At 46.3% G+C, this 57,671-nt stretch carries 46 protein-coding genes and 8 tRNA genes (2 of these 54 cut by a window edge); 23 read left to right on the top strand and 31 right to left on the bottom strand.

Translation table 11 applies throughout. The features are described from left to right. The 5 genes in view from H9J30_RS05770 to H9J30_RS05750 are tightly spaced (at most 5 nt apart) and all read left to right on the top strand, a layout consistent with a single transcriptional unit that may run on beyond the window. Nucleotides 1–473, top strand: partial view of a chemotaxis protein CheW gene (locus H9J30_RS05770; protein ID WP_240130159.1) — the 3' portion only. 40 nt of this gene lie to the left of the window's left edge; the window shows 473 of its 513 coding nt (coding positions 41–513); the start codon falls outside the window, past its left edge; it ends in the stop codon at nt 471–473. Between the two features lie 5 nt (nt 474–478). Then, nucleotides 479–2,443: a methyl-accepting chemotaxis protein gene (locus H9J30_RS05765; protein ID WP_240130158.1), complete on the top strand. Its 1,965-nt coding sequence runs from the start codon at nt 479–481 to the stop codon at nt 2,441–2,443. Continuing rightward, nucleotides 2,444–3,295 carry a CheR family methyltransferase gene (locus H9J30_RS05760; protein WP_240130157.1) on the top strand — a complete coding sequence of 284 codons (852 nt, stop codon included), beginning with the start codon at nt 2,444–2,446 and terminating at the stop codon, nt 3,293–3,295. Next, nucleotides 3,276–3,896: a chemoreceptor glutamine deamidase CheD gene (cheD, locus tag H9J30_RS05755; protein WP_240130156.1), complete on the top strand. Its 621-nt coding sequence runs from the start codon at nt 3,276–3,278 to the stop codon at nt 3,894–3,896. Before H9J30_RS05760 ends, cheD begins: the two co-directional genes overlap by 20 nt. 3 nt (nt 3,897–3,899) lie before the next feature. Beyond that, nucleotides 3,900–4,955 (top strand): protein-glutamate methylesterase/protein-glutamine glutaminase, encoded by a 1,056-nt coding sequence (locus H9J30_RS05750; RefSeq protein ID WP_240130155.1) that lies wholly within the window; start codon nt 3,900–3,902, stop codon nt 4,953–4,955. A gap of 31 nt (nt 4,956–4,986) precedes the next feature. Here H9J30_RS05750 and H9J30_RS05745 read toward each other — a convergent pair whose 3' ends face one another. After that, nucleotides 4,987–6,621 (bottom strand): diguanylate cyclase, encoded by a 1,635-nt coding sequence (locus H9J30_RS05745; protein ID WP_240130154.1) that lies wholly within the window; start codon nt 6,619–6,621, stop codon nt 4,987–4,989. A gap of 331 nt (nt 6,622–6,952) precedes the next feature. On the opposite strand from H9J30_RS05745, the gene H9J30_RS21685 reads away from it, so the two are divergent. Next, nucleotides 6,953–8,014: a nuclease-related domain-containing protein gene (locus tag H9J30_RS21685; protein WP_240130153.1), complete on the top strand. Its 1,062-nt coding sequence runs from the start codon at nt 6,953–6,955 to the stop codon at nt 8,012–8,014. A gap of 279 nt (nt 8,015–8,293) precedes the next feature. After that, a complete protein-coding gene (locus H9J30_RS05735) occupies nt 8,294–8,560 on the top strand; it encodes an SRPBCC domain-containing protein (protein ID WP_345795817.1) in 267 nt (88 codons plus the stop codon). A 141-nt stretch (nt 8,561–8,701) separates the two neighbouring features. On the opposite strand, the gene H9J30_RS05730 is transcribed toward H9J30_RS05735, so the two are convergent. The 3 genes from H9J30_RS05730 to H9J30_RS05720 form a co-directional block, all read right to left on the bottom strand. Further along, entirely contained in the window at nt 8,702–10,294 is a 1,593-nt protein-coding gene (locus H9J30_RS05730) for an ABC-F family ATPase (protein WP_240130152.1), read from the bottom strand. A 337-nt stretch (nt 10,295–10,631) separates the two neighbouring features. After that, nucleotides 10,632–12,599 (bottom strand): phytase, encoded by a 1,968-nt coding sequence (locus H9J30_RS05725; protein ID WP_240130151.1) that lies wholly within the window; start codon nt 12,597–12,599, stop codon nt 10,632–10,634. A gap of 26 nt (nt 12,600–12,625) precedes the next feature. After that, nucleotides 12,626–15,457: a TonB-dependent receptor gene (locus H9J30_RS05720; protein WP_240130150.1), complete on the bottom strand. Its 2,832-nt coding sequence runs from the start codon at nt 15,455–15,457 to the stop codon at nt 12,626–12,628. Nucleotides 15,458–16,104: 647 nt separating this feature from the next. Between H9J30_RS05720 and H9J30_RS05715 the strand changes: the two genes are divergently transcribed. From H9J30_RS05715 to H9J30_RS05705, 3 genes are all read left to right on the top strand, one after another. Beyond that, on the top strand, nt 16,105–17,070 hold the full coding sequence (locus H9J30_RS05715) for a GGDEF domain-containing protein (protein WP_275679535.1): 966 nt from the start codon (nt 16,105–16,107) through the stop codon (nt 17,068–17,070). After that, on the top strand, nt 17,070–18,221 hold the full coding sequence (locus H9J30_RS05710; protein WP_240130148.1) for an AraC family transcriptional regulator: 1,152 nt from the start codon (nt 17,070–17,072) through the stop codon (nt 18,219–18,221). The genes H9J30_RS05715 and H9J30_RS05710 overlap by 1 nt, the downstream gene beginning before the upstream one ends. A gap of 244 nt (nt 18,222–18,465) precedes the next feature. Then, entirely contained in the window at nt 18,466–19,248 is a 783-nt protein-coding gene (locus H9J30_RS05705; protein ID WP_240130147.1) for a CLCA_X family protein, read from the top strand. A gap of 10 nt (nt 19,249–19,258) precedes the next feature. Here the strand turns inward: H9J30_RS05705 and H9J30_RS05700 are convergent, their stop codons facing one another. Next, nucleotides 19,259–20,185 carry a hypothetical protein gene (locus H9J30_RS05700; RefSeq protein ID WP_240130146.1) on the bottom strand — a complete coding sequence of 309 codons (927 nt, stop codon included), beginning with the start codon at nt 20,183–20,185 and terminating at the stop codon, nt 19,259–19,261. A gap of 317 nt (nt 20,186–20,502) precedes the next feature. On the opposite strand from H9J30_RS05700, the gene H9J30_RS05695 reads away from it, so the two are divergent. Then, nucleotides 20,503–20,793 (top strand): hypothetical protein, encoded by a 291-nt coding sequence (locus H9J30_RS05695; RefSeq protein WP_240130145.1) that lies wholly within the window; start codon nt 20,503–20,505, stop codon nt 20,791–20,793. A 55-nt stretch (nt 20,794–20,848) separates the two neighbouring features. Here the strand turns inward: H9J30_RS05695 and nth are convergent, their stop codons facing one another. From nth to H9J30_RS05630, 13 genes are all read right to left on the bottom strand, one after another. After that, nucleotides 20,849–21,490 (bottom strand): endonuclease III, encoded by a 642-nt coding sequence (gene nth / locus H9J30_RS05690; RefSeq protein ID WP_240130144.1) that lies wholly within the window; start codon nt 21,488–21,490, stop codon nt 20,849–20,851. A gap of 66 nt (nt 21,491–21,556) precedes the next feature. After that, nucleotides 21,557–22,255: an electron transport complex subunit E gene (locus tag H9J30_RS05685; protein ID WP_240130143.1), complete on the bottom strand. Its 699-nt coding sequence runs from the start codon at nt 22,253–22,255 to the stop codon at nt 21,557–21,559. Further along, nucleotides 22,248–22,886, bottom strand: coding sequence for an electron transport complex subunit RsxG (gene rsxG, locus H9J30_RS05680; protein ID WP_240130142.1), 639 nt, complete (start codon nt 22,884–22,886; stop codon nt 22,248–22,250). Before rsxG ends, H9J30_RS05685 begins: the two co-directional genes overlap by 8 nt. Nucleotides 22,887–22,940: 54 nt before the next feature. Beyond that, nucleotides 22,941–23,990 (bottom strand): electron transport complex subunit RsxD, encoded by a 1,050-nt coding sequence (gene rsxD / locus H9J30_RS05675; protein ID WP_240130141.1) that lies wholly within the window; start codon nt 23,988–23,990, stop codon nt 22,941–22,943. Between the two features lie 81 nt (nt 23,991–24,071). Further along, nucleotides 24,072–26,501: an electron transport complex subunit RsxC gene (rsxC, locus tag H9J30_RS05670; protein WP_240130140.1), complete on the bottom strand. Its 2,430-nt coding sequence runs from the start codon at nt 26,499–26,501 to the stop codon at nt 24,072–24,074. 3 nt (nt 26,502–26,504) lie between these two features. Next, on the bottom strand, nt 26,505–27,086 hold the full coding sequence (gene rsxB, locus H9J30_RS05665) for an electron transport complex subunit RsxB (protein WP_240130139.1): 582 nt from the start codon (nt 27,084–27,086) through the stop codon (nt 26,505–26,507). After that, nucleotides 27,087–27,665 (bottom strand): electron transport complex subunit RsxA, encoded by a 579-nt coding sequence (gene rsxA, locus H9J30_RS05660; RefSeq protein ID WP_240130138.1) that lies wholly within the window; start codon nt 27,663–27,665, stop codon nt 27,087–27,089. A 125-nt stretch (nt 27,666–27,790) separates the two neighbouring features. Further along, entirely contained in the window at nt 27,791–29,695 is a 1,905-nt protein-coding gene (locus tag H9J30_RS05655) for an EAL domain-containing protein (RefSeq protein ID WP_240130137.1), read from the bottom strand. Between the two features lie 197 nt (nt 29,696–29,892). After that, nucleotides 29,893–29,968: transfer RNA gene (locus H9J30_RS05650), tRNA-Asn, on the bottom strand. 45 nt (nt 29,969–30,013) lie between these two features. Continuing rightward, a tRNA-Asn gene (locus tag H9J30_RS05645) sits at nt 30,014–30,089 on the bottom strand. Between the two features lie 45 nt (nt 30,090–30,134). Next, nucleotides 30,135–30,210, bottom strand: a tRNA-Asn gene (locus H9J30_RS05640). Between the two features lie 31 nt (nt 30,211–30,241). Continuing rightward, nucleotides 30,242–30,317 (bottom strand) — tRNA-Asn (locus H9J30_RS05635). Between the two features lie 48 nt (nt 30,318–30,365). After that, a tRNA-Asn gene (locus tag H9J30_RS05630) sits at nt 30,366–30,441 on the bottom strand. Between the two features lie 1,101 nt (nt 30,442–31,542). Here H9J30_RS05630 and uvrB point away from each other — a divergent pair. Further along, complete coding sequence (gene uvrB / locus H9J30_RS05625; protein ID WP_240130136.1) at nt 31,543–33,564, top strand: excinuclease ABC subunit UvrB; 2,022 nt, start codon at nt 31,543–31,545, stop codon at nt 33,562–33,564. Nucleotides 33,565–33,705: 141 nt separating this feature from the next. Here the strand turns inward: uvrB and rrtA are convergent, their stop codons facing one another. Together rrtA and queC are read right to left on the bottom strand one after the other, a co-directional pair. Beyond that, nucleotides 33,706–34,323, bottom strand: coding sequence for a rhombosortase (rrtA, locus tag H9J30_RS05620; protein ID WP_240130135.1), 618 nt, complete (start codon nt 34,321–34,323; stop codon nt 33,706–33,708). Further along, nucleotides 34,320–35,036 (bottom strand): 7-cyano-7-deazaguanine synthase QueC, encoded by a 717-nt coding sequence (gene queC / locus H9J30_RS05615; RefSeq protein ID WP_240130134.1) that lies wholly within the window; start codon nt 35,034–35,036, stop codon nt 34,320–34,322. The genes rrtA and queC overlap by 4 nt, the downstream gene beginning before the upstream one ends. Nucleotides 35,037–35,224: 188 nt before the next feature. Here queC and queE point away from each other — a divergent pair, with 188 nt between their 5' ends. After that, nucleotides 35,225–35,893, top strand: a complete 669-nt coding sequence (gene queE / locus H9J30_RS05610) for a 7-carboxy-7-deazaguanine synthase QueE (protein WP_240130133.1) — start codon at nt 35,225–35,227, stop codon at nt 35,891–35,893. A gap of 181 nt (nt 35,894–36,074) precedes the next feature. On the opposite strand, the gene H9J30_RS05605 is transcribed toward queE, so the two are convergent. The 3 genes from H9J30_RS05605 to H9J30_RS05595 all read right to left on the bottom strand — a co-directional run bounded on the left by H9J30_RS05605 (nt 36,075) and on the right by H9J30_RS05595 (nt 36,485). After that, nucleotides 36,075–36,159, bottom strand: a tRNA-Tyr gene (locus tag H9J30_RS05605). Between the two features lie 117 nt (nt 36,160–36,276). Beyond that, nucleotides 36,277–36,361: transfer RNA gene (locus H9J30_RS05600), tRNA-Tyr, on the bottom strand. Nucleotides 36,362–36,400: 39 nt separating this feature from the next. Further along, nucleotides 36,401–36,485 (bottom strand) — tRNA-Tyr (locus tag H9J30_RS05595). A gap of 125 nt (nt 36,486–36,610) precedes the next feature. Between H9J30_RS05595 and H9J30_RS05590 the strand changes: the two genes are divergently transcribed. The 3 genes from H9J30_RS05590 to H9J30_RS05580 all read left to right on the top strand — a co-directional run bounded on the left by H9J30_RS05590 (nt 36,611) and on the right by H9J30_RS05580 (nt 39,916). After that, complete coding sequence (locus H9J30_RS05590; protein ID WP_240130132.1) at nt 36,611–37,099, top strand: VC2046/SO_2500 family protein; 489 nt, start codon at nt 36,611–36,613, stop codon at nt 37,097–37,099. 157 nt (nt 37,100–37,256) lie between these two features. Continuing rightward, nucleotides 37,257–37,544 carry a DUF406 family protein gene (locus H9J30_RS05585; RefSeq protein WP_240130131.1) on the top strand — a complete coding sequence of 96 codons (288 nt, stop codon included), beginning with the start codon at nt 37,257–37,259 and terminating at the stop codon, nt 37,542–37,544. A gap of 188 nt (nt 37,545–37,732) precedes the next feature. After that, a complete protein-coding gene (locus H9J30_RS05580) occupies nt 37,733–39,916 on the top strand; it encodes a putative bifunctional diguanylate cyclase/phosphodiesterase (RefSeq protein WP_240130130.1) in 2,184 nt (727 codons plus the stop codon). An 80-nt stretch (nt 39,917–39,996) separates the two neighbouring features. On the opposite strand, the gene H9J30_RS05575 is transcribed toward H9J30_RS05580, so the two are convergent. Then, a complete protein-coding gene (locus tag H9J30_RS05575) occupies nt 39,997–40,491 on the bottom strand; it encodes a YchJ family protein (protein ID WP_240130129.1) in 495 nt (164 codons plus the stop codon). Nucleotides 40,492–40,521: 30 nt separating this feature from the next. Then, nucleotides 40,522–41,097: a nuclear transport factor 2 family protein gene (locus tag H9J30_RS05570; protein WP_240130128.1), complete on the bottom strand. Its 576-nt coding sequence runs from the start codon at nt 41,095–41,097 to the stop codon at nt 40,522–40,524. A gap of 132 nt (nt 41,098–41,229) precedes the next feature. Here H9J30_RS05570 and smrA point away from each other — a divergent pair, with 132 nt between their 5' ends. Then, nucleotides 41,230–41,820 carry a DNA endonuclease SmrA gene (gene smrA / locus H9J30_RS05565; protein ID WP_240130127.1) on the top strand — a complete coding sequence of 197 codons (591 nt, stop codon included), beginning with the start codon at nt 41,230–41,232 and terminating at the stop codon, nt 41,818–41,820. Nucleotides 41,821–41,980: 160 nt separating this feature from the next. On the opposite strand, the gene H9J30_RS05560 is transcribed toward smrA, so the two are convergent. Continuing rightward, on the bottom strand, nt 41,981–43,840 hold the full coding sequence (locus tag H9J30_RS05560; RefSeq protein ID WP_240130126.1) for a M2 family metallopeptidase: 1,860 nt from the start codon (nt 43,838–43,840) through the stop codon (nt 41,981–41,983). Nucleotides 43,841–44,058: 218 nt separating this feature from the next. Here H9J30_RS05560 and psrA point away from each other — a divergent pair, with 218 nt between their 5' ends. Both psrA and H9J30_RS05550 read left to right on the top strand, forming a co-directional pair. Next, on the top strand, nt 44,059–44,700 hold the full coding sequence (gene psrA / locus H9J30_RS05555; protein WP_240130125.1) for a TetR family transcriptional repressor PsrA: 642 nt from the start codon (nt 44,059–44,061) through the stop codon (nt 44,698–44,700). A 12-nt stretch (nt 44,701–44,712) separates the two neighbouring features. Further along, the gene (locus H9J30_RS05550; protein WP_240130124.1) at nt 44,713–46,992 is read left to right on the top strand and encodes an acyl-CoA dehydrogenase; all 2,280 of its coding nucleotides are present in this window, start codon (nt 44,713–44,715) and stop codon (nt 46,990–46,992) included. 141 nt (nt 46,993–47,133) lie between these two features. Here the strand turns inward: H9J30_RS05550 and pyk are convergent, their stop codons facing one another. Further along, nucleotides 47,134–48,573: a pyruvate kinase gene (gene pyk / locus H9J30_RS05545; protein WP_240130123.1), complete on the bottom strand. Its 1,440-nt coding sequence runs from the start codon at nt 48,571–48,573 to the stop codon at nt 47,134–47,136. 185 nt (nt 48,574–48,758) lie between these two features. After that, nucleotides 48,759–49,613, bottom strand: coding sequence for a MurR/RpiR family transcriptional regulator (locus H9J30_RS05540; protein ID WP_011072455.1), 855 nt, complete (start codon nt 49,611–49,613; stop codon nt 48,759–48,761). Between the two features lie 311 nt (nt 49,614–49,924). On the opposite strand from H9J30_RS05540, the gene zwf reads away from it, so the two are divergent. Genes zwf through H9J30_RS05520 form a run of 4 tightly spaced genes read left to right on the top strand, consistent with a single transcriptional unit; the run spans nt 49,925 to nt 54,606 of the window. Then, nucleotides 49,925–51,397 (top strand): glucose-6-phosphate dehydrogenase, encoded by a 1,473-nt coding sequence (gene zwf, locus H9J30_RS05535; protein ID WP_240130122.1) that lies wholly within the window; start codon nt 49,925–49,927, stop codon nt 51,395–51,397. A gap of 9 nt (nt 51,398–51,406) precedes the next feature. Then, nucleotides 51,407–52,105: a 6-phosphogluconolactonase gene (gene pgl / locus H9J30_RS05530; protein ID WP_240130121.1), complete on the top strand. Its 699-nt coding sequence runs from the start codon at nt 51,407–51,409 to the stop codon at nt 52,103–52,105. A gap of 12 nt (nt 52,106–52,117) precedes the next feature. Then, nucleotides 52,118–53,944, top strand: a complete 1,827-nt coding sequence (gene edd, locus H9J30_RS05525; protein ID WP_240130120.1) for a phosphogluconate dehydratase — start codon at nt 52,118–52,120, stop codon at nt 53,942–53,944. Nucleotides 53,945–53,964: 20 nt separating this feature from the next. Beyond that, entirely contained in the window at nt 53,965–54,606 is a 642-nt protein-coding gene (locus tag H9J30_RS05520; RefSeq protein ID WP_240130119.1) for a bifunctional 4-hydroxy-2-oxoglutarate aldolase/2-dehydro-3-deoxy-phosphogluconate aldolase, read from the top strand. Between the two features lie 65 nt (nt 54,607–54,671). On the opposite strand, the gene H9J30_RS05515 is transcribed toward H9J30_RS05520, so the two are convergent. The 3 genes from H9J30_RS05515 to H9J30_RS05505 form a co-directional block, all read right to left on the bottom strand. After that, entirely contained in the window at nt 54,672–56,012 is a 1,341-nt protein-coding gene (locus tag H9J30_RS05515) for an anti-phage deoxyguanosine triphosphatase (RefSeq protein WP_240130118.1), read from the bottom strand. 25 nt (nt 56,013–56,037) lie between these two features. Beyond that, nucleotides 56,038–56,625: a 5'-deoxynucleotidase gene (yfbR, locus tag H9J30_RS05510; RefSeq protein WP_011072449.1), complete on the bottom strand. Its 588-nt coding sequence runs from the start codon at nt 56,623–56,625 to the stop codon at nt 56,038–56,040. Nucleotides 56,626–56,849: 224 nt separating this feature from the next. Then, a protein-coding gene (locus H9J30_RS05505; protein ID WP_240130117.1) for a pyridoxal phosphate-dependent aminotransferase crosses the window boundary here: on the bottom strand, nt 56,850–57,671 show its 3' portion. It continues 393 nt past the right edge of the window; the window shows 822 of its 1,215 coding nt (coding positions 394–1,215); the start codon falls outside the window, past its right edge; the stop codon is at nt 56,850–56,852.

The following is a 57,671-nucleotide window of genomic DNA, read 5'->3' as shown; positions in this document are numbered from 1 at the left end:
GCGCCCATGATGAAGTCGAGTTTCTAAGTTTTGTGCTGGGTGAAGAACACTACGCATTGGATATTATGTCGGTAAAAGAAATAAGAGGTTACGAGCCTGTCACTAAAATTGCTAATGCCCCCAGTTTTATTAAAGGGGTGCTTAATTTGCGTGGCGACATCGTACCCATTGTCGATTTACGAATGAAATTTAACGTGGGTACCGTCACTTATGATGAGTTCACGATAGTGATCATGCTCAATGTTTGTGACCGCATTGTCGGCATTGTGGTCGATGCCGTTTCCGATGTGATTAAACTGTCGAGTGAGGCCATTTTACCTGCACCGGAATTTGGCGCCGCCTTTGATAGCCGTTACCTCAAAGGGCTCGCAACCGTCGATGAAAAAATGGTTATTTTAGTAAATATTCAAGCTCTTATCAGCAGTGATGACTTGGGGCTAATGGAAACAAACAGTCTTTCTGAGCAGGAGTAAACACTATGGGAATCTTAGATATATTCGGTAATACCGAAGAGCGCCAACAGCAAGATGAAGAGCGTCAACGTTATTTCCAGTTGCTCGATAATAGTCGTAATAATTTTATGATTGCAGATAGCGATCGTAATATCATTTATGCCAATAAGGCCGTACTGAATATGTTGTCAGAGGCTGAGGCCGATATCCGTAAACAGTTACCCCAATTTTCGGTTGCTAGGGTTATTGGCAGTAATATCGATATCTTCCATGTGAATCCTGCCCATCAGCGCAATATGTTAGAAAGATTAACGCAATCGCACACGGCACAAATAAGTATTGGTAAGCGTATTTTTAAATTAATTTTAACGCCGATTATTTCACGTGATAATAAACATTTAGGCACTGGAGTTGAGTGGATTGATCGCACTGAAAGCATTGATGCTGAGCGTGCAACGCAGCGGATATTAGAAGCACTAAACAATACCAGTACTAATGTGATGATTGCTGATGCTAATCGAACCATTATTTATATGAATCGCTCGGTTGAAGCCATGTTACGCCGCTCCGAAAGTGAAATTCGCCAGGTTTTACCCCATTTTTCGGTGGACAAAATCCTCGGCAGTTCTATGGATATTTTCCATCGGAATCCAGCGCATCAAGCCAGCTTGCTTGACAAACTCGATCGCAAATATGAGTCGCAGATCCAAGTGGCCAGTTGTCATTTCCGTTTAACCGCCAGTCCGATTATCTCAACGTCTGGTGAGCGATTAGGCTCGGTTGTTGAATGGCTTGACCGAACTGAAGAAGTCCAAGTTGAGCAAGAGATTTCGCGGATTGTGGCAGCTGCTGCGGGGGGTGATTTCTCCCAACGTGTTGATAGTCATGGTAAACAGGGCTTTTTCTTGATGCTTGCTAATAGCCTTAACTCCTTGATTGAAACCTCAGATCGGGGACTACAGGATGTCGCACGAGTACTAATGGCCATGGCTGAAGGGGATCTGACAACCCGAATCTATAACGAGTATGAAGGTACCTTCAACGATTTGAAAAATTATTCAAATCAAACCGCTGAAAAGCTTTCCTACATGATACGAGATATTCAAAAAGCGGCTGACACCATCAACACCGCATCTTCAGAAATCGCCCAAGGCAATGCTGACTTATCCAGTCGTACTGAGGAGCAAGCATCCAGCCTCGAAGAAACATCCGCAAGCATGGAAGAGTTAACGGGAACGGTGAAATTAAATGCCGATAATGCAAGCCAAGCCAATGCCTTAGCATCGAAAGCGGCGGATGTGGCTGAAGATGGAGGCGAGCTTATCCAACAGGTTGTGCAAACCATGGCGTCTATTAATGAATCGGCACGAAAAATTGCCGATATTATAGGTGTAATTGATGGTATTGCTTTCCAAACCAATATATTAGCGCTTAATGCAGCGGTTGAGGCCGCAAGAGCTGGTGAGCAGGGGCGAGGTTTTGCCGTAGTGGCTTCAGAAGTTCGAAGCTTAGCTCAACGTTCTGCAAATGCTGCGAAAGATATCAAGGCATTGATCTCTGATTCAGTCAGTAAAATTGAGAGTGGTAATAATTTGGTTGGAAAATCCGGCGACACCATGAAGGAAATTGTCATTGCAATCAAGCGAGTAAACGACATTATGGCGGAAATAGCTTCCGCGTCTAATGAGCAAGCGATTGGTATTGATGAGATTGGTAAAGCCGTTGTGCAAATGGATGAAATGACACAACAAAATGCGGCTCTTGTTGAAGAAGCCGCTGCGGCCGCTGAAAGTATGCAATCTCAAGCGCAGCAACTGGCAGATAGTGTGGCAAATTTCAAAGTGGATGAGGAAACGAGAGCCGTTCGACATACCACAGAGCTTAAAAAAATCCCCCCAAAAATACCGACATTAGCTCGGGTAACCACCAAACCTAAAGCGATGACGCCTAGGCTGAATAAAGCAGATCAAGATGAATGGGAAGAATTTTGATTGAGTAAACTTAAATCGATGGAACGCGAATTTAATTATACTCCAGCACATTTTAATCATGCACGAACGACCCTTTATCGTTTAGCGGGGATAAAGTTAGCCGACAGCAAGGATGCTTTGGTTTACAGCCGATTAGTTCGGCGGATCCGTCAGTTAAAATTAGCTGGCTTTAGCGAATACTTTACCTATTTGGCAGAGTGCGAAAGCGAGCATCAGGAGTTTATTAATGCGCTGACGACAAATCAAACGGCGTTTTTTCGGGAACATCATCATTTCGATATTCTCAAACAATATTTGCAGACACACCCTCAAACACGACGTATTTGGTGTGCGGCAAGTAGTACCGGTGAAGAACCCTATTCGATTGCAATGTCAGTTGCTGAACACTTTGGTACGTTTCAAACCCCAATAGAAATTATTGCCTCTGATATTGACTCAGTTGTTCTGAGTAAGGCTGAAAAGGGAATTTATCCAATAGATAGACTCAGTGCCGTCAGTGATATACGTAAAAAACACTTTTTCCATAGAGGGATTGGTGCTCAGCAAGGTAATGTGCGTGTCATACCTGAGTTGAGGCAAATGTTGCAATTTACACGGATAAATTTGCTTGATCAGTCTTGGCCTATTTCAACACCGGTTGATGTGATTTTCTGCCGTAACGTCATGATTTATTTTGATAGAGTGACACAGGAAGTCATCCTCAAACATATGATGTCGACCTTGACGTCCACCGGACTTTATATCGCAGGTCATTCTGAAAACTTTGCTATGTTCCCCGACATAGTGACACCGTGCGGACGAACGACCTATAAGCCAACAAAAAGGAACGCTAGTGGCAAAACCAAGTCTTGAGTTTGCGCTTAATGAGCCAAATCGGTATTACGATCGTCACTTTGAGCGCTCCGCGGTCAAAATTTTACCAGGCGAGTATTTTGCTACCCGCGAAAATACTATGATAGTCACAGTACTAGGTTCTTGTGTGGCGGTATGCCTCTATGATCCCGTCTTGAAAATTGGTGGAATGAATCATTTTTTATTGCCTAGTGATAATGTTACTGCACCCAACATGATGACCGAGTCAGCGCGTTATGGGGTGTTTGCAATGGAATTACTGATTAACCATGTTCTCAAATTAGGGGCGCGTAGAAATGCTTTGGAGGCAAAAGTATTCGGTGGCGGAAATGTATTAAGGGGGTTAACTGTTCAGAATGTTGGAGAACGTAATGCTGAGTTTGTGCTGGATTATTTAAAGATGGAGCAAATACCGGTGATCGCTGCGGATTTACTCGATATATATCCGCGAAAAGTATATTTTTTCCCTGAAACGGGATTAGTGAAAGTTAGGAAAATCAAAGCAATACATAATAGCACCATCATGGACAGGGAAAGTGAGTACCGCTTACGGATCAAAAATCTCCCAAGTGGTGGAGATGTAGAACTTTTTGGTGAATAGCAGATGGCAATAAAGGTCTTAGTGGTAGACGATTCCACATTAATCCGCAGTTTATTGGGTAAGATGATCGAATCCGATCCTGAGTTATCTCTTGTTGGGATGGCGGCAGATGCTTATATGGCCAAGGATATGGTTAATCAATTTCGCCCCGATGTCATCACCTTGGATATTGAAATGCCAAAGGTCGATGGACTTACTTTTTTAGATCGGTTAATGAAAGCAAGGCCGACGGCAGTGGTGATGATTTCGGCCTTAACGGAAGAGGGCGCGGACGCGACGTTCAACGCGTTAGCGTTAGGTGCCGTGGATTTTATTCCCAAGCCTAAGCTAGACTCGCCACAGGGATTTAATGAATATCAGGATTTAATCCTTGAAAAAATTAAATCTGCGGCAAATGCAAAACTGCTTAAAGCACAGCCATCCACTTCTACACCCGTTAACTCAAGTATCAAGCCTGCATTAAGTCAGCGAACTGTAAATACCCAGCTAGTGGCTATTGGGGCTTCTACTGGTGGCACGGAGGCGATTTTATCTCTTTTAAAACAGTTCCCTGCAGTCATGCCGCCCATTGTGATCACCCAACATATGCCCGCTGGGTTTACCCGCACGTTTGCGGATCGGCTAAACAAACTCACTCGCTTTAATGTAAAACAAGCGGAAGACGGAGAGCGTTTATTACCTTGTCATGCCTACGTCGCGCCAGGAGATCAACACCTTGAAATCATCAAAGTCGGGGGAAGTTTCAAAGTAAAGCTTAGCCAAGGTGATAAAGTCAGTGGGCACAGGCCATCTGTGGATGTGTTATTTCATTCAGTGGCTCAATATGCTGGTGAAAATGCGACGGCAGTGATCTTAACTGGCATGGGTAAAGATGGTGCCGATGGTATAAAAGCGATTGACATGCAAGGCGGAAAAACCTTTGCCCAGGGTGAACAGAGTTGTGTGGTATTTGGCATGCCCAAGGAGGCAATCAAACGTGGTGCTATTCACCATGTGGTAGAACTCCCCCAATTAGGGGATAAACTGCTCCAATATTTGGCATCCGTAAACCGCGATTAACGAAAAAAGTGTATTTGGATATATGGTTGTGCTATTTGACTAAGGTATTGATTATGCGGTTTCGTCCAGTTCGTTTGGCTTCATACAGATTTTTATCTGCCAATAATAAACACTCTTGGAATTCATGACATTCGGTTGAAAATGCCAAACCGCCACTCAATGTGACTTTAAATTCAGCACCTTCTTCAACAAACACAATATTACTAAAACTCTCGCGAATCGCATTCACTTTGGCAATGGCCAGTGGTGGTGGCATATCTGGTATCACCAGCATAAATTCTTCTCCACCATAACGTCCCATAAAATCGGCAGCGCGTAGGGACTGTTGTAACAGGTGCGCAAAGGCTAATAGGACTTTGTCACCTCCAGAATGTCCATAAGTATCATTCACTTGTTTAAAGTGATCTAAGTCAAGCATTGCAATGCACACACTAGAATTTGCTCGCTTAGCTAAATTAATACAATGGCGAGCAGCAACAAGAATTTGGGTGTGATTTAGCAAGCCCGTTAAACTGTCTCGGCTGGCTGAACTGCGAATATCATGGCCACGTTGCGCACGGGAAATAACTTGGGTGACAAATAAATTGGGTGCTGTTTGTTTCGAAATAAGATCATCAGAACCTGCCTGAATAATGCTGACTTTATTCTGCATGGTGTCATCGGAGCTCAACACCAAAATAGGACTTGAAGTATATTTATCCAGCTGACGGATCATTCTTGCCAGTTCTAACCCATTCACCTCCGGCATATAGAGATCAAAGATAAATAAATCCGGTTCAAATTGCTCGAGGGTGGGTATGACTTTCTCGGGTTTAGTCATACCTTTGACCATTAAGCCATGGCTACGTAACAAGCTCGAAAAATAGTCCACCATAGATTGCTGATCATCGACTAATAGTACTTTAAGGGGAGGCTTATCGGACATTTTAAGCCATTGATGAATTTTACGGACCAATAGGGTCGTTTCTGCAGGTTTGACAAAATATTCACTGACATTGGCGCGAATGGCCAGTAAACGCATATCAAAATCGCTACGGGAAGACAGCACAAATACTCGAGTATTGTTTTTTTCAAATTCGCAGGCCGCTTCAAATAACGCATCTTCCGTATAATCTGGCAAGATAAGATCTAATAAAATTAAGTCAAATGGGCTGGTATATTGCACCTTGGTAAAATCGGTAAAATTTAAAAAATGTTGCACATTAAAGCCAAACTCGTGTAGCTGCTTAGTGATCATAGCCCCGACATTGTTGTCATCTTCGATGATGGCAATACTGTATTCGTGACGAGCCTTTGAGGGCTTGTAAGGACTTTGTTGCATTTGCGCTTCAACCACAGGGGCCGCTGGCAAATAGTGTTGATTATTTTGGAGTAACTGATGGAAAAGCGTATCTAAGCTCTTGATTAGGTTTAGAGTTGGTGTGGGAGCATCGAGTAGTTTTTTTAGCTGCAACTCCAATTTATCGACGATATCTTTAGTCTCTGTCAAGCCAAAGGTTTCACTGGAACCTTTTAAATTGTGTATCTCCCGATAGACAGCCGACAGCATATAGCCTTGCCAGTTTTTCCGCAGAGAGATCCACAACGTAATGATTTGTTTCTTTTTATCTGGCAAGGCATGTAAGTACTGACGTTTTAATTGTTCTAATGATTCTTCAAGACTCATAGGCAAGCACCATCGTCATTGCTTATTGGTTAAGTTGAGGCTTCATTTTGCGAAATGCCCTATCCAATAGCCTAATTTAATTAAGTGAGAGTTTATTTCATTCATTTAGAGTGTAAGCCAAGCTTGAAAAAATGCGGCGCAGAAACAGTGATTTCAATAGATTTTTATCTTGAGAGGTTCATGCGTATGATAAGTCTCAGGCTGAACTTAACTGCTTAGAGAATTTGGTTATATCAAGTACTATTTTGATGATTTATATTCAATTGCTTATAAGCAGTTGTTAGAGATGATTACACCATGGAGTCGTATAAGCATGAATGGATGCATAAAGGTGAGAAAGCTTTCCCCGCTATTTTTTAAGCGTTGGGTTTTTGGGCTAAACGTTATTTTGCTCTGCTTATATTCCTCCTCGCTTTGGGCTTTGGAGAAACAAGACTTTGAAGCGATTTGTATCCTCATCCAAAGTGAGATGCAGGATTGGCATCCAACCACGCCGCGTTATCAGGAGCTCAAAGCAAGATTCGATGAGCGTTGTCAGCAACCCGTAGCCAATGGCATAAAATCCCTCACTCACCATCCTAAAACGCAATTCACTGCTCGTCTTAATACGCCGGAGCAGAAACCCAATCTGATCCCTACCGAGATAACACCTAAACATACGCCCACTCCAAGCGCGATTTCCCCTATTTCTTCAATACTAGAGGCGCTATCTATTCTTCTGAGTATTCCTGTTTTTATGATTGTGTTGATGGTAGCCATATGGCTATTTCGGCCAACGCTAAGACGATACCGAGCCGAAAGGTTAGGCCAACAGGGGGAAAAGCGGGTCGCCAACTTGCTCAAGCAAGGACTAAAAGGTGAAGACTATCGACTTTATCGCAATTTAATTTTACCTATGGATGAGATGAGTGAAGGCACACCCTCTTTGACAGAGGTTGATTTAGTCTTATTGACTCATTTTGGCGTTTTTGTTCTTGAAGTTAAAAATTACTCCGGCTGGATATTTGGGGGAGAGAAGCAAGCTCTTTGGACGCAGAAAATTTTTACTAAACAAACCCGCTTTAAAAATCCGCTACATCAAAACTATAAACATTGTTTAGCGGTTGCCCACTGCTTAGGGTTCGTCGAGGGACTCCATTCAGTTGTCGTTTTTAGTGATGAGGTAAGCTTTAAAACCCCATTGCCTAAAAATGTGGTGAATGAGTCGGGACTTTTGAGTTTTATCGCTCAGTATAAAGTACAAACGAGTGAAACTTCTCAAAACACAAATCTAGAATTTTATCGCGCGGCAGAACGGCTCGATATTGCCCAACAGCAATCGAACTCTGATGCTAAGTCATTGCACTTAATGCAATTTAAGCATCGCCGCGTCGAACCAACCATCTCAAGCTGATATTACAGTTAATATTCTTGCTAAGGTGATAACGAATGGATTATTGCGCTATCTTTAAGAACACCATTAACCCATAAGCAATTGGAAGGATAAGCATATGTCGGATAACACAGGTACAGTGAGGTTACATCGGGTGCTGCGTGCGCCAGCGGCGTTAGTCTATAAGGCCTTTACCGATAAAGCTGCGTTAGCGCGCTGATTACCGCCTTACGGCTTTGTTGGGACAATTCATGAGTTTGAGTTGGCTGTCGGTGCAGGGTATTCCATGAGCTTTACCCAATTTGCGACTGGGTCAGTCATTCTTTTAAGGTAACTTATACCGAGCTAATCCCTAATAAACTTATCCGCCATACCGGCCAATTTGATGATGCTAATCTACCTGGGGTGATGCAGGTGACTATTGAACTTGCTGAGGTAGCCTGTGGTACCAGCTTGCAGATAGTGCAGGAGGGCATTCCTGCGATTATTCCTGAGGAGATGTGTTACCTTGGTTGGCAGGAATCATTACAACAATTAGCGGCTTTGGTTGAAGCGAAAACGGAATGAGGTCGTCAGTCACTGGGTGATATAAAAGGGTGATATAAAAAGACGCTTATCTCGAGTAGAGTGAAGCGTCTTTTTTATTGGGCAATTTTATTGGCAAAGGATAAAGCCTTTAAAAAGGCTTATCACCTAGTACCCGCAGGGCTACGCACTGGCAAGGTTTGCCAGATACTCATCAAATGTTCCTTGGAAATTCACCAGTTTTCTATCACGAATATCAATAATGCGAGTCGCTAACGAAGAAACAAACTCACGGTCATGGCTGACAAAAATCAACGTGCCTTCAAAATCTTTGAGGGCATTATTGAGCGCTTCAATTGCTTCCATATCCATATGGTTAGTTGGTTCGTCCATAATGATGACGTTGATGTCTTGCATCATTAACTTGCCGAAAATTAACCGGTTTTTCTCTCCGCCGGAGCAGTTTTTAGCCTTTTTATTAGCATCATCTTCTGTAAACAGCAAACGACCTAACATGGCGCGTACCATCAAATCGTTATGTTTGGGTTGGCGCCATTGATCCATCCATTCAATAATACTCAAGTCATTATCGAAATCGCTGGTGCTGTCCTGTGGGCAATAGCCGATAGAGGCATTTTCGGACCACTTAATCGTGCCTTCATTATGGATTAATTCATTGACTAAACAGCGTAATAGGGTGGTTTTACCCACACCGTTCTCGCCAATAATTGCCAGTTTTGCGCCAGCTTCGAGAATTAAATCACCACCTTCGAATAAGTTTTCGCCATCAAAGCCATGGCCAAGATTTTCCAGCACTAAGGCTTGGCGATGCATTTTTTTGCCAGCAGCGAAACGAATCGATGGGGTAATTCGGCTGGAGGATTTCACTTCATCTAGTTTAATTTTGTCCATGCGTTTAGCGCGCGAGCTGGCTTGTTTCGCTTTAGAAGCGTTGGCACCAAAGCGGTTAACGAAGTCCTGTAATTCTTCAATCTCGGCGCTCTTTTTGGCATTGCCGGCTAAGAGTTGTTCACGCAATAACGCTGATTGCGCTAAAAAGTAGTCGTAGTTGCCGGGATAAATACGCAGTTCGCCGTAATCGATATCCGCCATATGGGTACACACTGCATTCAGGAAATGCCTATCGTGGGAGATGATGATCATGGTGCACTTGCGTTTATTCAGCTCAGTTTCAAGCCAACTAATGGTATGAATATCCAAGTTGTTGGTGGGTTCGTCGAGCAGCAAGATATCAGGGTTAGCAAACAGTGCTTGGGCTAATAACACCCGCAGTTTCCAGCCGGGCGCGACCTGAGACATCGGACCGTAGTGGAAAGACTCTTCGATACCCGCTTCGATGAGGATTTCGCCAGCGCGGCTCTCGGCGCTGTAACCATCCATTTCGGCAAATTCACTCTCCAAGTCGCCTACGCGCATACCATCTTCTTCGCTCATATCTGGCTTGGCGTAAATGGCGTCACGCTCTTGCTTGATTTTCCACAGCTGGGTATCACCCATGATCACCGCATCGATAACCGTGTATTGCTCAAAGGCGAATTGATCTTGGCTTAGGGTGCCGACCTTTAATCCCGGCGTGATGGACACATTGCCCGATGTTGGGGCGAGGGCACCACTTAAGATTTTCATAAAGGTGGATTTGCCGCAGCCGTTAGCGCCAATCAAACCATAACGGTTGCCGTTGCCAAATTTTGCCGAGATATTTTCAAATAATGGCTCGGGGCCGAATTGCATGGTGATATTTGCGGTAGAGATCAAGGGTATGTCCTAGGGGTAACGTCTTAATAAAAGGCTTAAACCGGCTGTGTTGCTACAAATGCCGTGCAACAATGATGCTGATATCAGCAAAGTCTTGGCCAAGATAATTTGGCCGCGCAGTATAGCGATTTCAGGCAAAAGATGCGAGTCACAAACAACAGTCTAAAGAATATACCCAAGCTACCTGAAGATACGAGTTTCAGATTGCCTAGGGTGTTTCAATGCAAAGCGCATCAATTAATGTTGGCCACCTGTTGAAATGTGATAACCCTAAACCGAGTCCAAAGGACTCGGTTTAGTGGCTCCATGGTGAGTTACAGCAGAGCAAGTATCATCGCTATTTCAGCGAGATTTTTTCAACAATGCTACTCCAAGGTAACCATTTAAAGGATTGGTTATTATCGGGTAAATGGTTGTGTCCATCCTGTACCACCAGCATTCCCTGCTGCCAAGCACCTTTGCCAACGCTTAAGTGGGTCACGGCAAGGCCATCGGTCTCGCTGCTGGCGTCGATACTGGTTTCGCGGCCATTTTCAACACCGTTAAAATTCATCCCGATCCTAAAACGGCCTACTTGGGCATAGGGCGGTTGGGCCTGATACAAGATATAACTATTATTGCCTTGGCTTGAGACCACCAGCAGATCCTGTTTTTTACCTTGGATTTGAGCGCCTAAGTAGAGTGCTATACCTTCAACATCGGCCACTAAATCCCCTTCAGCTTTGATGATTAGCTCGCCTTGAGTACCGCCATTCGCCTTGGCATTAAAGCGCCAAATGCCTTGGTCCTCTTCACCGATAAACAGAGCATGTTGCGTTTCATCGGCAACACAACCTTCGACTTGGCTGGGGGTATGGATATTACGCACTAACTTGATACTTGGAGCGCTATTCTGCCAATCGACGCGGTATTGGGCGATGCGGCCGGACTTTTCATTGGCAAACACATAGAGATTGTCGGCATCCTGATACAAACACATGCCATAAATATCGACTAGGTCTGTGGCTTGGTTAGGATACTCGCTGATCTTGCCATGAGCGTCGATTTCATAGAAGGCGAGGCTGTCGTTATCCCTTAGGGTGGCAACGGCGATATCGCGCTTTTTACCGCCTAATGGCACTTGCTGGCGTAGATCAACGTTATTTATGCGCCCCGATGGCAGGGCTTGCACTTGCTCGCCGCGCATATTGAAGCTCAAGAGTCCCCAGCGTTTGTTGGTGCCAAGCACTAGGCTTTTTTCCGGTTGAGTTGGATGCACCCAAATTGCGGGGTCATCCATGGTATCGCCGGGTCTGTCCGAGGATGCGCTTTCAACCCAAGCAGAGATTTCGATGATATTATCGCTGGGCTTGCTACTTGCTTTACTCAGAGCCGGAGGCAACGCTGCTTGGGTAAATAAATACTGGTCGGTTTTATCATCATAGAGGGCAAGTTGAATTGCCCTGTAGGTGTCAGTTCCGCTTAGATAACCACTTAACCCTTGTACCTTCCCTAAGTCGTAGTTTGCAATCGCTTGTTTATCTAACGTTATTTGACCTTTTTTATTGCTTAACAGTAACTTGCCATTAATTACCTGCATGCCCGCGATATCATTATCAGGCGAGGCTAACATCAACTTGGCACTGTTGTCGGCAAAGGGGCTGGCATCGAATTGCCAAACACCGGCTTCGCCTTCGCTGACGAATAAGGTATCGCCATCAATAGCGCAGCTAGTGCTGTTGACGGGAATCGCTTGGCGGCGCATTTTTTTAGGGACAAAGTGACCCGCATCGCCTAATAACCACTGCTCGCTATAGCCATCTTCACTACCAAACCAGGCGTAAATATTGCCATCCTGCGGCCTTGGCTGAATACAGATCCAATTGATTTCAAACGAAGCCATTGGTAGCAGTGGCAACACATTGGTCGCGACCTTACCTTCTATTTGTTTGATCATGATAGGCCGAATGCGATCGGCGCGGCGATCGAGTGTTAAGGCGTAAGGATCGCTAAAGGCTAACAGCTCAAACTCGCCTTTGACTAAGGTTGTGGCCGCAGGCATTGGCGTATTGTCGGCTGTTGGCAGGGTTTGCAACATCAGTCCTTGTTTTTCACTGACCCAGAGCCAAGCTGGGGCTTCGGGTGTCGAATTCCTATTGGCGCCAAAGACTAAGGGCTGGGCTTGACTGCCCTTATTGGCGGCGGTCAAGTAGGGCGTCTGCGCTAAGCTGCTAGCGTGAATGCCCATCACACCGAATAGTGTTAAGGTGATTTTTCGAATAATCGATCCGTAATGTTCACGGAAATAAATTAAAGGTTTCGTCATTGTTTTCTTCTTTTATCAATAGAGTATTAGTAGTTGGTATACTGCAGGCCTAATTGGAAGGTGCGGCCATAGGCTTCGTATTGGGCGTTATAGGCGCTGTTACCCGTGTAGCTATAGTAGGGCTCATCCGTTAGGTTTACCCCTTTGAAATATAAGGTTAAACTGCTGGTCAAATGGGCTTTTGCGACAAAATCCCATTGCAGATGATTGTCTTCATAGAGATCAAAGCGTTCATCGCTTAGCTCAGTGACTTCCTGTAAATATTCAGATTTATAGGCCGCCGATAACCAGACACTGGCGTAGCTATTTTCGTATCCCAGTGACAGGTTGGCGGTCAGATCCGATTGACTTGGCATCGGGATATCGCGGCTCAGTAATTGGCCATCCTCAATCCAACTGATGTTGGCACTGGAATCCGTGTAGGTAAGGTTAGAGTTGAGCACCAAGGCATTAAATGGCTCGGGTAAAAAGTGAAACTCCTGCACATAACTGAGCTCCAGTCCGTAGATGTCGGCGCTGTCACCATTCACAAAAGTCACGGCGCTGTGGGCATCCGCATAGTCACCGAGGCCGGCTAAATCGGCTTGATAAATAAAGTTCTCGATATCTTTATAGAAAAGCCCCGCCGAAATTAATCCTATATTGCCGAAATAGTGTTCGAGGCTTAAGTCAACATTCATTGATTCAAGTGACTTAAGTTTTGGATTACCAAAGGTTAAATCAATATCGCCATCATCTTCTTCGAGCAAATACCCCGGCGCTAATTGGCCGAACGTCGGGCGCACTAAGGTGTTGGTCCACGCGGCACGCAGCACGGTATTGTCGGTATAACGATAGGTTAGGTGCAGCGCGGGCAGCCAATGATCTTCATCGCTAGAATGATTGATATCGATAAATTCGTCTTTGGCGCCATCATAGCCAGAGCCGCTAGAGTCCCATTGATTTTGCTCGAAACGCAGTCCTGTGAGTATCCGCAGCTTACCAATATCCATATGCCCCATCAGGTAGGCGGCATTAATATCTTCAGTAATATCAAAATCGTTAATGGTGGACTCAACGTCATCGAGATTATTCTCCGCATCGAGGCTATTGACGAGCTCCCACACTGGGGTTGAATTAATACCAGTACCGAAGCGGCCTAAGCTATAGTCGAGTTCATTGCCCGCATATTGGCTCAGCAGCAGGGCATCATCACTCACACCTTGATCGCCTAAGTCACTGTATATCCAAATATCTTCCCGATTAGTTTTATCGCGTCGGCTCACTTTTACCCCAGTTTTCACTTCGGCGCTGTAGTCGCCTAGGGTGAGTTGACGGGTAAGATCGACATTCACCGCGTTGATGGTGTCTTCGGCCTTGGAAGCGGCGATTTCAATTTCATCCAGTTCAAAATTTGCGTTTTGGTAATAGTCTTCAGGGGCGATAATCTGTGGCTTCTGTGTATTACTAAAGCCGGTGTTATCAATCTTGGCGACAAAATCGGCGCCCGCAATATCCCGCGGTTTTTCGGCGCTGGCGGTGCTGTGACTCGCTTGATAGTCAAAGGTCCAGCGGTCAAAGCGGGTTTGGCCGCCGAGCACAAAGGAGGTGATATTTTGATTCTCAGTACGCGACTTGAGCGAGCGGGTGGTTTTACCTTGGCTTAATGCATCTGCCTGCTGCGCTGACTTCCACTTGGTTTTAGCGCTGTTGCGGGTTTCAGTGTCATCAAACTCGCTATACAGGGTGCGTAGATACAAGTCGGTATCATCGCTTGGACGATAATCGAAGTTCACGCCGATACCTAAACGCTCACGATTGATTTCATAATCACGGGTATCAATAGATGTCAGTGCTGCGTCATCAAAGCCAGAATCCTCTGCAAACGTCCAATCGCCACCGGTTTCGACGTTATCAGAGCCAAAGTCGCGGTTATACCAACTGGTCGCGATAGCAATACCCAGATTTTCAGCAATGATATCGCTGTAGCTGGCCGCTAATTTGGGGTTGGTATTGTCGGTTAAGGTATCTTGGCTCGCCTCAGCGTTGAGGTTGAGGTATGTATCATCGCGGTCGAAGGCCGACAGGCTTTTTACCTCAATGGCGCCGCCTAGGGCATCAGCATCCATATCTGGAGTTAAGGTTTTACTCACTTCTACCGATTGCAGGAGATCCGATGGCACCACATCGAGGGCGACCGCGCGTCTATCACTTTCGGGGGAGGGTAAGCGTGTACCGTTCATCGATACCGAGTTATAGTCTGGCGCCATACCGCGCACACGCACAAAGCGGCCTTCGCCCTGGTCCCGTTCAATTGATAAGCCTGGCACCCGCTGCAGCGACTCACTGATATTACTGTCGGGGAAATTCCCCAACACATCGGCGCTTACCACACTGAGCACATTATCTGCGCCGCGTTGGCGGTTCATCGATTTACTGAGCGCGCCCTGTTGCCCCACTACGCGGATATGCTCCACATCATCTTGGCTGCTTAAACTGATATCTTGCAGTGTGGTTTGTTTGTCACGAATGCTGATCTTATGTTCACTCGTCATTGCGCCGAGGTAATTGACAACTAAGGTGTAATCGCCATCTTGCACGCCTACAAAAAAGAAGCGGCCATCGCGGCCAGCCTGTTGACTCAAGTTCAGTTCTTTTAAGGTCACAGTCGCGCCTGCAAGGGGTTGTTGGCTGTTGTTATCGCGAATTTGTCCTTCAAGTTTGCCCACGGCGAGGGCGTTGGCACTAAAGCCTGCAATCATCATTGCTAAGCTTAGCGCCGAAAGGCGTGCCGAAATGGATTTGGACGCTTTTGGGATTAAGCGTTCTTTATGTGGTGCAGACGTTGCTGCTTTTAAGGAGGATGTCGCAGATTGCATGTTTTTGTTCCTGTAGTGTTAAGACTGAGTCTTGAGCGATGTTCGGGCAAGCATGGTTGCCATCCGTTAATGGCCGCCAAGTTAGGGGAGCTTAATGTCAGATTTGTGACGAGATTGTTGAGCGCTTGCTTTTAGGTTGCTTTAAGCGGCGAAAATGGCATTTTTTGCGTTAGGATGAGCCAAAATGACTTAAGCAATATTGTGCTAATAAGCGACGATTGACGGGGCTGAGCATCAAACGCTTTGAGTATGGTTTAGGCATGTCATGTGGTTAAAAAGTCATTTTTTATAATGGGTTATGCGCATCTTTGTATACAAATCCTCTGGTCAAGGATTGCGGCATTACATCCCAAATAATCGCGTTAAGTTAAGATGAATTCCGTGGGTGTTATGCTGTTAATTAGCGTGTTCATTCTGATTAAAAAAAATGTTTGAGCTAATTTGACGCCCCAGGATGGAGCTGTGTATTGGAATTAGTCCTATTACTATTTTAAATTCAATTGATTAGTTAATTTCTATGTGTTTAGCACTGTTGCTAATCGGTAAGTCACGTCACAGATTTGTCATCAAAGCTCGCTAACTTGCAACCCCATAGCATTTTTACTGAATTTGCCCTTTTGGGGTTTTACACAAACAAGGTGAGTATTTTGGATACACCTGCAAAATCATTACGTTTAGCCTGTGTCTATGGCTTAAGTCTGGTTATTCTTTTTATCGTGCCGCTGTTTTTGTGGCAGAGCACTACGGCCAAAACCATCGCTGAAGTCGATTGGCTCGATGTCGCCACCGAAGGTGCGTTATTTGCGCTTGGAATGTGCTGGCTAATGGTGATTGTGTCGGTTCGTCCCTCTGGTCGCGTGACCAATCTGTTAATCGCGGGTCTCTCAAGCTATTGTTTAGGTTGTTATTTAGATTTACTGGATGAGATATTTATTGTCAAAACCCTACCTGTGTACAACGGGTTTGAAAAAATGCCTACACCCGTCGGGCTGTTGCTACTGACCTGTGGTTTATGGTTATGGCGCGATGAGCAAACTGTGGTAAATCGCCAGCTACAAACGCGAGAGCAATTTCACCGTGAGCATCAATTAACCGATAGTCTGACCTTACTCAATGATGCCAAGGCTTTTGAACATCACTTAGTTAAGCAATTATCACAAAATCAAGCGTTTGGATTAATCATGCTTGATGTCGATTATTTTCATCAATATAACAAAATTCAAGGCGTAGAAGAGGGCGATAGGCTCTTGTCACAGTTGGCATTGTGGTTAAGTTCAGCCTTGAGAAACCAAGATTTAGTCTGCCGTTATGCTGGAGACCGCTTTGTTATCCTGCTGCGCGGTGCGATACCGCCTTTAGTCAGTGTGATGGCAGAACAATTACAGCAAGGGGTTAAGGATTTTGGTTGTCATGCCTCAGTGGTGTGGACGTTGCCTTCGCCTAAAGTATTGGATAGACAGGCTAACAAGTTCAGTGCTAAGAACGAGGCCGCGGCATTGCTGCAATTGTTGAATCAAAAAATGTCACAGCAAAAAGAAAATCGTCGCTCGGCTGCGACTGTGCCTACAACATTTAATGGGCTAAATCAGTCAACCTTAAGCGAGCTTAACTAATGCGCGCGCTGGCCACCTGGCAGGATAAATGTATCGATAGTCAATTGCTGGTGGCAAGCCTTGTGGGGCTCTTTAAACAGCGAGAGCTTGATGGTGATAAGTTACTCCGGGGGACAGGGATTTTTGCGGCAGATATTCGCAAACCCGATCATCTTATTAGTCCAAAACAGCTCGCACGTCTGTTAGATAATGCATTAGCACAGTGGCCAAGTGGCGATTTGAGTTTTTTACTCGGTCAACTTTGGTTACCGTCCCAAAGCGGCGCACTTACGGCGGGGTTGTTTTGCGCGCGGGATCTTAAGGAGTTGACTCACTTCTGGCATAAGTATCATTGGCTCACCCAGCCTTGGCTACAAACTTGGCGTTGGCAGGGGGAGCAGGAATGGCACTTTCTACTCAGCCTCGACCTAGGTATGCAGCGGCACAAACAGTTTTTCATCGAATTAAGCCTGTCGTCCCTCACTGCGTGCTGTAAGCAATTGCTCGGACAAGCGTGGCGCGGCAGTATTTGTTTTCCGTACTCTGCACCGGATAATTTGGCCCATTACTATAAATATTTCGGCATGGATTTACGGTTTGATGCGCCGCTGTGCAGGATATCCATGGCCAAAACCTTGTTACGCCAGCCTTCGCTCTTTGCCAGCCAAAGTCTAGTTTATTCCCAATCCGACAATGTCGATACTCACTGTGCTGGGGATGCTCGGTTGCCTTCTCCATCTCAAACTTTTACTCATTTGGAAGCAACCTCTTTTGATCAGGATATTCAACACCCGCGTTCGCCATTAAGGCCACAACTCAATATGGCAAAGGGGGCTCGCCAAGCGTTATTAGCGCAGGAGTTTCGCCTAGGATTAGCGGCGGGCATTCGCCTAAAATTGATGCGTAGAACACTGTCATTGCCCGAAATGGCGCAATTGTTAGAGATGAGTCCTGCCACGTTAAAACGGCGTCTTGGGGAGATGGGGCTGACTTACGGACAATTAGTTGATGAGTCCCGTTTAATCAGGGCGCTGTATTATTTGGCTGAACCTGAGCAAGATGCCCAGAGTATTGCTACCTCGTTATCCTTTAGTGATGCCAGTAATTTTAGGCGTTCATTTAAGCGATGGACGGGCCAATTACCTGGTTATTTTCGCTATTGGCTAGCCTAGTTGCCCTCTAAAGTGAAGATTCACCTATTTACTGAACAAACTCACTGAATTTATTTGATTTTTGAATTGCCATTCATCATTTTGCATAAGTGTTAGCAAATTATCCGAGGTTATAGTTTTATTTATGCAAAATTTAGAATAAATATTCAAAAAGAACCTTAAGGGTTTGGAGTAGGCTATAAATGCATTCCGCTTTCACTTAAAATGCCTTTATGTATTACTTAACCTACGATTTTAACGGATAGTGTTAACCCATCAGCAGTATCACCGCCATGGCCCCGATTATCGCTTTGGGGAGCAAATGACCTTTCTGGATGTCAAGCAAACCTTTGGTTTTAGCCATGTGCGCGTAGGGCGCTGGGTCTCGCGGGAAGAATCCTTAATCGCCGCGAATTTAGTGTTTGATTCATTGGCAGATCTTGCCTTTATCCTCAATTTACCGCCATTGACCTTAGGATTGAGGCAAACCTTGAGCCTTGCTTTTGGTCATGGCGGACAAAAGGGCGTGCAGGCCCATTATGCGCCTGCAGCAAGAGAGCTCGCATTGGCAAAAAATGCTGGCGCTGGCGCCTTGGCCCATGAGTTTTGGCATGCGTTTGATCATTATATTGCGCCGAAGGCGTTTCAACGGGGAACGGGACGGTTTACGTGCGCCAGCGATCTTTGGCTTGCCGATCTGCCGCTCATTGATCATCCGCTAAATCAGCGTTTAGCCGAAATTTTTCGAGTGACATTACTCTCTGAGGACAATTTAGCGCCGAGTGATTATGTCTGCCGTGCAATAGCATTAGATAAACGTTATGGCGCGCAGTATTTTGCTAAACCCACCGAAATGATGGCTCGGGCCTTTGAGGCGTGTATCGAATCCTATCAAGGGATCCAAAATCCCTATCTGGTGTCTGGCACGCGCTATTCATCCTTAGCTAAGGAAGGCGCGTATCCCGACGAACCGCATAGGCAACGCATTTTCAAGGCATTGATTGCCTATTTTGAGCCGCTAGGCACCGCGTTAGGGAAAGCAGGATAAGCGTTTAGTGCTAATCCGCGAGTTGTTGCTGGCAATAGGCGAGCTGGTGGCGAATGGCATCGAGCCATTGTGAGGCGTGGTAATCCATTAAATACCAAGGGCTGAGCTGTGTTTCGGGCTGATGATTAAAAAACAGCGACTCGCATGCGATGAGCTTGGCTTTATCTGCACACTGCAACCAAATAGCACTGGGAATGCAGGCTAACTCGGCTAAATGTTGCCGTATTCCTTGCTTGGTATCCTCATTCACATCCTCAACGAGGCGATATTGTCTCAATAAATCCAGTTTACGAAAGGGATCATCATTTTCACTGATGAAATTTACTTGGTGTGTTGCCCCAGTTGTTTGCTCCCAAGGGATAAGCGTAAATTCAGCCCAGTCTAAGCGCTCACAGAGCAGGGCTTTAGCGATTCTTCTTTCCCCCAACCAGTTATGCACCATGCAGGGGAGATGGACTGTCTCAGGCAGTTCAGCACTGCGTCGTAAACTGGGTAGTAGCGACATTCGTTGAACTTGCAGTTGTTTTGCCAATGTCTTCATGAGTACGATTGCTGTTAAGCCCGATGATGGCCAGCAACCTAGGGCTGCAGTAAGTTCGGTGGCGACTTGGGTTAATGCCTTAGCAAGTTGTACTCCTTGGGTATGACCTTGAACTTCAAAGGCATATTGCGATTCGGCAAAGCCGCCATTGGCAATATTGACCACTTGACCTTGGGGAGCCAAATGCTGCGGACATTGCGTACCATTAAAAATAAAAGTGAGACCTTTCGTGGCGGGCTGCCACTCGCCTGAGGCATTGCCAATAATGGTCACTTGCTGAAGCTTAAGTTGTTCGGCGAGTATACTGAGGGAAATCCTAGGTTGCGGCTCAGCCAATTGACGGTGCATATGCGTATGTGGCTGAGGCACATCGGCTAAGGGCTGTGAATAGGACATACTCGCAAAGACTCTCTAAAGCAAAGAGGGTTAGTGTACTGGATCTTCTGTTTTGACTAAAGAATTATTGTCTGTAAGCTATCGACTTCATAATGAATAAATTTTCATAATAACAGTATGTTAGACTGTTTTAGGTTCAGCTGGTTTTTCTTTGAATTGGTTTGTTAAGCATATCGATGGCCGGTTTTATGGCGTGGGAGTACGCCATGTCCGCCTCTTTATCGAGGCTCACAGTACAGATTTTGCTGCAGAGTTGTTTTTCACTGATAGAGTTGGCATCCTCAATATTTTGGTTAGAAGTATAAAAAGGAATAGGCATGGAATTTTTTGACGCGGAGCTGGCGTTAATTACTGCAGCAAAACATAAGGTGAAGTGGGCGCAGCGAGTGCGGATTGGCGTGATTATTTTGCTTCTCTTAGGCACGCTGACGTTGCTTGCTGATCTTTGCAGCCATCCGTATGCCATATATATCGCTTTCGCGCTGGTGGTGTTTGCGGTGGCTTTGCCGCAGTTTGGCCAAGGGCCTAAATATGAGGAATTGCTTGCGCTATTACTGGATAAATCAAGTAGTCCAAAAACACAAAGTGTGAAAAGCAAAGGACTTTAAGCTTAAGAGTGCCTAGCCTATAAGCCCTTGAGCTTTTAACATCTTATCCGTGAATTTATTCTTCGGGGTAAACCTTCTCTTTAAATTCACACAAATCTTCAATAATGCAGCTGCCGCAGCGGGGTTTGCGTGCAAGGCAGGTGTAGCGGCCATGCAGAATAAACCAGTGGTGCACATCGACTTTAAACTCGGCGGGAACGACTTTTAGCATACGTTCCTCCACTTCGACCACATTTTTACCTGGGGCAAATTTAGTGCGGTTTGCCATGCGAAAGATATGGGTATCGACAGCGATAGTTGGCCAACCAAAGGCTGTGTTTAACACTACATTGGCCGTTTTACGGCCAACACCAGGAAGGGACTCGAGGGCTTCTCTGTCTTCTGGCACTTCACCATTGTATTTTTCAATTAGGATCTCGCAGGCCTTAATCACATTTACGGCCTTGTTGTTATACAGGCCAATCGTCTTGATATATTCCTTTAATCCTTCGACACCTAAGGCATAAATACTGTGGGCGGTATTGGCCACCGGAAACAGTTTATCGGTCGCCTTATTCACACTCACATCGGTTGCCTGTGCCGATAAGGTCACTGCCACCAGTAATTCAAAAGGGGTGGAGAAATTCAGCTCAGTCTGTGGTTTAGGATTATTTTCACGTAGGCGGGTGAGGATTTGGATGCGTTTTTGTTGATTCATAGTGATCCTTGTAAGAAGTGGGTTTAACACTAAACCCACTACTTAAGCTGTTATCTCAATAAAGGCTTAACTCACTTTGGTGATCCGCGCCCGCGTCACACTAGGCTGCGCTGCCACTTGTGGTTGGCGCTCTTTAAGCTTTTTATCGATAACGTTTTTAAGGGCGATAAGTAAACCCATGACGATAAAGGCGCCGGGTGGCAACATGGCCAGCAGGAAGGGGGTATCGACTTGCCATACTTGAATCGTTAAGGCTTTTGCCCAAGGACCAAGTAATTGATCTGCGCCATCAAACAGAGTGCCTTGACCAAGAATTTCTCGCGTGGCGCCAAGTAAGGCCAATACCAAAGTAAACCCTAATCCCATCATCAAACCATCGAAGGCCGAGCTTAAGGCATTATTACGGGAAGCAAATGCTTCGGCGCGGCCAATGATAATACAGTTGGTCACAATCAGCGGTAGGAAGATCCCCAACGACATATAAAGCCCATAGGCATAAGCATTCACCAGCAGTTGCACTGCTGTCACCAGCGCCGCAATGATCATCACAAACACGGGGATGCGAATTTCCTTGGGCACATAGTCGCGCACTAACGATATCAAGACGTTAGAACCCATCAGTACCAGCATAGTGGCGATACCAAGGCCAAGGGCGTTGGTGAGGGTCGCTGTTACGGCTAATAATGGACAAAGCCCGAGGAGCTGTACTAGGCCAGGGTTATTTTTCCACAGTCCTTGCCAGGCAATTTCGCGATAATTAGTCATGTTTGGCCTCACAATTCAGTGGTTGGCTGAAAATTTCTGCTTGATGCTGAGTAAAGTACCATACTGCGCGTTTTACGGCTTTCACATAGGCGCGTGGGGTGATAGTCGCACCGGTAAATTGATCGAAATCGCCGCCGTCTTTTTGCACCAGCCATTGCTTATCATCTTCGGATTTAAGCACTTTCCCTACAAACTTGGTGACCCAATCGGATTTACGTAATTCGATTTTATCCCCAAGCCCGGGCGTTTCTTGGTGGGCAAGCGTGCGCACGCCTAACACTTCGCCTTGGGTATTGATGCCCACAATCAGTTTGATATTACCGTTGTAACCATCGGGGGCAATGGCCTCCATGGCGATTGCAACGGGTTTACCAGCCGCGGTGGCGATATAGGCCGGCATGGCATCTTCTGTGCCTAGCGCCTCTTTATTTTGCAGCAATGTACATTGCGCGGTCAGCTCATTGTCATGGATTTCATCGGGGATCAGTTGATGTAAGATGCCCATCAATTCTTTCTGCTGTTGCAGCTTTATTTCATCAAAGGTCTGTTGATTGACCACTGCGACTAAGCCTGTGCAGAGCAGGGCAAATAGGGCGAGTAACAGACCATTTTTAATCATTGGGTTATTCAATTTATTTCCTCAAGAGTCTTTGTTCAAGCTCGCTTGATTCGCTATTTCACAGGCCTAGCCCGCTGAGTGGCCATAGGTGCGCGGACGCACATAATAGTCAATAAATGGTGCACACAGGTTGGCGAGTAGCACCGCAAAGGCAAACGCATCGGGGTAGCCACCTTGGGTACGAATGATATATACCAAGACACCAATTAACGCACCGAAAATGATACGGCCACGTGGACTGGTGGCGGCCGTGACAGGATCGGTCGCTATAAAGAAGGCGGCAAGCATGGTGGCACCCGAGAATAAATGGAACAGCGGGCTGGCATGGGTATCGGGCGATAATAAAAAGCCGACGTTAGATGCCACAAATAATCCCGCTAATACCCCCGTGCTAATATGCCAACGAATGGCTTTTAACTTCAGTAGCACTAAACCACCGGCTAAATAGGCTAAATTGACCCAAAACCAACCCACGCCAGTGCTGCCATCAAAGATGGTTTTAGTCATAATCTCGGTCGTTGTCAGCCCTAAAGAAAGGTCGGTCTTTAAGGTATCCAGCGGTGTCGCCATGCTGATGCCATCAATGCCTAAGCGAAATTGCTCCATGCCCGCATGGGCACCAACGTTGAAGATAAGTTGTAGGCTATCGATAATACTCGGGGTATTGAGTGCGACGGTACTTGGCGCAATCCAAGTTGTCATCTGCAGCGGAAACGACACCAGTAATAACACATAGGCGGCCATGGCCGGGTTAAACAGGTTATGGCCTAAACCGCCATAGAGATGCTTGACGATAACAATCGCAAAGGCGGTGCCCATGACGATCATCCACCAAGGCGCGAGCGGCGGAATGGCAACCCCAATCAAGATGGCCGTGAGCATGGCGCTGTTATCACTTAGGCTTGCCTTAATGCTGCGTTTACGCAGTTTCATCACCGCCGCCTCACAGCTTAGGGCCACGATAATTGCCAGTAACACTTGAATAAGCGTGCCCCAGCCGAAAAAGGCGCATTGCACCACAAGGCCGGGTAACAAGCATAAAATGACCCTTTGCATAACCGTTGAAGTCTGCAAATTGCGGGTGACATGGGGTGATGAGGCTATTTTAAACGCCATTGTGATCCCTTTTTATCTAATCTTGAGTCACTGATTTTTAAACTAATAATTTTTAAAGCACTGAGGCTAAAACCTGCAGTGCTATTCATTTGCGTCACTGCTCGCACCCGCTTCCCTTGCCAGCTTTTTGGCTTTCGCGCGAGCAACGGCGGCAGCAACTTTGGCCTTTTTCTCATCTTCTGGACTGAGTGGTGCGTTTGGTTCAGCATCTAAGCTTGATTGATTGCCTGCTCTATCGTCTGACTCATTGGTCGATTCTGGCTTAGCGTCTGCTTCGAGCTTGGGCTGAACTTCGGCAACGTCAGTCGATTCAGCCTGCTGCGCGGCGGCTTTTTTGGCTTTCGCGCGAGCAACGGCAGTAGCAATTTTGGCTTTCTTCTCATCTTCAGGACTGAGTGGCGCGCTTGGTTCAGCATCTGAGCTTGATTGATTGCCTGCTCCATCGTCCGACTCATTGGTCGATTCTGGCTTAGCGTCTGCTTCGTGCTTGGGCTGAACTTCGGCAACGTCAGTCGATTCAGCTTGCTGCGCGGCGGCTTTTTTGGCTTTTGCACGGGCAACGGCGGCTGCGACTTTGGCTTTTTTGTCATCCGTATCAGTGCTAATCGCCGATTCGGTTACTGGCTGATTGGCACTGACAGTCGCTTCAGTATCGCCATTGGCATCCGAGTCGGCTTTTAATGCTGCTTTTTTCGCTTTGGCGCGAGCGATGGCTGCGGCGACTTTATCTTTTTGTGATAAAGATTCGGCGTGCTCAGTTGGCTCACTTTGGTCAGAAGAAGCTGTTTGTAAAGAAGAGACTACTTGTTGAGACGATTCTGCGTCATCGGCCCCTTGAGCCGCAGCGGCGGCTTTCTTGGCTTTAGCACGAGCAATCGCCGCGGCAACGGCTGCCTTACCCTTAGGCGCTTCTGTGTTGTTGCTCGCATCAGCATCAACGACCTCGACCGTAGCCTTATCTGCTGTGGTTTCTGCCGCAGCCGCCTTTTTGGCTGCAATCCGCGCCATGGCCTGTGCAACGGCATCCTTATCCGTTGCGGTCATGGTCGCTTGGCGACGCGTAGCGGCTTCTTTAGCCTTGGCTTCACGGGCGAGCTTTTCTTCTTCGAGGCGTTGAATACGCGCCTCGAAGCGCAGTTTGGCCCGCTCGGCTTGATGCTTTTCATCAGCGGCTTGTTTTAGCGCCGATTTAGCGATGCGGTAGTATTCCACGAGGGGAATATCACTCGGACATACATAGCTACAGCAACCGCATTCGATACAGTCTTTAAGGTTGTAGCTGGCTGCTTTGTCATATTCTTCGGCTTTTGCATGCCAAAACAGTTGTTGTGGTAGCAAGAGTGCAGGGCAGGCATTGGCACATTCGCCGCAGCGAATACAGGCTTTTTCCTCTGGTGTTGTCCCAATCTCTTGACTACTGGGCACCAAAATACAGTTTGTGCCCTTTAAAATCGGCACTTGTATGGTTGGCAGCGCATGGCCCATCATCGGGCCGCCAATAATCACTTTTTGATCGGCTTCTGCATGAAATTCTGTGTGCTTGAGCACATGCTCAACGGGCGTGCCTATGGGTAACCAATAGTTGCCAGGTTTACCGACATTTTGCCCCGTCACGGTCACCACTCGTTCAATCAGCGGTTTACCTTGGGTGACAGCTTGGTGAATTGCAAAGGCGGTCCCCACGTTATGCACCACAATTCCAAGCTTGGCGGGGATGGCGCCCGAGGGCACTTCACGACCGGTGATGATTTGAATAAGCTGTTTTTCACCGCCAGAAGGATACTTGGTGGGGATCACTGTGACCCGAACACTACCCGTAGGGAGAACCGATTGGCTCACTGCCTGTTGCATCGCTTTGATGGCTTCGGGCTTGTTGTCTTCAATGGCAATCACGATGCGCTTGGGGGCTAAGAGGCGATGGATAATGCTAATGCCCGCCAATATCTCTTGGCTGTATTCACGCATGAGTCGATCGTCGGCACTGATATAAGGCTCGCATTCAACGCCGTTGATAATCACTAATTCGATTTCACTAACGGGATTAAGCTTGATATGGCTTGGAAAGGCTGCGCCGCCCATGCCGGCTATCCCTGCGCGATGGATTTTGGCAATCATCTCCTGATTGCTGAGCTCCAGTGAACCTGGCGTTAACTTGCACCAGCGGTCTTCATCATCGGCGGCAATCACACAGGTATTCACCGGCAGCGCGGAGGCGTGGTTACTGGCTCTTGGCTCAATGGCCACCACTGTGCCCGAGGTTGGCGCATGCACGGGCAAATGCCAAATTGAGGTGCCTTGAGTTAATGGCGTACCTTTTAATACTTTGTCACCCACTTTGACTGTAAGGGTACAGTTTTCACCCACCTGTGGCACAGGCACGAGGTATTCTCGTGCTAATGGCAGTTGGCTAATCGGTGTAGTATTGGAGAGGAATTTGACTTCGGGCGGATGAATGCCACCGGGTGAGCGCCAAAGGGTTCCTTTATCTAATTGATCTAATAAAGTTAGCACCGCTTATCCTCTCTTCTCTTCGTGCGGGATCTCTTGGATAAGAGTCACGGGAATCGCATTTAAACGCCAATTCCAGTTTTTCAGATTTGGGGTCACTGGCACCATATCGATACAGTCGACGGGGCAGGGCTCAACACACAGATCGCAACCTGTGCAATCGGCAGTGAGCACGGTATGCATTAATTTACCCGCGCCAATAATGGCATCGACTGGGCAGGCCTGAATACATTTGGTGCAGCCAATACACTCATCTTCACGGATATAAGCGACTTTTTTAACCTGAGACTGCGCCTCAGCATTGAGAGGCTCAGGCTCTACGCCCATTAAACTGGCGAGTTTTTCCATTGTGGCAGTGCCGCCGGGAGGGCACTTATTGACTTTGTCGCCATTGGCAATGGCTTCGGCGTAGGGACGACAGCCGGGATAACCACATTGACCACATTGAGTTTGCGGCAAAATCGCTTCAAGCTCATCAACGATAGGGTTGCCTTCAACTTTGAATTTTAAGGCGGCAAATCCGAGTAATACCCCAAAGAATAATGCCAATAGGGTTAATAAGATAACGGCAATTAACATGGTGGACATTTATTTAACCAATCCTGTGAATCCCATAAAGGCCAATGACATTAGGCCCGCGGTGATCATGGCGATGGCACCGCCTTTAAAAGGCACTGGTACATCGGCAGCCGCTAAACGTTCACGCATCGCAGAAAACAGAATTAACACTAAGGAAAACCCTACTGCAGCACCAAATCCATAGATAGCGGATTGAATAAAATCGTGTTTTTCATTCACGTTTAATAGCGCTACTCCTAATACAGCGCAGTTAGTGGTGATCAGCGGCAGATAAATCCCCAACGCGCGGTGGAGGGCTGCACTGGTTTTTTGCACAACCATCTCGGTAAATTGCACTACCACTGCAATCACTAAGATAAAGCTCATGGTGCGCAGATAACCGAGGTCAAATGGTAATAGCAGATATTGATTCACGAGGTAACTGAGAATGGATGCCAAAGTCAACACGAAGGTGGTGGCCATAGACATACCAATAGCGGACTCCAATTTGCTGGAGACCCCCATAAATGGACATAAACCTAAGAATTTAACTAAAACGAAATTGTTGACCAGTACGGTGCTGATCAACAACAGGAGATATTCACTCATCTCAATACTTGTCTAAACGGAACTTGGCCGTATTATCGACTTTTCCGTTTGCATAAACAACATATAGAATGCAGGGTTAACTATCTTTACTGTAAATTTGCGTGCTAGGTAAATACTGTTTTGACTTAAATTTGATCAGTTAAGGTAATGCCCTGTGGCTGCGAAATATAATAGCCTTGTAGACCATCGACGAGGAGTTTTTCGAGGGTCAATTTTTCTTCTTGGCGTTCAACACTGGTGGCAATCACGCGGATGCCGATGCGTCTAGCAACGTCCACCATCATACGCACAAAGAATTTGTTATTGCTGTCTTCATCGATCGCCGAAGTGTAGCTACCATCAAGCTTAATGTAGTCTGGGCGGACTTCGCTGAAGAATTTGAACGAGGTAAAACTCATACCAAAACGCTCAATTGATACCCTCGAACCTACGCTATGAACTTCACGGACAAACTTATAACTCGCCCCTAAATTGGCTTGCATACCGGATTCGTTGATCTCAAACACTAAGCGAGAGGCAATATATCGATGCTTACCGAGAATATCCTTTAACCAGCCAACAAACAGTTCCTGATGGGCAGAAAATGCACTGATATTGATGCCAAAATTTCCGCTAATGGTGGGATTTTCCTTAAGCATTTTTAATGTACTGATCACCACAAGTTTATCCAATTCGGTGCTCATACCATGACGTTCAGCCATGGCGATGACTGTGGTAGTAGGCAAAAACTTTCCTTCACTGTTGTAGAAGCGAGCGAGTAGTTCGCGATATACCTCAACATCATTGCGGCAGGGTTGAATGGGTTGTTGGAAAAACTTCAGCGCTTGGCGAGTGATTAAGTCATTTATCGCTAATTTCCAACGATCATCACCAAATTGCTCATCACCATTAAGTTTTTCTTGGATATGATAGCTGTTGGGACCGAGGGTTTGCGCGATACTGACTGCCGTATCAGCAAGTGAGAGCAAATTGACTGGTTCTGCGCCCTGTTGGTAAGGAACAAGTCCAACATGGGCAGCGGATTCAGTTTTAATCATCTGTTGATATTCATCGAGTAAAATCTTCAGTTGGTCTAAAAACTTAGGTCCATCCTTTAGCACTAAATCAGGTAGAAAAATCGCAAAATCGGCACTGGATACGCGGTAGCACTCCGCATCAGGATATTTTGAGCTGGCCTTGCGAATGCAAGTGGCTAAATTCGATAAATAATCATCCCCTGCAGAGCGGCCTTGGAGTTGGTTGATATGGGCCAATTCCGTAGCTTTGACCATGGCCATTAACCCTAGTTGGGGAACGGAGTGATTGCTAATGCTTTCCAATTTAGCCGTAAAACGAGGACGGCTACCAAACCCTGTAATAGGATCTTGATAGGCTACTTTATGCAGTTTTTGGTTTTCATTTGTGAGGCTATCCATTTGCGATTTTAACTGTGCGCGGCATTCCTCAAGCGCTAATCTGACAGGGGTCATTTCACCATTAAGTTTGGAAGACTCTATGGCTGAAAAGTTCATCTCTGGAATGTGGGTAATATAATCGGCAGCATAACGGATAGCTGCTCTTACTTTGTTGATAAGCAATATAAAAACAACCACCAACATAATATAGGTTACCAGCAGTACGAGTCCTAACTGCTGGGTATTGGCAATAGCATTTTCAATGGCTTGGTCGGCAGCTAATTTGACTTGTAAGCGACCCGCTGCCAGTTTTTGGGTATGGGATAAATCTAAGGCAAATAATCCTGCGAGTGGATGGGGCATTTGGGCGTTGAGTTCGCCATGTGTGTAATTAAGTTGACCATCGGTATCGTCGATATACTGGAAAAATTGCAATGGGTAGTGTGTTGAGATGCTTTGGTAAAGATCGCTACCATTGCCTTGCCATTGGGAAAAATTACCCATGTATTGTTTGAAATTATTGAGTTCTTGCTGTTGTTCTGCCTGTAACTGGTTATTCTCGTTTTGATAAATCCAACCAAATAAGCCTAAAAAAACTAGCAACAAGAAAATGGGATATGATTTAGACATCGCCATAAAAATCCGCTCTCAATATATCAGAGTACATGCAATAAGATAGTGCATGATATTTCAAGCAATACCGCTATCTGCGTGATGATACTCGGAATTTTGGTTAACAAATTGCTCACAGTGTAACCGTATTTACCGCAAAACAGCAATGAAAAGCGAGATGACTAAATTTGAAGGGTAGTTTAAGCAGATAAAATAGATATTGGCTCCCCTGACTGGACTTGAACCAGTGACATACGGATTAACAGTCCGCCGTTCTACCGACTGAACTACAGGGGAGTAGAGGGTGCGATATTGCTATCGACTTTAGCGATTACATTAAATTGGCTCCCCTGACTGGACTTGAACCAGTGACATACGGATTAACAGTCCGCCGTTCTACCGACTGAACTACAGGGGAGTAGAGGGTGCGATATTGCTATCGACTTCAGCTATTACGTTAAATTGGCTCCCCTGACTGGACTTGAACCAGTGACATACGGATTAACAGTCCGCCGTTCTACCGACTGAACTACAGGGGAATCATTTTAATGCATCAGTGTGTTAACTAAGTGGCTCCCCTGACTGGACTTGAACCAGTGACATACGGATTAACAGTCCGCCGTTCTACCGACTGAACTACAGGGGAATTGTTAGCTACCTAACTGTATTCTCATTGTTTACCGATACTTAGATTTGGCTCCCCTGACTGGACTTGAACCAGTGACATACGGATTAACAGTCCGCCGTTCTACCGACTGAACTACAGGGGAATCGTTTATCTTTTCTCGATGACTCGTTGAGAACGGAGCGCATAGTAAAACGCTCTGTGGGAGGAGTCAACTCGAGTTACTAAAAAAAGTGTAATTATGCTGTTAAGTGCTTATCTAATGTGCATTCTGGTGTAGAAATCAGCATTTTGATGAAGAAATAACTTAACTTTTCGCAAGATAGCGATGTTCAGCATCGTTTGAATTGGTTGATTATTGGGGGGGGAATGGCCGTTAATGCCTTCAGTATGCTTCGAGACTGTTTCGTCTATTAAAAGGAAGCACTTATAACAGCTTTGTCCTGAATGACTACCCGGCACAAAACATGAGCCAGTGCAGAAGCATACATTCTTTTTTGGGTGTCGAGGCTCTTTAGCAGATAAAAGAACATCCTTTGCGGCAGTGTCCCTCGTTTCGTGAGCACCAGCCTAGAGTGCACGATGTTGTATTTCTCTGGCGTGGGTGGTTAAGTCAATTTGAGTGAGAGGCGGTGAAATGAGGTCGTCAATTTTTGAGATAGCTTCAGCATTAGCACAGCGGAGTCTTTACTGCTTGGCTTAGCACTCCTTTGATTTACCATGGGAGTGCGATTGATGGCTGGAAAATGAAACTTTTTGACTAAGGTGTTTTAGTGCTCAAACTGGCGATAAAACGCCCTAGAATTCAGGAGAAATGCCAAATTAATACACAAGAGGGGACTTTCATCAGCTTACAAAATTGCAACTCCAATCTATGCCAAAAAAGATATGGCTTGCATTTATTAACCATTTGAAAATTAAAAACTAAATTTTTAATCGCCAAAATAGTGCAATTTAAGTCCATCGCCCGTGGCGCAAGGCTTTGCTGCTTGTTTTAAGCCGCAACTCACAGGGTTATCCACAGAATTTGTTGATAAGTCGAAATAAGCGAGAAACCATGCGGGATTCAGGACTTTTCTCGTCTGTGACATACGATAGGAACTGTTTGTAATTTAATTACATTTGATAAATGTTACTACTTGTTACGTAGCGTTTATGTCAGCAATGCTTTGATTGAGAGATAACTGCTGGAGCTTAATGGGCGTCTTGATTAGAATGGGGTGACTAACCACAAGGATATGTAAGCGTGTCAGAATCTGTTTTTCAGCTTGAATCCCAATTTGCTCCCGCAGGTGATCAGCCCACAGCCATCGCTAAATTGGTTGATGGCCTCGAATCAGGCCTTGCTTGTCAAACCTTATTAGGGGTGACGGGCTCTGGTAAGACGTTCACCATCGCCAATGTGATAGCCAAGCTTGGGCGACCGACTATTATTATGGCGCCAAATAAAACACTCGCTGCACAGTTATATGGCGAGATGAAAGAGTTTTTCCCCAATAATGCGGTGGAATATTTTGTCTCCTATTACGATTACTATCAACCTGAGGCGTATGTCCCCGCATCCAATACCTTTATAGAAAAAGATGCCTCGGTAAACGCCCATATTGAACAAATGCGGCTCTCGGCCACCAAAGCGCTGCTGGAGCGCAAGGATGTGGTGCTGATTGCCTCTGTATCGGCAATTTACGGTCTTGGCGATCCTGACTCTTACCTAAAGATGTTATTGCACCTGCGCCAGGGCGATACCATGGGACAGCGGGACATTCTTAAGCGTTTGAGTGAATTACAATACACCCGCAATGATATCGAGTTGCAGCGCGGTACCTTTCGCGTTCGCGGTGAAGTGATTGATATATTCCCTGCCGATTCAGATCGCTACGCGATTCGGGTGGAATTATTTGACGATGAGATTGAGCGCTTAAGCGAGTTTGATCCGTTAACCGGGCAGATTGTAAAACGTATCGCCCGCACCACAGTGTACCCTAAGACCCACTATGTGACGCCGCGGGAAAAGATCCTTGAAGCCACTGAGCTGATTAAACAAGAGCTGCGTGAGCGCAAGCAATATCTGCTCGACAATAATAAATTGATTGAGGCGCAGCGGATCCACGAGCGGGTGCAATACGATATCGAGATGATGGTGGAGTTAGGCTATTGCTCCGGTATTGAAAACTACTCCCGCTATTTATCAGGACGAGCCCCCGGTGAGGGGCCGCCAACGCTGCTCGATTACTTACCCGCTGATGGTTTATTGGTGATCGACGAATCCCATGTCACTGTGCCACAAATTGGCGCCATGTATAAGGGCGACCGTTCCCGTAAAACCACCTTGGTGGAATATGGCTTTCGTTTGCCCTCGGCGCTGGATAACCGGCCGCTGAAGTTTGAAGAGTTTGAGCAGTTAATGCCGCAGACGATTTATGTGTCGGCAACGCCAAATCCCTATGAATTGGATAAGAGTGGCGGCGAGATTGTTGAACAAGTTGTGCGGCCCACAGGATTGCTCGACCCTGAGCTTGAGGTGCGCCCCGTTGGCATTCAAGTGGACGATTTGCTCTCGGAAGTCGCTAAACGGGTTGCGGTAAACGAGCGGGTGTTAGTCACCACGTTAACTAAACGTATGTCGGAGGATTTAACTGAATACCTCGACGAACATGGTGTCAAAGTCCGCTACTTACACTCTGATATCGATACCGTGGAGCGGGTGGAGATCATTCGCGATTTGCGCCTCGGTAAGTTTGATGTGCTGGTCGGGATTAACTTGTTACGCGAAGGCTTAGATATGCCCGAAGTCTCACTCGTCTGTATTTTGGATGCAGATAAAGAAGGCTTTTTACGTTCGGAGCGCTCGCTTATTCAAACCATTGGTCGTGCGGCGCGCAATGTGAATGGCAAGGTGATTCTCTATGCCGATCGCATCACCAATTCGATGGTCAAGGCGATGGGGGAAACCGAGCGCCGCCGCGAGAAACAGCGCGCCTATAACCTTGAGCATGGCATTGTGCCAAAGGGCGTGGTCAAGCGTATTACCGACGTGATGGATGTGGACGATGGTAGAGACACTGAAAAGGGGTATAGCCAATCGTCACTGGGTAAAGTGGCTGAACCTAAAGCGAAACGCTACCATGCTGATGCCGCGCAGCTGAGCCATGATATCGACAAGCTTGAGAAGCAAATGCATGAGCATGCGCGTAACTTGGAATTTGAACAGGCGGCAGCCTTGCGCGATGAGGTAAAACGTTTACGGGAGCTGCTGATAACGGCTTAACCCAATCTGTGTCTTAGCTGAGTTAGACGCAGGACAGCGATGCAAATCAAGCATATACCAAGGTTCTCTACCTAATAAAAAGCCGCCTACACAATAATGTGGGGCGGCTTTTATTTTGTTGATTCGCCAAAGTTGAAGATATTAGTGCTGCGTTTCATTGGCGGTTCTTGTTTGTTGTAACACAAACACCATAAGCGCACAGACTATGCCGCAGATCAGGCCGACTAAATGCGCCTCGGTGGCGACCCGTGCACCGATCATTGCGGTTACATCGTCACTGGCACCATAAAATTGTTCATGGCCAACTTTGACGATTACCCCGAGCAGTAGCAGATAACCCGAGCGCATTTTGCGGCGAATATCCTGTACTGCCCCATAGGCAAATAGGCCATGTAACATGCCGCTCAGCCCCACATAGCCTAATAACTGCGGATAACCCTGATACAGACCAATGCCTTCAAATAGACAAAGCAGGATAAACAGCGCGGTTAATTCCTTGAGCTGATAGTGAAAGTGGTGCAAAAATAGCACTACCCATAATCCCGCAAGGTTCATCAGCAGGTGCCAATGATTGGTATGCAGCAGATTACCTGTGACGAGACGCCACCACTGGCCGTCACCGATAGCGCTGCGACGATAAGCGAGCAGATTATCTATGCTCGGGGTAACAAGTCCCGCAACATACAAGAGCGCGCAGAGCACACTAACGATAAGCGCCAGCCAATAGGGGCCGAGCTTTTTTAACGTCAACAGTTTCACGCCTGTGGCTTACCTGTTTCAATTGCCTGTGTGAGCGAGGCCATCACCTCTGCTTTATTTTTCAGGTAATCCTCTAAGCCGCGTTTACGAAGATGGCAGGCAGGACAGTCACCGCAACCATCACCGACAATGCCGTTATAACAGGTCAGGGTATGATGGCGAACTAAATCCAGTTGCTGATATTTATCTGCTAGCGCCCAGGTTTGGGCTTTGTTGAGCCACATTAATGGCGTGATGATCTCAAGCTTTTTATCCATGCCTTGCACCAGTGCCGATTCCATCGCGCGAATAAAGTCGTGGCGACAGTCGGGATAACCGGAAAAATCGGTTTCACACACGCCGGTGATAATCGCCTCAGCCCCTAACTGATAGGCGTAGATCCCCGCTAGGGTTAAAAACAGAATATTACGCCCAGGCACAAAGGTATTGGGCAGGCCGTTTTCCATCAACTCGTGGGAAACGGGGATCGCATCGCGGGTGAGGGCAGAAATGGCTAACTCGTTGAGTAAACTCACATCCATCACTTTATGGCTGGTGATGTTTAAGCGTTGGGCGAGGGATTTCGCCACGTCAATTTCTTCACGGTGGCGCTGTCCATAATCGAAGGTGATCCCATGGACTTCATCATACTGTGTTAAGGCTTGAATAAGACAAGTTGTTGAGTCTTGTCCACCACTGAATACGACCACGACCTTTGAAACTGATGCTGACATAAGATCCACTTTAGAGTGACACAAAAATAGGGCGTAAGTGTAACTCAGGTGTTAGGGCTTGAAAACTCTTTGCTGGCGCGGCTATGCAGGCATTTATCTGTGTGGCTGCTTAAATGCAAGGCGGTAAAAACTTGCAGCTACCGCTAAAATCCTCTATAACTGCCGCCCCAGAAAAATGGAACGTTAGCATGAATTACCCAGTCAACGAAGTCTTTGAAACCATTCAAGGTGAAGGTGTCTTTACCGGAGTGCCCGCCATTTTTGTGCGTTTACAGGGCTGTCCTGTAGGTTGTGCTTGGTGTGATACCAAACAGACTTGGGACTTGCTTGAGACGAATAAAGTCTCACCAGAGCAAGTGATCACCGTTGACGGCACGGTGGGGCGCTGGGCAAATCACACCGCGCAGAGTCTTATCGAGGCGTTCAACGCGAAGGAATACACTGCGCGCCATGTGGTGATCACCGGTGGTGAGCCTTGTATGTATGATCTGAATGAATTAACCCACACGCTCCATCGCGCCGGCTTTGCCACTCAAATTGAAACTAGCGGGACCTTTGAGGTGAAATGCGATAAAGATACTTGGGTCACTGTTTCACCCAAGGTGAATATGAAAGGCGGTTATCCGGTGTTAGCGCAGGCCTTGAACCGTGCCAATGAAATTAAGCATCCGATTGCGACCGAAAATCATATCGATGAACTTGATGAATTACTTAGCGATATTGATGTATCAGCCAAAACCATCTGTTTACAGCCTATTAGCCAAAAACCAAGGGCGACGGAATTAGCGATGAAGGTGTGTATTGCCCGTAACTGGCGTTTATCGATTCAGACCCATAAGTATCTGAATATCGATTAATGTGTACTTAACTCAACGCAGAAATACTTCTTAGCGCTCCAAATGGGGCGTTTTTTATCAGCCAAATATTTGGATTAAAGGCAATAGGTTTAAGAGATAAAGCAATAGGTCTGAACAAGCTGGTGTGCTAAAAAGAAAACTTGGGGAATAACGCGAGATAAAGTGTGATATGAGAAAGAAGTGGTGGAGGGAGAAGGATTCGAACCTTCGAAGGCGGAGCCGTCAGATTTACAGTCTGATCCCTTTGGCCACTCGGGAACCCCTCCACATATTTTCTTTTGACGGTTAAGTGGTACCTAATCGTCATCTTAAATCTTGGCCGGATTTAAGGGTAAAGCAAGTTTACAGCAGACCAACCATTTACGAACCATACAAGATAAAAGTGGTGGAGGGAGAAGGATTCGAACCTTCGAAGGCGGAGCCGTCAGATTTACAGTCTGATCCCTTTGGCCACTCGGGAACCCCTCCACGAGTATTTTTTATAGCATCGCTAATTGTTAGTGCAAATGGTGGAGGGAGAAGGATTCGAACCTTCGAAGGCGGAGCCGTCAGATTTACAGTCTGATCCCTTTGGCCACTCGGGAACCCCTCCTCAATTGCGGCCGCCATAGTAGTCAGAAACCTTAGGCATGTAAAGTCTAAATATGAAAATTTTCCTAAAGTTCTTGTTCAACTGGTCGATTAACTAACAACGAGTTGTTTTAGCGATGTTTTTTTATGCAAATCGATGTTCCTTTAATCAATGAAGCCCAAATTGGCACCCGCTTAAATGCGGCAATCGAACACAACAGGCGAGGTGAGTTTGCCCTGTTGCTGTCGCTATTGTCTGCAGATGCGAGGGACATGGCGCAGTTTCAATGGCAAAAAGAACTCGATGTGGCCGAAAAATTACAACGTCAGTTTGAATTACCACCAAAACAAACGTTAGTGGCGGATTTGTCCTCCAACCATCACATTACCGATAATAGCGCTGTGTTTATGCAGCAAGGGGCGAGAGCGTTTCAATTACAACAAGCATTACGACCGGAAGCGTTAGTGATCCGAGGTGGTGAGCCTATCGCCATGGCCGAAGCTTTAAGTAACTGTGAGTTAACGACTCGCTTGCGGCAGCGAGGACAATTGCCGTCCCCTCAAGTTGAAATCATGCACTTTGCCGATCAACTGGCTATCCAGCGTAATTTAATACCTCGCTTAGCCAGTGCTTAATGCTACTGAGGCTATGTCTTATCAAGGCTGGGGTAATAAGCGTGAGCAATACCAGAGTCTCTTTCATCATAATTCCCTATAATTAGCCGTTAGTGATATTAATATCGAGTCGCTTATGTTGAGTTTTTAACATGAGTTCATTAAAGAGGATAACCCTATGAAAGGTATCATTGCAGGACAAACCCCCACAGTAAATGACACTTGTACCGATTGCGGCAGCTTTGTGGATATAGGCGCTGTGATAGATGAACAAGATACTGTGCTTGAAATGCAGTTTAGTGGGGCCGAAGCAGAAAATGAGGCCGCAAAGATGGTTGAGCGTGCTCAAGCTCGTTTTAGCCACACGCAAGCAAGTGTGTCTCACCATGAAACTGGCGTGACGATCAAATTGGTTTTTGATGTCAGTGTCGAAAAAATGATTTTCCAGTTAGAGAATGGTCTATAGCAAAAAAACTGTGATACAAGTCGAGGTTAATTTGTAATAAAGTGTGGCCGATGTTGCTGTTTTAAATGTAGATAGTGTAATCTGCGTCAACAAAAACAATGATAAATCGGCTTCATTAACATACCTATCTTTGTGTGTTAGTTGCAGCAGTATCGTTTTACCCAACACGAAGTTTTGTAGGGATCAGAGTGAAGCGACGTCAGCATCAGCACTTATTAGAGTCTTTAGTCCATTCTACGGCAAAGCAGCAGGGTGATTTCACTAAGACGGCAGAGTTAGCGACAGAGCTACTCTGTCAGAATTTAGCGGTTTCGCTGGTGTCTGTATGGATTTTTTCTGCCGACCAATTGAGCCAATCCCTCGTCGCTCAATTTGGCGCCATGGCGCTGCAAGATGTTCATCGCCCACATCTATTACAGCAGGTCCCACGCTATTTAACCGAACTCAAAAATCATCGCCATATTGATGCGGGCAATACCTTAGTTGATCCAAGATTGACTGAGTTAGTCGATAGCTACTTTATCCCTAGGCAAATTTTATCTAGCCTCGATGTGGGTATTCGTATTAATGGTCATCTCGAGGGCGTGCTCTGCATTGAACGCGCGCAAGTTACTCACCACTGGCATGACAGCGAAATTTATCTTGCCTGCCAAATGGCCGATCAATTGGCCCTGACTCTGGCGACCAAACACACCTATGACAAAGAAGAGCGCCTAAGCCTATTTCGCTGTGCAACCGAGCAGTCGCGCCAGATGAGTATGCTCATCAATCTACATACTGAAAAAGTAGAGTATGTAAACCAAGCCCATGAGAATATTACTGGGATTGCGCGGGATAAGAGTATAGGGACCAATTTACGCGATTTAACTTTTTTCAAACAGCACAATACGTTAGCTGAGCAGACCTTAGCAAAAATTTTCAGAGGTGATCAAGCAAAGGGTGAAGTGCAATTTAGTCGTGCAGATGGTAGCCGATACTGGCTTAAGTATGTGGTCAGCCAATTTATTACCGACCGCGGCAATCATTACGCCTTAGTATCATGTGAAGAAAGCACCGATGAACACAACTATAAAGCGGAGCTTGAGCGTTTAGCTTGGCGTTGCAGTCTGACAGGGCTGAATAATCGTAGTCACTTTAATCGAGTTTTAGAGAAAACCACCAAAGGATTGTTGCTACTTGTCGATTTAGTGGCTTTTAAGCGTTTTAACGATACCTATGGCCACGAAAATGGCGATAGCCTGCTGATTGAAATTGGTCGTCGCTTAAAGCATTTTTCAGAAATCAATAAAGCGACCGAAATTGCCCGCGTCGGTAGCGATGAGTTCGCAGTGTTACTTACTGATGATAATGCGGTTTACGATCTCGATTATTTTAGTACGCGGTTATATCAGCATTTAGCCATGCCGATTTTAATCGGCCGAGAGCAAATCGAGCCTAAACCAGCACTGGCAGTCGTCGATATTGCCTCTGTGGCGAATCTGTTCGCGCCGCTAACCTGTGCCGATATTGCGCTGCAATATGCGAAGAAGAAAAAGGGCAATGCAATTCAAGTATTTAACAGCACCTTGCTCAGAGCTTTTAAGGAAGATGCGCAAATCGAGCGTGATTTGCATAGTGCGATTCGTGGCCGTCAATTCGAACTATATTATCAGCCCTTACGGGATCTGGAGCTGCGGACTTATATCGGTGCTGAAGCTTTGATCCGCTGGCATCATCCCAAGAAAGGCGTGCTTTATCCCGGCGCTTTTATCGATATTGCCGAGCAGTCGGGCATGATTAACGCGATAGGCAGTTGGGTACTGGAGGCCGCTTGCCGACAATTAAATATCTGGCAGCACCATAATGCCGATTTAAGCATGCATGTTAACGTGTCGGCACGGCAGTTTTTTAGCGGGAACTTGTATGAACAAGTGTGGCAACTGTTGACGCGTTATCGTTTAAAGCCAAAAACCCTGATCCTTGAGATCACTGAGACGGAATTAATGGGGGATATTCGTCATGCCACGCTGTTGTGTCAAGAATTGGCGGAGCTGGGTGTGGGGCTGGCCATTGATGATTTTGGTACGGGCTATAGCTCGATGCGCTATCTTAAACAGTTCCCGATCAGTAAGTTAAAAATCGACCGCTCGTTTATCTCTGATTTGACCATTAGCCGCGAAAGTCAGGAAATTGTTTCAGCCATTATTGCGATGGCCAATGCGCTTAATATTTCCTTGACGGCTGAAGGGGTCGAAACCGCTGAACAGGAGGCATTTTTAGCCAAGAGTTTGTGCCATCAAGCGCAGGGGTTTTTATACAGCCCAGCCCTGCGAGAACCCGAGTTTGCACAGTTTTTACTGACGGCTAAACAACCTAATCTTATCGCACACTAAATCTGATGTTGGCATTCGGTGTAATGATAAAACAAAAGGCAATCAATTGATTGCCTTTTGTTTTATCTGTTGGTACTTGGTTAATCCTTCATGCAGCACTGCTTAAACTTCTTACCGCTGCGGCAGACGCAGGGATCATTACGCCCTGGACGTTTGGCATGCATTTGTTGCCCTTGAGTGTAATACCAACGCCCCTGTTGAAATACAAACTCAGATCGTTCATAGATAGCATCAATCTCTCCGGCAAGTTTATACCAAGCCTTGAAGGTGACAGTGCCGCGCAAAGTGCCATCGGGATGCGCTTCTTCATTTGCCGCTAATACCTCAAGCGCTAACCAATTTGGATTAGGGCCTTGTTTAAGTTGCTCAAGAGTTAAGCTACCCAGAAAGTCCACATGGTGAGTTTTAATAATGTAATCAAATTTTTTCAATACAAATGCACAGTAGCGAGAACGCATTAACTGCTCGGGACTGGTGGCAACTTGTGCCCCTGAATCAACATTAAGGTGCAATGCTTCACAACAGTTTTGGTAAGATTTTTGGCTGCCACAGGGACAGTGATTTTCTATGCTCATATATTTAAGCTATTCAAAGATAAGGAATGACTATTTGGACTTTTTACTGTCAGGCAAGGGGGGAAACTGGCGGCCATAATGAAGATTTGGTACAGGCTTGGCATTCAAATAAAAACTTGGCTCAGCTCGATTGTTCATATCAAGAGTGACATTCCAGCGATGCTGAGTATCTTTTTGCGTTCCTATCACAAATTTGCCTGCAAATTCACTCACAGGTTCGCCGGTTTCTTCTGCGGGATAAAACCGCACTAAATAATAACCGGTATCAAACGCACTATCGCCTGATAATTTGCGGTTAAGTACCCGAAAGTCGATGTCGATTCGGGCCTTTTTAGCGCGAATTTTATCGAAAAAGCGTTGGTAAATGGCAACGATATTGTCGCGGCCATAGTAGATTTCTTTACTTTGACTTTCAGAGAGATAACTTGCGTCTTCAGCATAAATGTTGGTAGTAATATCGTGATTTAGTTCATTAAACGCCTGAGTTAACAAAGGATAATTAGCATTAATCAGCTGATCCGTTGTTGTGGTGGTTTGGGCTTTTGTAGGCGTAGCAACACTTGGAAGCGATAATAGGCACATCAGGGCTAGCAGCAAAAATCTCATTACATTATTCTAATCAAGCATTCATGGCGCCACTATAATGGAGGTGCCCGCTGAACTAAAGAGTTGAATGTTTACAAAGTGTGTTTCTGTTATAAAAGTGCACACTGAGCGTGAAGAGTGGAGGAGCTTGCCATGCTGGATAATGAATCGGCACTGTTTTTTGAAGAAATGGCGGGAGTTGTGCCACTAAAAGGCGATATTAAAGCGGTGAATTTACAACCCAAGGCTCTAACGGTTGAACAAATACAACGTCGTGATGCGCTGCAACGGGAGGCTTATTTAGCCTGTATGCCCTTGGAGTTAAGTTTGATCCCCATCATAGCCCCAGATGATATTGTCAGTTTTAAGCGAGAAGGGGTTCAAGGGGGCGTTTTTAAACGCTTAAGACTAGGGCAATACAGCATTAAGATGGAATTAGATGTGCACGCCTATCGTTTAAGTCAGGCGCGTGAGGCGCTACTTAACTACCTATTAGCGGCGCAGGCCCATGGTGAGCGCTGTGTGATGCTCATCCACGGCAAAGGTCATAATAGTAAACCTCTGGCGGGGCTCCTTAAATCTGCTGTATGTCATTGGTTATCTCAGCTTGAAATGGTACTTGCCTATCATTCGGCGAAAACCGAGCAGGGCGGCACTGGCGCTTTGTATGTGATGCTGACCAAATCTGAACAGCTCAAGATTGAAAATAAAGAAGCCAATCGTAAGGGAATGGGCTGGCGCTAAGGATTTGCTCGACGGATTGACTTTACTGATTTCGTTTAACAGAGTGTCGCTAGTTTTTGTTTTCACAAATGAAGTAAAAAATGCCCAACTTAGTTGGGCATTTTTGTGGGGTCTGTTTTTTAATGTAATGGTTCCAAAGGCCAGCGACACTAGAAACTGATTACCAGCCGCATTGACGATTCGCAGCCTTGTTCTGCTCATCAAGCCAGATTTTGAGCGGCGCAAAATAATCGAGTACAGCGTTCGCGTCCATGGTTTCAGTGCCTGTTACTTCCTTTAAAGCCACAGGCCATGGCTGGCTCGAGCCCAACTCTAACATTCTATTAAGTTTTTCTCCTGCAGCTTGATTGCCGTAAATACTGCATCTATGCACTGGTCCTTTATCTCCAGCAGTTTCACACAGCGCCCTGTGGAACTGGAATTGCAAAATATGGGCGAGGAAATACCGGGTGTAAGGCACATTGCCAGGTACATGGTATTTTGCACCTGGATCAAAATCGTTCTCACTTCGCGGTGTCGGTGCTTTAACACCTTGATATTTTTCCCTCAGCTCCCACCACGCTTGGTTATATTGGGCAGGGGTGATTTCACCGCTAAATACCTTCCAACGCCATTGGTCGATCATTAGACCAAAAGGCAGAAAAGCGATTTTGTCTAAGGCTTGCTTAAGCAATAAACCAATATCCTTTGAAGCGTCGGGTACCTCTTCGAGTAAGCCTATCTGCTTGAGATAACTTGGGGTGATTGAAAGCGCTATAGTGTCGCCAATGGCTTCATGGAACCCATCATTGGCGCTGTTTTTAAATAGGAAAGGCTGTTGCTTGTAGGCGCGTTGGTAGAAGTTATGCCCTAGCTCGTGGTGAATGACGGTGAAATCTTCAGCGGTTTTTTGGATACACATTTTGATGCGGATATCATCGAGGTTATCCAGATCCCATGCCGAAGCGTGACACACAACGTCACGATCTTTGGGTTGTAAGAAGAGTGAGCGACTCCAAAAACTTTCAGGCAGCGGTGCAAAGCCTAATGAAGTGAAAAAGCTTTCGGCCTGTTTCACCATTCTGTGCTCGTCATAGCCTTTCTGGGCGAGTAGCTTGGTCACATCATAACCAGGGTCTGCATTCTCGGGCGCCACTAGGTCATACACATTACCCCATTGCTGAGCCCACATATTACCCAATAAGTGGGCAGGAATAGGGCCAGTAGACGGGGCAATGGCATCACCATATTCTTTGTTCAGCTCACCACGCACATAACAATGCAAGGATTCGTAAAGTGGTTTAACTTGGCCCCATAAACGGTCTAATTCCTGAGAGAATTCATCAGGTTTCATATCATATTGGCTGCGCCATAACTCGGAGAGATTCGCGTAGCCTAAGTCTTTTGCGCCTTCATTCGCGAGTTCGACTTCACGTTGAAATAGGGGGCGCATGGGTTTGGCTATTTCACGCCAGCCTTTCCAAGCTTCAAGTAATTTGGCGGGATCCCGTGATTCCGCCATGAGGCTGGACAACTCTGGTTGTGTCATACATTTGCCATCGGCAAAACAGTATTTGCCTTTACCGTAGAGCCCATTTAGCTCGGAACTGATCTGTGCCAGCTCAGCATTTTTGGCAGGATCAAGTGGCGCTGGTAACACTAATGCGCTACGTAGAATATTCAGTTTGCGTGCATTGGCGGGATCAAGTTCAACATTGGCATACTTTGCGGCTTCAGTGGCAAACTTGACGGAAGCTGCACTGACTTTTTCACCCACTGCGGCCGATAATGCGGCGGTATCTTCGGTAATAAAGTTGCTGTAAATCCATTCCGCACGGTTAGCCTCGATGGATAACTGCGCCATTTGTGCTTCAGCATCTTGAATAAAGGCAATGGCTTGAGCTTTATCAGGTGCACTTGTACTAGCAGGTATAGAAGTCTTTGTTTCTAGATTGTTTTGTTTTTCATTACAGCCACTTAGGTGTAATGTTAACGCTATGGTGAGTGCTAAAGTTGTGGGACGATTCAATCGAATAGCCATGTATCGCAGTCCTTTGTTGTTTTTGTGTTGCGCATTCTACCTAAGCACATCGTTTTTTGCACAAAACTTGATGGGTTTTCATGATTAATTGCAACGGCTGTGAGTGAACTGTTAAGCCTCGTTATTGTGACGCAGCTTATTTGGCCATTTTTCGTTTGACAACTCCCATACCAATGTTTAATTTAAACGAGTGTTTTAAATTAATTCAAGGTCACGGAATGGCAAGTCGATCTGATACAAAAACGAGAATACTTGATGCTGCGGAGAAACTCTTTGCCGAAAGAGGTTTTTCTGAGACGTCATTACGACTTATTACCAGCAAGGCAGAGGTCAATTTAGCATCGGTAAATTATCACTTTGGCTCTAAAAAAGAGTTGATCCGTGCAGTGTTAGCCCGCTATTTAGATGTATTTATGCCCGCTGCATCAACGGCGATAAAGCGTCTACATACAGCGCCATCTCAGGCTTCGTTAGAGGAAATTTTCTCAGCGTTAGTCGATCCGTTATTGGATTTAAATGACCTGCGGACTGAAGGGACCACGATTTTCCTGCAGCTACTTGGACGAGGCTATATCGAAAGCCAAGGGCATCTGCGCTGGTTTATCACCACCCACTATGGACAACATCTAGATACCTTTGTGAAGTCGGTGTCGGCAAGTGCTCCCCATATACCTCAGGCAGAAATGTTTTGGCGCTTACACTTCACCCTCGGCACAATCGTTTTCACTATGGCATCCGCTGATGCGTTAAACGATATTGCTGCGGCCGAATTTGGTGAGCACAACGATATTGAAGCCGTGATCCGCAAAGTGATCCCCTACATGGCTGCGGGCGTATCTGTTCCCGTGGCTTCTAAATAAAAGGTCTTGATTATGTTGACGATTATAATTATTGCCCTGATTGCGATTATTGCGCTATTTGCAGTAAAAAGCCTCAGAATGCAATTTATTACCCAACCTGTTTTCCAGTTTTTCAAAAAAGTATTACCGCCATTGTCCGATACCGAGCGCGAAGCGATGGAAGCGGGCGATGTATGGTGGGAAGGGGAGTTATTCCGCGGTAATCCGAATTGGAATACGTTGCACAGCTACGGCAAGCCAACGCTGACGGCAGAAGAGAAGGACTTTATTGATAATCAGGTCATGACAGCCCTGACAATGATCGACGATTTTGACATTGTCCATAATCGTAAAGATTTGCCGCCAGAGCTCTGGGATTACTTCAAGAAAGAAGGCTTTTTTGCGCTGATCATTCCGAAAAAATTTGGTGGTAAAGCGTTCTCGGCTTATGCCAACTCGACGATTGTGAGCAAGTTAGCCAGTCGCAGCGTGAGTGCGGCGGTAACTGTGATGGTGCCTAACTCATTAGGTCCAGGTGAGCTATTGACTCACTATGGTACTGAAGAGCAAAAAGAACGTTGGCTACCCGCATTAGCTAAGGGCGATGAGATCCCTTGCTTTGCGTTAACGGGCCCAGAAGCGGGTAGTGACGCAGGCGCAATCCCTGATGTGGGCATTGTGTGCCGTGGTGAGTTTAACGGCGAAGAAGTTTTAGGCCTTAAATTAACCTGGAATAAGCGTTATATCACCTTAGCTCCCGTGGCAACGGTATTGGGTTTAGCGTTCCAGATGCGCGATCCTGACGGTTTATTAGGTGAGAAAAAGAATCTCGGTATTACCTGCGCGTTGATCCCAACGGATCATCCTGGCGTGGTGATTGGTCGCCGTCATAATCCACTTAACATGGCCTTTATGAACGGTACGACTCAGGGTGATGAAGTCTTTATTCCGCTCGATTGGATCATTGGCGGTCCAGAGTTTGCGGGCAGAGGCTGGCGCATGCTGGTTGAATGTTTATCAGCGGGTCGTGGTATTTCTCTGCCGGCGCTGGCAACCGCTTCTGGCCATATGGCAACTAAAACCACCACTGCATACAGTTATGTACGCCATCAATTTGGCATGGCAATTGGTCAATTTGAAGGGGTGCAAGAAGCTCTTGCTCGCATTATTGCCAATACTTACCAGTTAGAAGCTGCACGTCGTTTAACCACAACGGGCATTGATCTAAAAGTCAAACCCTCAGTGGTGACGGCTATCGCGAAGTTCCATATGACCGAACTTGGTCGCGCTGTGATGAACGACGCCATGGATATTCAATCGGGTAAGGGGATCCAATTAGGACCTAAAAACTACCTCGGCCATCCTTATATGTCGAATCCAATTTCGATCACCGTAGAAGGCGCGAATATTCTTACCCGCTCGTTGATGATCTTTGGTCAAGGTGCTACCCGTTGCCATCCTTATGTACTGGCCGAAATGGAAGCGGCAGCAATGGAAAACCAGCACGAGGCGCTCACGCGTTTTGACTCGCTGTTGATGGGCCATATGGGTTATGCAACGCGTAACGCGTTTAGTGCGTTATTTAATGCCCTAACTGCGAGCCGTTTTGGTAGCGCACCCGTAAGTGGCGAAACCAAACAGTACTACAAAGATATGTCGCGTTTGTCTTCGGCGCTGGCCTTTATGACGGACATTTCAATGTTGATTATGGGCGGCGATTTAAAACGTAAGGAAATGTTGTCAGCACGGATGGGCGATGTATTGAGTCAACTGTATTTAGGCTCAGCAACCTTAAAACTGTTCGAAGACAATGGTCGCCAACAGGATGATTTACCTGTGGTACGTTATGTAATGGCTAATCGCTTACATTTAGCGGCGAAAGCACTAGAGGATGTGATCCGTAACTTCCCGAACCGGCCCGTTGCTTGGTTATTGCGTGCACTCATTTTCCCCATCGGTAATCATTTTACTGCGCCGAGCGATAAAATGGCGACTGAGCTTGTCTCTGGCATGTTAAAACCCAGTACTGCCCGCGAGCGTATTACCTTCCTTTGTCCTGAGTTTGAAGGCGATGTGGGTGGTATTGCTGAAGTGGAACAGGCGTTTGTGGCACAGTATGCCTGTAAAGATATTTACAAAAAGCTTAAAAAAGCACAGCGTAGCGGTGAATTACCTTCAAAAGTACCAAACTTGGTACTATTTGCTAAAGCGCTAGAGCAGGGCACAATTAGTAACGATGAACATCAAACACTATTGCATGCAGATAAGTTACGTTTAGCCGCCATCAATGTGAATGATTTCGAAGCTTTATAATCGTATAGGTTGAAATGAGTTAACTCAGTTTCTAGCAATGATAAGCCATAAAAAAACCACCTCAATTGAGGTGGTTTTTGTTTTTAAGCTTAATGACTTTTAGCCTAACTTTTTCGTCTAGCGAAAGCCCATCAAGGACTATTAAGCGACAATCAGCACTTTACAAGTGTTCGTGCCACCGATGGTTTCCATTGCATCACCTTTGGTCATTAACACTAAGTCACCGCTGTGCAAGTAACCCGCTTTGGTTAATGATTCCAATGCTTTTTGCGCAAGCTCATCGGCTGGATAGATCGTTGAGTCGAAGTAAATCGGTAGTACACCACGGTACAGAGCCATCTTCGCCAGTGTTGTGTCATGGCGAGATAAGCCAAGGATTGGTAAAGATGAACTGATACGCGACATCAGTTTAGGTGTCGCCCCTGACTCTGTTAAAGCGATAATCGCTTTAACACCTTCTAGGTGGTTTGCCGCATACATAGTCGATAGCGCGATGGTTTCTTCAACCGATGTGAAACGGGCATCTAATCTGTGCTTAGAAACTTTCACACTTGGGTGAGATTCTGCACCAACACACACATTGGCCATCGCTTTAACGGTTTCTTCAGGGAAGTCACCCGCTGCGGTTTCGGCTGATAACATCACAGCATCTGTACCATCAAGCACGGCGTTTGCCACGTCCATGACTTCTGCACGGGTTGGCATGGGGCTCGAAATCATCGATTCCATCATTTGGGTCGCGGTGATGACGATTTTATTGAGCTGACGTGAACGGGCGATGAGTTTCTTTTGTACTGCCACAAGTGCAGCATCACCAATCTCAACCCCTAAATCTCCACGGGCAACCATCACAACGTCAGAGGCTAAAATCACATCATCCATTGCTTCATCACTGGCAACCGCTTCTGCACGTTCAACTTTCGCGACGATCAGCGCGTTACTGCCAGCCTGTTGTGCTAAAGCACGCGCATAATCTAGGTCTGCACCACTGCGTGGGAAAGACACGGCCAAGTAATCCACTTGGATCATGGCTGCGGTGAGAATGTCTGCCTTGTCTTTTTCAGTTAGTGCCGCAGCCGATAGACCACCACCTTGCTTGTTAATCCCTTTATTGTTTGATAAAGGGCCTGCAACCGTCACTGTGGTGTGGACCTTACGACCTTCAACGCGCTCAACACGCAGCTGGACACGGCCGTCATCGAGCATCAGGATGTTGCCAACATTCACATCATCAGGTAATTGCTTATAGTCGATACCGACTTGATTCTCATCGCCTTCACCTTTAGCAAGTTCAGCGTCAAGAATATAGGCTTGGCCTAATTTCAGTTGAACTTTCTTGTTGTCTTTAAAGGTCGACACACGGATTTTAGGGCCTTGTAGGTCACCTAAAATAGCCACATGTACACCTAATTCTTTTGCGATTTCGCGAGCTTGAGTAGCGCGTTTGAGATGATCTTCGGGGGAGCCGTGGGAGAAGTTAAGACGAACAACGTTTGCACCTGCCGCAATAATACGGCGTAAGTTATCGTCACGGTCAGTGGCGGGACCCAGTGTGGTGACGATTTTGGTTCTGCGGAACATAAGATACTCCGTTAAAGTTAAAAAAATCTTGTGACTATATTAGCATGCAATTCCAAATTATGTAGTAAAGTTACAATCAAATTGATCTAAAGTTATGTTTCAAAATTGTGAGGTATCGCTGAAATTTGCTTTAAAAAAGGCTAGACGGTCGATTTGCACTAGCCTTTTTAAAGATAGGAAGTGAATTACAGTATCGGATCTTTATTGATACGAGACTCTTTCAACACTTCTTTTACACGTTTTAAATTGTCACGGAAACGCGGGCCGCGGCGTAGCGTAAAACCAGTCGCCAATACATCTATAGTCACCAATTGCGCTAAACGCGAGGCCATGGGTAAATACATATCGGTATCTTCAGGCACTTCCATCGTCACGGGCAGTGTACATTCCATCGATAACGGTGAGTTACGGGCCGTAATACCAATCACCGCCGCGCCGTTCTCTCTCGCTAAACGTGCTATTTCAATCAAAGACTTAGTGCGGCCAGTGTGGGAAATTAATACCACAACATCGCCTTCATTGCTGTTGATACAGCTCATGCGCTGCATCAGAACATCGTCAAAACAGATGACAGGCACATTAAAACGGAAAAATTTATTCTGCGCGTCATGGGCTACAGAGGCAGATGCGCCTAAGCCAAAAAAGGAAATTGTCTTGGCTTGAGTCAGAATATCCACGGCTTTATTGATGGCGGCAACATCTAAACTTTGACGCGCTGTATCTAAGGAAGCCATTGAGGATTCGAAAATTTTTGTGGTATATGACTCTGGTGAATCATCTTCTTCGACGTGGCGGCTCACATAAGGTGTGCCGTTTGCGAGACTTTGTGCTAGATGTAACTTAAAATCAGGAAAGCCTTTAGTATCTAAGCGGCGACAGAAACGGTTCACAGTAGGTTCACTGACATCAGCCATCTTAGCCAAAGTGGCGATGCTGGAGTGAATAGCCGTTTGCGGAGAGGCTAGGATCACCTCTGCAACCTTGCGTTCTGACTTACTAAAATGGGTGAGGCTTTTTTGAACCTTTTCTAGGGTATTCATACGCGTACGTCCGCTAAATTGAGAATGTAATTTTATTTATTTTTGTTTAGTGCTGCTGATCTGTTTGAAGATCTCACTAATCGACATTGCTTAAGTAAGTTTTAAGTACATTTTTGAAATAAGAATTTACTATCATCAGTAATTTAAGCACAAAAAGCATATCAGATTTCTGCATTAGGTGCCTAGTTAGCAAGAATGTTAATATTGATAAAAATAGATGCATTTAACAAATTCTGTTGTTATATTACAACAAAATGTGGATTTCTTCATTGGCATGAAGGGACACGACATACAAAGGAGAGCGTAACGCAATGGGCAAAACAACATCAGGCGCCAAAGCTTGTGACTTCGTACTCTTTGGTACTAAAGGTGACTTAGCAAGACGTAAGTTATTACCTTCTTTATACCAGTTAGATAAGGCTGAGCTTCTCGATAAAGATACTAAGGTGATCGGTGTCGCAAAAGATGAATTCAGTCAGGATGAATACAGAGACTTAGTCATCCTTGCGTTAAAAACCTTCGTCAAAGAACCCCTCTGCGAAGACACTCTCAACCGATTCGTGTCCCGTTGTTATTATGTAGGCACTAACTTTACTGAATCAGCGGGCTACAGTGCCTTCCATGAATTGCTCAAACCAGAAGAGCGTGTCATGGTCAGTTACTTTGCCACCCCACCATCGATTTTTGGTGATATCTGCCGCTGTTTACATGAACAAAACCTGATCCACAGTGATTCTCGCGTAGTACTCGAAAAACCCATTGGTTCTGATCTCGCATCTTCCCGTGTGATTAACGATCAAGTTTCTGCCTACTTTAAAGAAAGCCAAGTCTACCGTATCGACCATTATCTCGGTAAAGAGACCGTTCAAAACTTGATTGCGCTGCGTTTTGCTAACTCCTTATTTGCTTCTAAATGGGATAACCGGACCATTGACCATGTCCAGATCACGGTTGCGGAAGAAGTTGGTATTGAAGGCCGTTGGGGTTACTTCGATAAAGCTGGTCAAATGCGCGATATGATACAAAACCACTTGCTACAGGTGCTTACGCTCGTCGCAATGGATCCACCAGTTAACTTAGATGCCGACAGTATTCGCGATGAAAAGGTGAAAGTACTTAAGTCGCTGCGGCCGATTAATGCTGACAATGTGTATGAAAACACCGTCCGTGGTCAGTACAGTGCGGGCTTCCTGAAAGGTAGTCCGGTGCCAGGCTATTTAGAGGAAGAGGGGGCGAACGTACACTCGTACACAGAAACCTTTGTGGCGCTGCGTGTCGATATCGATAACTGGCGTTGGGCTGGGGTGCCGTTCTATCTGCGCAGCGGTAAGCGCATGCCGTTTAAGAGTTCTGAAATTGTGGTGTATTTTAAAAACCCACCGCACAACCTGTATCGCTCTAGCTACCGTAACTTGCCACCTAACAAGTTAACCATCCGTCTGCAACCACACGAAGGGGTTGAGATCCAGATGATGAACAAGGTGCCTGGATTAGAGCAGAAGCAACGTTTACAGACCACCAAACTCGACTTGAGTTTCTCGGATACCTTTAAAAACGAGCGCATTGCCGATGCCTATGAGCGTTTGTTGCTTGAAGCTATGCTCGGTAATCAAGCTTTATTCGTGCGCCGTGACGAAGTAGAGCAAGCTTGGACATGGGTGGATGGCATCATCCAAGCATGGGAACAGAGCAATGAAAAACCGAAACCTTATCCTGCGGGCACTTGGGGTCCCGTCGCTTCCGTCGCGCTGATCACCAAAGATGGTCGCTCGTGGGATGAATAGGGGGCTTTGATGATTAAAGAAACCGTATTTAAATCCTTTGATACACCTGCTGCGCTCGAGCAACAGTTGGCGAATAAGATCGCTAGCCAGTTACAAGAGGCAGTTGATGCCCGTGGCAAGGCCAGTTTAGTGGTTTCCGGTGGTTCAACGCCGTTGAAACTGTTCGAGCTACTTAGCATGAAATCCATCGACTGGAGTGATGTTTACATTACGCTTGCCGATGAGCGTTGGGTTGATGTGGAAGATAGCGCCTCTAACGAACGTTTAGTGCGCGAGCATTTATTGCAAAACCGCGCGGCCAATGCCAAGTTCCGCGGATTGAAGAATATGTTTTCCACCGCTGAAGCGGGCGCAGATATGACCAGCGAGTCCTTGTCTAACTTCCCGCGTCCCTTCGATGTGGTGGTGCTGGGGATGGGCAACGATGGTCACACTTGCTCATGGTTCCCTTGCTGCACAGAGTTAAACGATGCGTTAACCACTCAAGCTTTGTGTGTGGCAACCAATCCCACCACTGCGCCACATGGACGGATCACATTATCTAAGAATGCGATCCTCAATAGCCGACAGATTTATCTGCATTTGGTCGGGGAACAGAAATTATCCGTATATCGTCAAGCCTTAGAAAATGATGATGTTAATGCTATGCCCATCAGAGCCGTATTAGCGCAGCGTAAAACGCCCGTTGACGTGTTCTGGAGCGCTTAAGGAGTCACTCTCATGCACTCAGTCGTTCAATCTGTTACCGACAGAATTATTGCCCGTAGCAAAGCATCTCGTGAAGCGTACCTTGCCGCGTTAAACGATGCTCGCAACCATGGCGTACACCGCAGCTCCTTGAGCTGCGGTAACTTAGCCCACGGTTTTGCGGCTTGTCATCCCGATGACAAAAATGCATTGCGTCAACTGACGAAGGCTAATATCGGGATTATTACCGCATTTAACGATATGTTGTCAGCACATCAACCCTATGAAACGTATCCTGATTTGTTGAAAAAGGCCTGTCAGGAAGTGGGTAGTGTTGCGCAGGTGGCCGGTGGTGTTCCTGCCATGTGTGACGGTGTGACTCAAGGTCAGCCCGGAATGGAGTTGAGCTTACTGAGCCGTGAAGTGATTGCGATGGCAACTGCAGTTGGCTTATCACACAATATGTTTGATGGGGCATTACTGCTCGGTATTTGCGACAAAATTGTACCGGGTTTATTGATTGGCGCCTTAAGTTTTGGCCATTTACCTATGCTGTTTGTGCCCGCTGGCCCAATGAAGTCGGGTATTCCTAATAAGGAAAAAGCCCGTATTCGTCAGCAATTTGCTCAAGGTAAGGTCGATAGAGCACAACTGCTCGAAGCAGAAGCCCAGTCTTATCACAGTGCGGGTACTTGTACCTTCTATGGTACCGCTAACTCGAACCAACTGATGCTCGAAGTCATGGGGCTGCAATTACCGGGTTCATCTTTTGTTAATCCAGACGATCCACTGCGTGAAGCCTTAAACAAAATGGCGGCCAAGCAGGTTTGTCGCTTAACCGAACTTGGCACTCAATACACGCCTATTGGTGAAGTCGTTAACGAAAAATCGATAGTGAATGGTATTGTTGCACTGCTCGCAACGGGTGGTTCAACAAACTTAACCATGCACATTGTGGCGGCGGCCCGTGCTGCAGGTATTATCGTCAACTGGGATGACTTTTCGGAATTATCCGATGCGGTGCCTTTGCTGGCACGTGTTTATCCAAACGGTCATGCTGATATTAACCATTTCCACGCTGCGGGTGGAATGGCTTTCCTTATCAAGGAATTACTCGATGCAGGTTTGCTGCATGAGGATGTTAATACTGTGGCAGGCTTTGGTTTACGTCGTTACACCCAAGAGCCTAAACTGCTTGATGGTGAGCTGCGCTGGGTCGATGGTCCAACAGTGAGTTTAGATACAGAAGTATTAACCTCTGTCGCTACGCCTTTCCAAAACAACGGTGGTTTAAAGCTGCTCAAGGGTAACTTAGGCCGTGCAGTGATTAAGGTGTCTGCCGTTCAACCGCAGCACCGAGTGGTGGAAGCGCCCGCTGTGGTGATTGATGATCAAAATAAGCTCGATGCGTTATTTAAATCCGGCGCGTTAGACCGAGATTGCGTGGTGGTGGTGAAAGGCCAAGGGCCGAAAGCGAACGGTATGCCAGAGCTGCACAAGTTAACACCGTTGTTAGGCTCCTTACAAGACAAAGGCTTTAAAGTGGCACTGATGACCGACGGTCGTATGTCGGGCGCATCGGGCAAAGTGCCTGCGGCGATTCATTTGACCCCAGAAGCTATCGATGGCGGCTTAATTGCGAAGGTGCAAGACGGCGATCTTATTCGAGTCGACGCGCTGACGGGTGAGCTCAGCTTATTAGTTTCAGATGCAGAGCTTGCCGTGAGAATCGCTGCTGAAATTGACTTACGCCAGTCACGCTATGGTATGGGACGTGAGCTATTTGGGGCACTGCGTTCAAACTTAAGCAGTCCAGAAACCGGTGCGCGCAGTACCAGCGCCATTGACGAACTTTATTAATACATAGGAAGAATACCGCAATGCTTGAGAATAACTGGTCATTACAACCACAAGATATTTTTAAACGCAGCCCTATTGTTCCTGTTATGGTGATTAACAAGATTGAACATGCGGTGCCCTTAGCTAAAGCGCTGGTTGCCGGTGGGATAAGCGTGTTGGAAGTGACATTACGCACCCCATGCGCCCTTGAAGCTATCACCAAAATCGCCAAGGAAGTGCCTGAGGCGCTGGTTGGTGCAGGCACCATTTTAAATGAAGCCCAGCTTGGACAGGCTATCGCCGCTGGTGCGCAATTTATTATCACTCCAGGAGCGACAGTTGAGCTGCTCAAAGCGGGCATGCAAGGACCTGTGCCGTTAATTCCGGGCGTTGCCAGTATTTCCGAGGTGATGACGGGCATGGCGCTGGGCTACACTCACTTTAAATTCTTCCCTGCTGAAGCGTCAGGTGGCGTTGATGCGCTTAAGGCTTTCTCTGGCCCATTAGCGGATATCCGTTTCTGCCCGACAGGTGGTATTACCCCCAGCAGCTATAAAGATTACTTAGCGCTTAAAAATGTTGATTGTATTGGTGGCAGTTGGATTGCGCCTACCGATGCGATGGAGCAGGGTGATTGGGCGCGTATTACTCAGCTGTGTAAAGAGGCAATTGGCGGACTTTAATCCGTGATTGCTCGCCCTAATAAAAAACCACCTTCGCGGTGGTTTTTTGTTACTATATCAATAGGTTACATTTCTTTACTCAACTCCACGTTTGAGCCAGCCTTAGGACTAAAGAGTTGTTGATAGAGCCGTCCGGCAAACTCGTCCGTCATCCCCGAAATATAATCGGCTAACACCCTGTGACTGTTTAAGCCCAATTGCTCGCTTGCGCGCCAGCGCTCTTGAGTGTTAAGTGGTAACAGCCGCTCGGGATCGGAGGCAAATGCTTCAAATAATCCCATCACAATTTGCTGGCCTTTGTATTCGAGCATTTGGATCTCGGGTTTACGGATAACATATTTATACACAAGCTGTTTTAACACATTGAGCGCATGGGCAAACTCAACTTCAAGGCTGGCATTAAACCGCAGCAGCGGCTCTTCAAACGCACCATTGTCTGTGATGATAATCGCAGTCACAAAACCGTTGACTAAGGTGCCTATGGCGTCTTTACGCAAATGATGCTCGTGGGAGAAGAGTTTAGTACCGATATCGGCCAACTCTTGGCGGATCCAAGGATCATTACTGTACTCAAGTGTCGGCGCCACATCTTGTTGCCATTGTGAGGCGGTCACTATGCCCATGACGATGGCATCTTCCAGGTCATGCACCGCGTAGGCGATGTCGTCCGCCAGCTCCATGATCGAACAATCGAAGGATTTATATTGAGTGCGTAGATGCGGATAGTTTGGCTGCACACTTGGTTGGACTGAGGTAAAGCGAGTTCTATCTGCCGCTGATAGTGGTTTAAGCACCCAGTCAAAGATGTCGTTATCATCGTCAAAAATACCTTTAACAGGCGGCCATTGTGACGGTTTAAGTTGCCTGTGGTTGGTGATTTCAGGATGATTGCCTGCGACAAATAGACTCGATTGTGGCGCGGGATATTTTAAAATTCCCAGCATCGTTCTGCGGCACAAATTCATGCCAAAATCTAAGGTGTAGGGCTCGAGTTTAGACAGAATACGAAACGTTTGACCATTGCCTTCAAACCCACCGTGGTGGCGCATCATATAGTTAAGGGCAACTTCACCACCATGGCCAAAGGGTGGATGGCCAATATCATGTGCAAGGCATAAGGATTCTAGCAAACTCATTGAGTCTAATAAGGGCTTATGCTCGGGATATTTACGACTAAGCTGAGCGGCGATCCCCGTGCCGATTTGCGACACTTCCAGTGAGTGGGTTAAGCGCGTGCGATAGAAGTCATTCATCCCCACGCCAAGCACTTGGGTTTTTGCTTGCAGGCGGCGAAATGCCGCAGAGTGGAGGATCCGCGCTCTGTCCCTTTGGTATGGGCTACGATGATCATTACGTCTTTGTTTATCTTCACCATGGCGGCGTTCTTGCCAAACACTTGAGGTCATAGCTATTCCTTGGGGGAGTGATACATCAGAGCATCTTGTTTATTTCGTCTAAATTCAAGGTAAAACTGGGCACAAAGCAATCCATAAAATATTTCACCGCAGGATTTGGGTTGGATTCGAGCATAGCTTCGAGGCGTTTACGTGCCGTGTTAAATTCAGTATTGCCTGCGCGGTTTTCTTCTAAACATTTAAGGTAAGCACAAAGCGTATCGGCGGATTTCACTATGGCTTTGTAGGTTGGGTCGGCGTAATCACTGATAAACAAGCTGCGATAATCCTCTTTAAATTCATCGGGTACCATATCGAGCATTCGCTGCTCTGCAATGGCTTCAATCTTTTTATACTCGGCTTCAATTTCTTTATTGAAATACTTCACCGGTGTGGGTAAATCGCCAGTTAAAATCTCGCTGGCATCATGGAAGATGGCCAGACTCGTCGCTTGATGGGCATCGAGTGTCGTACCAAATTTCCGATTACTGATAATCACCAAGGCGTGTGCCACCATGGCAACTTGCAGAGAGTGTTCCTGAACGTTTTCAGTGCGCACGTTGTACATTAATGGCCAGCGCTGGATAAGTTTCATTCGGGCGAGGTGGGCAAATAAATGACTCATAAGGCTCCTTTAAATGAAGGCTAAATGGCGCGTCACTTGACTCTGAAGATAAGGGGAAAGCAAAGTACAAGTACGGTTACAGCGTATCAGCCTAACACTTATCGTAAGGATAAGTGAGTGAAATAATGGTCAAGTTTGCTGAGCAAAGGTAAAAATAAAGCGATCCATTGGATCGCTTTATCAGCTAGCTGAATGATATTTTCAAGCGTTGCGGTTAAACCCACCTATTGCTTGTAGGTTTCAAGGAAGTTTCCAAACTCAGTCAATGCTTTAGTCAGATCTTCTTTATAAGGTAAAAACACCACTCGGAGGTGATCCGGCTCTGGCCAATTAAAGGCGGTGCCGTGTACTAATAGGATTTTTTTATCCCTTAATAAATCGAGTACCAAGCGTTCATCATCCCTTAAATTGAACTTTTTCATATCCAATTTAGGGAAAGCATAGAGTGCGCCTTTGGGCTTTTTCACGCTCACGCCAGGGATTTGGTTGAGCAACTCATAGCAGGTATCTCGCTGCACGGTTAAACGGCCACTAGGCAAAATCAATTCATTAATGCTTTGATATCCACCGAGTGCAGTTTGAATGGCATGTTGATTTGGCACGTTAGCGCATAGGCGCATAGAGGCCAGCATATCTAACCCTTCAATATAACTTTTCGCGGCTTTGAGATTACCCGAGAGCATCATCCAGCCGATCCTAAAACCGGCTGCGCGATATGCTTTTGATAATCCATTAAAAGTGACCGTTAAAATATCATCGGATAAACTAGCTGCCGGAATATGTTTGGCTTCATCGTATAAAATTTTATCGTAGATTTCATCGGCAAACAGGATCAAGTCGTGTTCGCGGCACAGTTCAACGACTTGTAGTAATAATTCTTTACTGTAGACGGCGCCCGTCGGGTTATTGGGGTTAATCAACACGATGCCACGGGTCCGCGAAGAGATTTTACCCTTAATATCATCAAGATCTGGGAACCAATCTGCTTCTTCATCACAGCGGTAATGTACGGCTTTACCGCCAGCCAAGTTGGCTGCCGCTGTCCA

The sequence above is a fragment of the Shewanella cutis genome, assembly GCF_022410515.1.
GTDB classification, from domain to species: Bacteria; Pseudomonadota; Gammaproteobacteria; order Enterobacterales; family Shewanellaceae; genus Shewanella; species Shewanella cutis.
Note: the sequence above shows the minus strand (reverse complement) of the source record. Positions and strands in the feature narration are given on the sequence as shown.

Excerpts from the sequence above, each read along its gene's own strand:
- H9J30_RS05700 (WP_240130146.1), bottom strand. The coding sequence starts at position 20,185 with ATGTCCTATTCACAGCCCTTAGCCGATGTGCCTCAGCCACATACGCAT.
- smrA (WP_240130127.1), top strand. The coding sequence starts at position 41,230 with ATGCTGGATAATGAATCGGCACTGTTTTTTGAAGAAATGGCGGGAGTT.
- H9J30_RS05765 (WP_240130158.1), top strand. The coding sequence starts at position 479 with ATGGGAATCTTAGATATATTCGGTAATACCGAAGAGCGCCAACAGCAA.
- H9J30_RS05540 (WP_011072455.1), bottom strand. The coding sequence starts at position 49,613 with ATGAATACCCTAGAAAAGGTTCAAAAAAGCCTCACCCATTTTAGTAAG.
- H9J30_RS05570 (WP_240130128.1), bottom strand. The coding sequence starts at position 41,097 with ATGAGATTTTTGCTGCTAGCCCTGATGTGCCTATTATCGCTTCCAAGT.
- H9J30_RS05725 (WP_240130151.1), bottom strand. The coding sequence starts at position 12,599 with ATGACGAAACCTTTAATTTATTTCCGTGAACATTACGGATCGATTATT.
- H9J30_RS05745 (WP_240130154.1), bottom strand. The coding sequence starts at position 6,621 with ATGAGTCTTGAAGAATCATTAGAACAATTAAAACGTCAGTACTTACAT.
- H9J30_RS05590 (WP_240130132.1), top strand. The coding sequence starts at position 36,611 with ATGCAAATCGATGTTCCTTTAATCAATGAAGCCCAAATTGGCACCCGC.
- H9J30_RS05685 (WP_240130143.1), bottom strand. The coding sequence starts at position 22,255 with ATGACTAATTATCGCGAAATTGCCTGGCAAGGACTGTGGAAAAATAAC.
- yfbR (WP_011072449.1), bottom strand. The coding sequence starts at position 56,625 with ATGAGTCATTTATTTGCCCACCTCGCCCGAATGAAACTTATCCAGCGC.
- rsxD (WP_240130141.1), bottom strand. The coding sequence starts at position 23,990 with ATGGCGTTTAAAATAGCCTCATCACCCCATGTCACCCGCAATTTGCAG.
- edd (WP_240130120.1), top strand. The coding sequence starts at position 52,118 with ATGCACTCAGTCGTTCAATCTGTTACCGACAGAATTATTGCCCGTAGC.
- pgl (WP_240130121.1), top strand. The coding sequence starts at position 51,407 with ATGATTAAAGAAACCGTATTTAAATCCTTTGATACACCTGCTGCGCTC.
- psrA (WP_240130125.1), top strand. The coding sequence starts at position 44,059 with ATGGCAAGTCGATCTGATACAAAAACGAGAATACTTGATGCTGCGGAG.
- H9J30_RS05515 (WP_240130118.1), bottom strand. The coding sequence starts at position 56,012 with ATGACCTCAAGTGTTTGGCAAGAACGCCGCCATGGTGAAGATAAACAA.
- H9J30_RS05720 (WP_240130150.1), bottom strand. The coding sequence starts at position 15,457 with ATGCAATCTGCGACATCCTCCTTAAAAGCAGCAACGTCTGCACCACAT.
- queC (WP_240130134.1), bottom strand. The coding sequence starts at position 35,036 with ATGTCAGCATCAGTTTCAAAGGTCGTGGTCGTATTCAGTGGTGGACAA.
- pyk (WP_240130123.1), bottom strand. The coding sequence starts at position 48,573 with ATGTTCCGCAGAACCAAAATCGTCACCACACTGGGTCCCGCCACTGAC.
- H9J30_RS05560 (WP_240130126.1), bottom strand. The coding sequence starts at position 43,840 with ATGGCTATTCGATTGAATCGTCCCACAACTTTAGCACTCACCATAGCG.
- H9J30_RS05585 (WP_240130131.1), top strand. The coding sequence starts at position 37,257 with ATGAAAGGTATCATTGCAGGACAAACCCCCACAGTAAATGACACTTGT.
- rsxA (WP_240130138.1), bottom strand. The coding sequence starts at position 27,665 with ATGAGTGAATATCTCCTGTTGTTGATCAGCACCGTACTGGTCAACAAT.
- H9J30_RS05710 (WP_240130148.1), top strand. The coding sequence starts at position 17,070 with ATGCGCGCGCTGGCCACCTGGCAGGATAAATGTATCGATAGTCAATTG.
- queE (WP_240130133.1), top strand. The coding sequence starts at position 35,225 with ATGAATTACCCAGTCAACGAAGTCTTTGAAACCATTCAAGGTGAAGGT.
- H9J30_RS05550 (WP_240130124.1), top strand. The coding sequence starts at position 44,713 with ATGTTGACGATTATAATTATTGCCCTGATTGCGATTATTGCGCTATTT.
- H9J30_RS05575 (WP_240130129.1), bottom strand. The coding sequence starts at position 40,491 with ATGAGCATAGAAAATCACTGTCCCTGTGGCAGCCAAAAATCTTACCAA.
- H9J30_RS05520 (WP_240130119.1), top strand. The coding sequence starts at position 53,965 with ATGCTTGAGAATAACTGGTCATTACAACCACAAGATATTTTTAAACGC.
- zwf (WP_240130122.1), top strand. The coding sequence starts at position 49,925 with ATGGGCAAAACAACATCAGGCGCCAAAGCTTGTGACTTCGTACTCTTT.
- H9J30_RS05695 (WP_240130145.1), top strand. The coding sequence starts at position 20,503 with ATGGAATTTTTTGACGCGGAGCTGGCGTTAATTACTGCAGCAAAACAT.
- H9J30_RS05750 (WP_240130155.1), top strand. The coding sequence starts at position 3,900 with ATGGCAATAAAGGTCTTAGTGGTAGACGATTCCACATTAATCCGCAGT.
- H9J30_RS05655 (WP_240130137.1), bottom strand. The coding sequence starts at position 29,695 with ATGGCGATGTCTAAATCATATCCCATTTTCTTGTTGCTAGTTTTTTTA.
- nth (WP_240130144.1), bottom strand. The coding sequence starts at position 21,490 with ATGAATCAACAAAAACGCATCCAAATCCTCACCCGCCTACGTGAAAAT.
- rsxB (WP_240130139.1), bottom strand. The coding sequence starts at position 27,086 with ATGTCCACCATGTTAATTGCCGTTATCTTATTAACCCTATTGGCATTA.